This window comes from Methylobacterium sp. R2-1 (assembly GCF_014191355.1).
In the GTDB taxonomy this organism is placed as follows: domain Bacteria; phylum Pseudomonadota; class Alphaproteobacteria; order Rhizobiales; family Beijerinckiaceae; genus Methylobacterium.
Genome location: NZ_JACHWM010000010.1, coordinates 1 through 56,092 on the forward strand (window position 1 = coordinate 1; position 56,092 = coordinate 56,092).

Sequence of the window (56,092 nt, forward strand, 5' to 3'; positions counted from 1 at the left end):
CCAGTCGCCCGGATCAGCTCCGCTCCACCCACAAGCCCGAAGACCCCCGAGAACCCCGCTCCACCCACTGGTGAGCCGCGGCGCCCCGTCGGTGAGGCAGCATTTATGGGTCCCTCGGTCCGGCGTCAACGGGCCGATCGAAAAAAGTTCCGCAACCCACCACACCGACATCACGGCGATGCGACAGCGCTCCTCCAGGGACGGGTGCGGGGCACGGGCGTGAAGAGCACCCTATCGCCTCAATCTGGACATGCTGGCCTCGGACATCCGACTCGTCGGTCACCCTTCGTGCCTCGAAGTCCCCTGTCGCTCGCGTTGCGTGAGTCTGGTAGGACGGAGCGGCGAAATCCGGTCCGAAGCGCCGACGCAGAGGAAGTCCGTGACGCGCGAGCGACTGAAGATCGGGGGAACGGCCGGGACGGCGAAGCAGCGCTCGCCGACGCTGCCGCGGGGCGTCGAGCCGCCGCTCAACCTCCTGGGTGCGGACGCCCGGCAGATCGACCGCCGCGACGTCAACCTGCGCTGGCTCTGTGCCAGCGCACTCACCGGCATCACCGGCGTGCTCCTCATGGGCGCGGCGATCCACGTCTCGCTGCAGGGCGAGGTGTCGCTCGCGGCCGTCTCGGACCGGCCGAATCTCGGGCCCCGTCCGCAGACGCGGGCTCCTTCCATCGAGGAACCGGGCATCGCCTCAGCGCAGAAGGGCGACCGGCTGGTGCGCAATCTGATGATCGCCTCGGCCAAGCAGAGCTTCCGCACCCCGGTGACGGTGCGCCTCGGCGACCGGGAGATCATCAAGGTCCGGCCTTTTGTCCGGATCTCGTCCAACCTGTCGATGTCGACGGGCGTGTTCGCCAGCGACATCCCGCGCTTCGATCCGATGAAGTTCGTTTCCGACGAGCCGCAGGAGCGTGCGCCCGATCCCGGCGCAGCGGACGCACCGGGTGCCGAGGTCACCGTCGTCAAGCGCGATCTCGCCGAAATTGCCCTCGATGCCGGTGCGCCCGCGCTGTCGGACGAGGACGTGACGGCCCAGATCGAGGAGGAGCGGCGCCTCGCGGCGGAAGCCGGTCGCCGCACGGCCCTGCCGCTGGCGCCGCAGATCCTGCTCTCCCGCACTCTGCAGCAGGGCTCCGCCTTCGGCGGATTCGGAGACAGCAACGGCAAGGGCAAGCTCGGCGAGGACAACAGCCCGTTCAAGTCGATCGAGGTGCTCGTCGTCCCCGAGAACGTGACGAAGCTCGCCAAGGTGGAACTGCGCTCCGGCGAGGCGCCGCTCGTCGAGGAACGCGATCTCGCGCTCAAGCGCGGCGAGACTCTCGACGGCGTGCTGAAGGCGACGGGGTACGCCTCCGATCCGGCGATCGCGGGCATCGTAACGGTGCTCGGCGGCAAGGCCAAGGTCGCGGCCCTGTCGGAGGGGCAGCAGTTCCGTGTCCAAGTCGCGCCCGGTCCGAAACCCGGCGACGGGCGACAGGTGACTCGGGTCGTGCTGTTCGGCGAGAGCGGGGTCCAGGCGATCGCCGCGATCAATGATCACGGGGCCTTCGTGCCCGTCGCGCCGCCTGTAGACGAGTCGCGGGGACGCGCTCGGGAGCAGCCCCAGGCCGAGTCGCCGGACGACGAGGATGAGGACGAGGGCAGCGGCCCGCGGCTCTACCAGAGCCTCTACGAGACGGGCGCGCGCCACGACGTGCCGCGCTCGACGATCGAGGACATCATCCGGATCTTCAGCTACGACATCGATTTCCAGCGCCGCATCTCCTCCGGCGACGGGATCGATCTGTTCTACACCTACGACGAGGAGGCCGGACCCAGCGCCGCCGAGCGACCGGAACTGCTCTACGCCGCGCTCAATCTCGGGGGCGAGTCGCGCAAGGTCTACCGTTTCCAGTCACCGGACGACGGCTCGATCGATTATCTCGACGAACAGGGCCGCTCGCTCAAGAAATTCCTGATCCGCAAGCCCATCGCCGACGGCATCATGCGCTCGGGCTTCGGCTACCGGCGCCATCCGATCCTCGGCTACGCCAAGCTGCACACCGGCGTCGACTGGGCCAACCCGATCGGCACCCCGATCGTGGCCGCCGGCAACGGCACCGTCATCAAGGCGGAGTGGGATTCAGGCTACGGCCGCCGGGTCGAGGTCCAGCACATCAACGGCTACGTCACGACCTACAACCACATGTCCCGCTTCGCCCGCGGGATCAGCGCGGGCAGCCGTGTCCGGCAGGGGCAGGTGATCGGCTATGTCGGCTCGACCGGCCTCTCCACCGGCGCACACCTGCACTACGAGGTGATCATCAACGGCCACTTCGTCGATCCGATGAAGATCCGCGTGCCGCGCGGGCGCGAACTCGACGGACGGCTGCTCGCCGAGTTCAAGCGCCAGCGCGAGCAGACCGAAGCGACGATGCAGAAATCGAAGACTGCCACGGCGATGGCGCAGCGCGACGCGATGCGGTGAGGCGACGAGCGAGGGCGGGTGCGGCGGGCGCCCAGGCCGACAAAGTCAGGACCGTCTGAGTCGATCGCATCGTGCCAGGCTCCCTCACGGTCGCCCGCCGCCTGTGACGCATTCCTGATGGGCCGATGCGGCACAAACCGCGGTGAGACACTGGATCAATCGACGGTTCCAAACCCGAGCATTGTCCGTACGTCTTCGGCCGTGATGCCACGGGCGCGCAGATCGGCGAGCGACTCGGAGCCCTTCGACTTGGCAAGCTTCTCGCCGTCCTCCGCCCGGATCAACGCGTGGTGATGATAGGCCGGCGCGGCAAGGTTCAGGAGATGCTGGAGCAGGGCGTGCAGGTCGGTGGCCGCCTCCAGATCCTGCCCGCGCACGACATGGGTGATCCCCTGCTGGGCGTCGTCGCAGACCACCGAGAGATGGTAGCTCGTCGGCACGTCGCGCCGGACGATCACCGCATCGCCCCAGCGGCCGGGATCGGCGGCGACGGTCTCCAGCACGCCGTCATCGGGCGAGAAGCGGCGGATGACGGGAGGCGCGGTGAGGGACCGGAGCGCCGCGGGCATGTCGAGGCGCCAAGTATGCGGCTCGCCCCGCTCGCGGCGGGCCTTCGCTTCGCCGGCCGACAGGTGGCGGCAGTTGCCGGGATAGAGCGGGGCTCCGTCGGGATCGCGCGGGACCGGTTCGCCGCGCGCCTCACGGGCCGCGACCTCGCTTATGATCTGACCCCGCGAGCAGAAACAGGGATAGATCAGGCCGCTCTCCGCCAACGCATCGCGCGCGGCGGCATAGTCCGCGAAATGTTCGGATTGGCGGCGGACAGGCGCCTCGAAGCGAAGGCCGAGCCAGTCGAGGTCGGTCAGGATGCCGGCCACGAATTCGGGCCGGGATCGGCCGAGATCGATGTCCTCGATGCGCAGGAGCAGGCGCCCGCCGAGGCGCTCGGAAATGCGGGCGTTCAGAAGCGCGGAATAGGCGTGGCCGAGATGCAGGCGGCCATTCGGACTCGGCGCGAAGCGGAGCACCGGCCCTCGTGCCCGCCTCGTCCTGTCAGGCAACCCGCCGATCACCACCCACGGAGCGTGGTCCCGGTCACGGCTCTCCGGCATTGCCCAGGCAGGTCACGGGACCGGGCGTGCAGGCGATGCCCGGCAGCGAGCAGGCGGTCTCCTCCCCGATGCGGCGGCAGACCTTACAGCCATCGCCCCACTCGGCGCAGCTCTGATCCTGTGCCGGATCCGATGCGGGAACCGGCGTCGGCGCGGCGTGGTGGGAGAGCCGAGGCGCCAGGGCTCCGATCAGGACGGTCGCGGCCACGAGGGCCACCACACCCCAGGTCACCCGGCGGTCGAGGCGGGCGGTCTGCGGATCGGGCGAGAGGTCAGCGGCCATGGCTGCGGTGTTCGCGCGGATACCGGAGGGCTGTCAACGCCGCCGGACCGGGCAGATCATGGTCGGAGACGGGGCCGGACTCTCGGCCGCCGCTCACGAACCTGTAGGCGTTGCACAAAAGCGTCACAGGCAATCTGTGCATGCGAGGCGGGAACTTCCGGCACGCTCGTTGCGATGACGCAAACCGGCAAACCAAGAAGCGACCCTGGGAGGAGAGACCCACGCCACCACGGAGCCCCACGCATGCTCTACGGCCTCTACTTCCTGACCTGCATGGTCGCGAACCCCACCCACTGCGTCATGCGGGTTCATCGCTTCAACGAGGATATCATCACCCCACAGCAATGCCTGTCGGTGGCCCAGCCGCAGATGGCGGCATGGCAGAACGTGCACGGCGATCGCTGGCGGGTCGCCCGTTTTCGCTGCGGCGCCCCGCCCCGGGATGACGGGACGCGGATCTGATCGTCCGCATCCCGCCTCTCCTGCGAGCCTACGCCGCCGGCTTCGCGGGATTGCCGGCCAGCGCCGCGGCGACGGCACGGGCGAAGGCCACCGGGTCGCGGGGCGTATCGCCGTCCTGAACACGGGCCAGGTCAAGCAGTGTGCCGGCCTCCGCCTTCAGATCCTCGCCGGCCTCGGCCCGGTCGTTGAGCGACCGGATCAGGGCGTGGCGCGGATTGATCTCCAGGATCGGTGCGGAACCGCCGAAGCCGCGGCCGGCCCGGCGCAGCAGGCGCTGCATCTGGAGGTCCGGCCCCATGCCGGAGGCGGCGAGCACAACGGCGCTGTCGACGAGGCGGTCGGTGGTGCGCACATCGGACACGTCCGGCTCCAGCGCGAGCTTGAGGGCAGCCACCAGCTTGTCGACCGGCGGCGCCTCAGCCTGCTCACCCTCGGGCTTGAACTTCGAGAGATCGGCCGCGCCCTGCGTCACCGAGCGCAGAGGCTTGTCCTCGAATTTGGCCAACTGCTCCGGCCAGAAAGCGTCCACGTGGTCTGAAAGCAGCAGAACCTCGATGCCGCGGGCACGGAATCCCTCGAGCTGGGCGGAGTTCTTGAGCGCCTCCACGTCGTCGGCGACGAGGTAGTAGATCGCCTCCTGCTCCGGCTTCATCCGCGACACGTAATCAGGCAGCGAGGTCCAGCCCTCCTGCGTGGAGGAGCGGAAGCGCAGGAGCGGCGCGATCTCGGCGCGGCGCTCGAAATCCTCGTAGATGCCTTCCTTGAGCACAGATCCGAAGTTCTCGAAGAATTTCTGGTACTCGTCCGTCTTCTCCGTGTTCTTCGAGCGGCTCGACAGCTCGTTGATGACACGGGTGGTCACGGCGCGGCGGATCTTCTGAAGTGCCGGGGTGGATTGCAGCATCTCGCGGGAGACGTTGAGCGGCAGGTCGTCGGTATCGACTACGCCGTGGACGAAGCGTAGCCAGTTCGGCAGCAGTTCGGCCTCGTCGGTGATGAACATGCGTCGCACGTGCAGCCGCACCTTGGAGCGCCGGTCGTCCTCCACCGCCATGAACGGCTTCATGCTCGGCACGAACAGGAGCCCGGTGAATTCGAGCGCGCCCTCGGCCCGCCAGTGCAGAGTCGCCCAGGGCTCGTCGAAGCCGTGGCTGACGGTGCGATAGAACTCCTTGTACTGCTCTTCCGTGATCTCGGATTTCGGCTTGCGCCACAGGGCAGTGCCGCGGTTGGCCGCCTCCTCCTTGCCCTCCGCGTCGCGGATGGCGATCGGCACGGCGATGTTGTCGGCCCATTTGCGCACGACGTGGTCGAGCCGGTAGCTCTCCAGGTACTCGTCGGCATCCTCTTTCAGGTGCAGCACGATATCGGTGCCGGCCTGCTCGCGGGCGGCCGGCTCCAGGGTGTAGCTGCCCTTGCCGTCGGAGGCCCAGGTCCAGGCCTCGTCCGAACCTGCCCGGCGGGAGGTGACGGTGACACGATCGGCCACCATGAAGGCCGAGTAGAAGCCGACGCCGAACTGCCCGATCAGGCTCGGGCGCAGATCCTCACCGCCCTCACCCGTCTTCGTCTCGCCGAGGGCCTGGGAGAAGGCGCGGGTGCCGGAGCGGGCGATGGTGCCGAGATTCTGGGCCAGATCCTCCTTGCTCATGCCGATGCCGGCATCGGAGATCGTGAGCGTGCGCGCCGCCTTGTCGGGGGCGATCAGTACTCGGGCGTCGGAGGGAAGCGCCAGAGCCTCATTGGTCAGCGCCTCGAAGCGGCGCCGGTCGGTCGCGTCGGCGGCGTTGGCCACCAATTCCCGCAGGAAGATCTCGCGGTCGGAATAGAGCGCGTGGACGACAAGATCCAACAGGCGCCCGACCTCGGCACCGAATTCGTGCCGTTCCACCGTCTCGCTCAAGAGCATGCCTCCGCAGTTGGAGCGCCTCGGAACACGCCCGCGACGGCGCGGCGGGCCGGTCCCGGAGGACACTCGAAAAAGCGGGGGCGATATGCCCATGACGGAGCGGCAATTCAATTCCCGCACGCGGGGGCTCGCCACGAAAAATTCGCGCTTCAAAGGTGGCTGCGCTGAGGTGGGTGCCGGCTCGCCCTGAAAGGTCACGGCAAAGCATCGATCCAGGGGTATCATCCGGCCGGCCGGATCAAGTTAGCTCCCGGCGATGCCTGGATCGTTTTCGAAAAATGTCGAACATCGGCGGCTGACCATCAATCGATGCCATCCTCGGCCGTTGCACCCGCAGCACGATCATCGAGCCGGATCACGTCACGCCGGCCGGCGACGACATGGCTCCCCTTCACGAGCAAGATGCGAGATCTTCGGACGGCCCCTCACATCACACGGCGCGAATATTGACATATAGCTTTTTGTGTAAATTTTGCCGGTTTACGAATTTTAGAGGCGTCCAAAATCACAATTGAGAGATCAGCTTGCCGGACACGAGAAACAGACTATGCGCTCGCCGAATGCTTGGTTCTCCCGTCTCTCGATCGGTCGCCGGCTGGTCCTCACCCTCGGCATCGTGATCGGCTGCCTGCTCCTGATCAACGCGGAGAGCTTTCACGCGGTCACCAGCATCGCCGGGAACGGGCGCGAACTCGGATCCAGCGTCCTGCCGAGGATCCGCTATGCCGGCAAGCTGCGCGGCGATGTCATCGACGTCCGGGTCAGCGTGCTCAACCACATCCTTTATTCCGAGGCCGAGCGGATGCGGAAGGAGGAAGAGGCTCTGTCCGGCAAGAGTACTCTGGTTGCGGAGGGGATGCGTGCCTACGAGCCGCTGATCAGGAGCGTGCGCGAGCGCGAATTGTTCGACACGTTCCGGCGCGAATGGCAGGGCTATGTCGGAGCCGTTCCCGCGGTTCTGGACGCGTCGCGGACCGGGCGGAAGGATCTCGCCCTGCGCGAGAACCTCAACACCGTACGGCCTCGAATCAAGGCGGCCGCCGAAGCCCTGGATTCGATCGTCGCCCTCGACAACGCCGCCGGCGACGCCACCGTGTTGCAAGGAGAAGCCACGGCCTCGGACGCGTTCGCGCTCATGCTCATGCTGAGCGTCGCTTCGCTGGCTTTTGCCGTGTTCCTCAGCGTGGTGATGGTGCGCAGCATCGGCGCGGGCCTGCGTGCGGTGCTGGAGCCGATGCGCCGGCTCGCCGCCGGGGATTTCTCGGTGACGATCTCGCATCAGGGCGAGCCCAACGAGATCGGCCAGATCGCCGACGCCGTTCAGGTGTTCAAGGAGAGCGGCCTCGAAGCGCGGCGGCTCGCGGCCCTGCAAGCCGAAGCGGATGCGGCCAAGATGCGCCGCGCCGAGCTTCTCGATCGGATCACCCGCGGCTTCGAGGCGAAGGCCGGCAGCTTCACGGAGGATCTCGCCGCGGCGGCGAACGAGATGGAGGCGACGGCCGCCTCGATGACGGACATCGCCGAGCGGGCAAGCCGCCAAGCCGTCACCGTCTCGGCCGCTGCCACGCAAACGGCCGGCAACGTCCAGCAGGTGGCGGCCGCGACCGAGGAACTCGCGACCTCGGTGCAGGAGATCGGCGGGCAGGTGACGCGATCGACCGAGATCGCCGCCACGGCCGTCGCCCGGGCACGGCAGGCCGACGGCATCATCCGCGACTTGGCGGCCAGCGCGGATCGGATCGGCGCCGCGGCGAGCCTGATCTCGGGCATCGCGGCGCAGACGAACCTTCTCGCCCTCAACGCCACCATCGAGGCCGCGCGCGCCGGCGAGGCGGGACGGGGCTTTGCCGTGGTGGCCGCCGAGGTCAAGCAGCTTGCCGATCAGACAGCTCGGGCGACGCAGGAGATCTCGGAACGGATCGGCGCGATCCAGTCCGCCACGACCTGCGCCGTCGATGCGATGCAGGGCGTCGGCCGGACGATCGACGACATGTCCGGCATCACCACGCACGTAGCGGCCGCGATCGAGGAGCAGAGGACCGCGACGCAGGAAATCGCCCGCAACGTGCAGCAGGCAGCCCGTGGGACCGAGCAGGTCACCGCCCATATCGATGCGGTGCGCCAGGGAGCGGGCGAGACCGGCTCGGCCGCCACGCAGGTCCTCGGCACCGCTCGCGTTCTGGCGGCCCGCTCGGACAATCTCAGCCTGACCGTGCAGACCTTCCTGGCGGAGGTGCGGGCGGCGTGAGCGCGCCCGGGACCGGACAGCGGACCCGGGACGAGGCGCGCGATCGTCTGGCCGGCGCCCTCTCTCCGGACAATCCGGCAGCGGCCGTCGGGATGATCCGTCAGGCGGCCAGCACCGTCGGCGATGCCAGGCTCACGGCCGGGACCGCCTCGATGCGCTGATGCACGGTGTCGAACGCAGTGCGAATGGCTTCCACCGCATCTTCAACGGCGACCAGGGCGGCGAGCTGCACATTGCCTTGAATTTCGCCGGCCCGGCGCGCCGCGAAGACAATAGAATGCTCGAGCCTCAACAATTCTTCTTCCGCGGTCGCGTCGGAAAGGCGGGCCAGACGCTGAAGCGCTGCTTCCAGGGCATAGCGCAAGACAAGTGTTCTCACGCGATCCTGAAGGATCGCCCGGTCGTTCTGCTTCATGTGCGGAGATACCTGCCGATTCGCGAGGATGATCATGTCACCCCGCCTGCATCGGCGCAGTTCCTTTTCTGCAACATTTGCAAAAAGGCAAGAGCTGCGGCGGAACTGTTTCGGATTTCGGGAATCCGGCGATGTCGGCGGCACCGGAAGCCGGCCGCGCGACCGGCGAATGCCGGGCCTGCATCGGGACTGGGAGCGTGGCGGTTGCCCTTCGCGCTCACGCGTGGTCCTGATCCTGCACTCGGCCCCGCTGTTCCCGACCTCAGGTTTCGTCAGAGTTCCTTCATGCCCGATACGCCCGTCTTCGCCCATGCGGCCGTCGCCGCTCCCCACGCGCTGGCGGCTTCGGCCGGGCAGAACGTCCTGGCGCAGGGCGGCAACGCCATCGAGGCGATGGTCGCCATGGCCGCCGCCATCGCGGTGGTCTACCCGCACATGAACGGCATCGGCGGCGACGGCTTCTGGCTGATCCGCGAGCGGAACGGCCGGGTGCGCGGCATCGAGGCCTGCGGGCCGGCCGGCCGGCTCGCCATCCGCGCCCGCTACCTTGAGAAAGGCTTTGAGGCGATCCCCTCCCGCGGCCCCGACGCGGCGGTGACGGTCGCCGGCACGATCGGTGGATGGCGCCTTGCCCTCGACATGGCCCGTGCCTTCGGCGGCCGGCTGCCCCTCGACGCGATCCTCGCCGACGCGATCCGCCACGCCCGCGCGGGCTGCCCGGTCTCTGCCTCGGAAGCGCGCTACGTGCCAAAGGAACTCGACACGCTCCACGACGCACCGAATTTCTCGGCAACCTACCTGAACGAGGGCAAGCCCTACGAAGCGGGCGCGATCCGGGCGCAGCCCAAGCTCGCCGACACCCTGGCCCAGCTCGTCCATGCCGGGCTCGACGACTTCTACCGCGGCGATATCGGCAGGGAGATCGCAGCCGACCTGGAACGCCTCGGCGCCCCCGTCACCCGCGACGACCTCAAGGCCTACGCGGCCAAGGAGCGCCCCCCCCTGACCCTGCGGCGGCGCGACGCCACGCTCTACAACTTCCCGCCGCCGACCCAGGGGCTCGCGGCGCTGATCATCCTCGGGATCTTCGACCGCCTGAATATCCGCGAGCCGGAGAGCACCGCCCATTACCATGGGCTGATCGAGGCGACGAAGCGCGCCTTCGCGATCCGCGACCGCTTCGTCACCGATTTCGACCGCCTCAAGGGCGACCCGGCCGCCTTCCTCGATCCGAAGCGCCTCGACCGCGAGGCTGCGCTGATCGATCGAGGACGCGCCGCGAGCATCCCGGTGCGCTCGGGCGAGGGCGACACGGTCTGGATGGGCGCGATCGATCGCGACGGCATGGCCGTCTCCTACATCCAGTCGGTCTACTGGGAATACGGCTCCGGCACGGTGCTGCCGACCACCGGCATCTGCTGGCAAAACCGCGGCATGTCCTTCTCGCTCGACGCCAACGCGGTGAACCCGCTGGAGCCGGGCCGGCGCCCGTTCCACACCCTGATCCCGGCAATCGCCGCCTTCGACGACGGACGGGTCATGTCCTACGGCTCCATGGGCGGCGACGGGCAGCCGCAGTTCCAGGCCCAGATTTTTTCGCGCTACGCCGATTACGGGATGTCGGTGGCCGACGCGGTCGACGCGCCGCGCCTGCTCTACGGCCGCACCTGGGGCGCCGAGTCGCTCAGTGTGAAGGTCGAGGACCGCTTCGATCCGGACTGCATCGCGGCGCTCCGTCGGCTGGGCCACGATATCGAGGAACTGGGCGGCGCCTATATCGATTCGCTGGGACATGCCGGCATGCTGGTGCGCCACGCCAAGGACGGGCGGATCGAGGCGACCCACGATCCGCGCTCCGACGGCGGCGCGGCGGGACTTTGAGCTGAAACGCGGCTTGCCCCGCGCATCGTGGGCGGTACCCTTCGCGCAAACGCCCGCCCGACAAGCGGGCGCGACGGGAGGAGCAATCCTTGGCCCACTTCATCAACGACCGCGCCGGGCTCGTCACTGACGCTATCGACGGGCTCGTCGCAGGCAGCGGCGGGGCGCTGGCACGGCTCGACGGCTACCCCGAGATCCGCGTCGTGCTGCGGGCCGAACCCGAGCGGGGCCAAGTCGCGGTCGTCTCCGGCGGCGGCTCGGGGCACGAGCCGGCCCATGCGGGCTTCGTCGGGCCAGGGCTGCTCGCGGCGGCAGTGTGCGGCGACGTGTTCGCCTCGCCCTCCGTTGATGCGGTGCTCGCCGGCATCCTGGCGGTGACGGGCGAGGCGGGCTGCGTCCTCGTCGTGAAGAACTATGCCGGCGACCGGCTGAATTTCGGCCTTGCCGCCGAGCGCGCCCGGGCACTGGGCCGCAGGGTCGAGACCGTGCTGGTGGCCGACGACATCGCCCTGCCGGATGCGGCCCGGCCGCGGGGGCTTGCCGGCACGCTCCTCGTCCACAAGGTCGCGGGCCACACCGCCGCCTCCGGCGCGTCGCTCGCCGAGGTGGCGGCGTTGGCTCGGCGCACGGCCGGTGCGGTGCGCACCCTCGGCATCGCCGTCTCCACCGCGACGATCCCCGGCTCCAGGCCCGAGGCGCGTCTGGAGGAGGGCCAGGCGGAACTCGGCCTCGGTATCCACGGCGAGCCCGGCATCGAGCGCATCGACCTGCCCCGCGCGAACATGCTTGCCGAGCGCATGACCAAGCGCTTTCCCGATCCCATCGCGGGGGCCGACAGGCTCGCGCTGCTCGTCAACAATCTCGGCTCGGCCACCGCCTTGGAGATGGCGGTGCTGACGAAGGCGGTGCTCGCGACCGAACTCGGGAAGCGGGTGCGACTGCTCTTCGGCCCCTCTCCGGTCATGACTGCCCTCGACATGCACGGCGCCTCCCTCACCTTCCTGGCGCTGGACGACGCCATCGAGGCGGCCCTTCTCTCCGAGACGCCGGTCGCCGCCTGGCCGCGCGCACGGATCCTACGCGAACCGAGCGTCCAGCCGCTACCGGAGGGGCTGGTCGGTGGGCCGGCACCGACACCCTCGCGGGATGCGGCCGTCGCCGCGCGGATCGAGGCGGTGGGCCGGGCACTGATTGCGGCGGAAGCCTCGCTCAACGCCCTCGACGCGCGGGTCGGCGACGGCGACACCGGCTCGACCTTTGCCGAAGGCGCCCGCGCCGTGCTGGCCGATCTCGACCGGCTGCCCCAGGCCGAGCCCGCCGCGCTCTGCCGGGCGCTCGGCGAGCGCCTTGGGCGCGCCACGGGCGGGTCGAGCGGTGTGCTGCTCTCGATCTTCTTCGCCGCCGCCGGCTCGGCGCTCACCGGGGGTTCGGACTGGGCGAAAGCCTGTGCCGCCGGTGTGGAGCGGGTGCGCGAGATCGGCGGCGCCGGACCCGGCGATCGCACGATGCTCGACGCGGCGATTCCGGCAATCGAAGCGCTGGCGGCCTCCGGTCTGGGCGCGGCGGCGCAGGCGGCCCGCGCGGGCGCCGAGGCGACCGCAGAGATGGAGCGGGCCGGCACCGGCCGCTCAAGCTATCTCGCCAGCGGTGACTTGAAGGGCCATCCCGATCCCGGCGCGGTTGCGGTGGCGATCGCCTTTGAGGCACTGGCCTCTGAATCGAGGTGAGACGATCGACGATGAGCACCCTGAACCAGGACCAGAGCGACTACTGGAACGGCGAGGTCGGGCAGCGCTGGGCCGCCCACCACGAGGCGCTCGATACCGCCTTCGCGCCCTTCACCGAGGTCCTGTTCGCCCGCGCCGCACTCACGCCCGGCGACCGGGTGCTCGATATCGGCTGCGGGGCGGGCGACACCGCGCTCATCGCTGCGCGGCAGGTCGGGAGCGGCGGCCACGTCACCGCCGCCGATCTGTCGGAGCCGCTGCTGGCCGTCGGTCGCGAGCGAGCGGCGCGGGAGGAGCCGGGCGCCGCCCCGATCGATTGGGTGCGGGCCGACGCCCAGGATCACGCCTTCGGCACCCGCTTCGATCACGCCCTCTCCCGCTTCGGCGTGATGTTCTTCGAGGATTCCGCCGCCGCCTTCGCCAACATCCGCCGCTCCCTCGTGGCAGACGGGCGGCTGAGCTTCCTCTGCTGGCGAAGCATGGCGGAGAATGCCTGGGTCACGCTGGCACGGGACGCGGTTCTGCCGCTCCTGCCCGAGGCCGAGGCGCCGCAGCCCGACGCACCGGGCCCCTTCCGCTTCGCCGCGCCGGAGACGCTTTTGCCTATTCTTGAGGCAGCCGGTTTCCGCACCATCGCCTGCGAACCGGTAGATCGGCTGATGCGGGTCGGCGAGATGCCCGAGGCGGCGGCCGACTTCGTGGCGACCCGCGGTCCCATCGCCCGCCTGCTGCGCGAGCGAGAGCCGGCCGTAAAGGAAGCTGCCTTCAAAATCATCACGGAGCTTTTTACCCACCGCTTCGGGTCCGGCCCCGTCGAACTCGGCGCCGCCTGCTGGCTCGTCACCGCCCGAACCTGAGGTTCGTTCCTGGCACGCCCCTTGCTGAGCCCCGGCGCCGCAAGGGAGTGAATGATGCATGCAATTTCCGATCGGACGCGGTGGATCCAGCTCGGGCTCGGTCTCCTCGTCATGATGACGATCTCCAGCCCGCAATATGTCTGGACGCTGTTCGTGAAGCCGTTCCAGGCCACCACCGGCGCGAGCCTCGCCGCCGTGCAGGTCGCCTTCACGATGCTGATCGTGCTCCAGACCTTCTTCTCGCCGGTGCAGGGCTGGCTGATCGAGCGCTTCAGCGCCAAGGCCATGATCGCGTTCGGCGCCGCCCTGTCGGGGCTGGGCTGGGTCGCAGCCTCCTACACCGACACGCTGTGGGGCCTCTACGCAACTTACGGTTTGCTCTGCGGGCTGGGCACCGGCATCGTCTATGTCGGCGTCATCGGGCTGATGGTGCGCTGGTTCCCCGACCGGCGCGGCTTCGCGGCCGGCGTCGTGGCAGCGGGCTATGGCATGGGCGCCATCGCCACTACGTTCCCCATCACCGACATGATCGCGGCCTCGGGCTACCGCCACACCCTACTGGTGTTCGGCGCGATCATGGCGGTCGTCGGCTTCGTCGCGGCGCTCGGCCTGCGCACGCCGAAGGCCGGTGAGACCCCCACGATCCCCGCCGAAAAGGTCGCGAGCGCCGCCCGCGACGTGGCCCCGGCTCAGATGCTGAAGACCCCGCTATTCTGGCTGATGTTCGCCATGATGGCGATGATGTCGACCGGCGGCCTGATGGTGGTCGCGCAGTTCGCCGCTTTCGCGCGTGAGTTCGGCGTCGCCGACGCGATGGTGTTCGGCTTCGCCGCGCTGCCCTTCGCGCTCACCTTCGACCGCATCACCAACGGCCTGACGCGGCCCTTCTTCGGCTGGGTCTCGGACCATGTCGGCCGCGAGAACACCATGGCGGTCGCCTTCGCCCTGGAGGCGGTGGCCATCGGCCTGCTGCTGATGTTCCGAGAGAACGCCTACGCCTTCGCGCTGCTCTCGGGCGTCGTGTTCTTCGCCTGGGGCGAGATCTTCTCGCTGTTCCCCTCGACGCTCACCGACACCTTCGGCACAAAGCACGCCACCACGAACTACGGCTTCCTCTACATGGCTCAGGGCGTCGGCTCTCTGCTCGGCGGCCCCGTCGCCGCGCTGATCCACGACGCGGTCGGGAGCTGGGTGCCCGTCTTCGGCATCGCCATCGTCCTCGACCTCGTCGTAGCCGCGCTCGCCTGGTTCGTGCTCAAGCCGGCCCGCCGCGCCTATCTCGGCGTGCCCGGTCCGGCCGTGCCGGAGATGGCCGCGCCGTTGAGTGTCCGTCCGGCAGTGTGAGGCCGAAACGCACCGATCAGCCCCTGGCCGTCCAGGCCGGGGGCGCGTAACGAGGTCCGCGCGACGGCTCTTCCGTCATCGCGGACCTTTTTCATGCACACGATCCTGCGGCAGCCCGCTCCGTGTCCCCTGCCGTGACGGCCCCGCTGTCCCCCGCGCCGGGCCGCGCACCCTGGCTCGCCATCGTCGGCATCGGCGAGGACGGACGGGCCGGCCTCTCACCCGCCGCCATCGCTGCCCTCGACGGGGCGGACGTGATTTATGGCGGGCGCCGCCACCTTGCCCTCGCCGCTCCGCTCACCGCCGAGACTCGCGCGTGGCCGAGCCCGATCACGGATGCCTATCCCGGCATCCTGGCGCGGCGGGGCCGGCCGACCTGCATCCTCGCCACCGGCGACCCGTTCCATTACGGCATCGGCGCCGAGATCGCCCGGCTGGTGCCGGCGGCCGAGATCCGCGCCTTCCCGCAGCCCTCCGCCTTCAGCCTCGCCGCCGCCCGGCTCGGCTGGTCCCTGCCCGGGACCGCCTGCCTCACCCTGCACGGGCGCGACCTTTTCGGCATCGTGCCGCATCTCCAGCCCGGCGCCCGCCTCCTCGCCCTGTCCTGGGACGGCGCGACGCCGGCCGCGCTCGCCGCGCTGCTGACCGAACGCGGGCTCGGCCCCTCGCGGCTCATTGTGCTCGAAGCGATGGGCGGTCCGAACGAGCGGGCTCGCGAGGCGCGGGCGGACGGCTTCGACCTGACGGAGATCGCCGCCCTCAACACCCTCGCGGTCGAGGTGGAAGCGGCACCCGGCGCCCGGATCGTCCCGCTGAGCCCCGGCCTCGACGATGCGTGGTTCGAGAATGACGGCCAGCTCACCAAGGCGGAGATCCGCGCGGTGACGCTCGCGGCCCTGCGCCCGCGGGCCGGCGAGACCCTGTGGGATCTCGGCGCCGGCGCGGGCTCGGTCTCGATCGAGTGGTGCCTGCGCCATCCCGCCAATCGGGCCGTCGCGGTGGAGCGCCGCCCGGACCGGGCCGAGCGGATCACCCGCAACGCGAAGACGCTCGGCGTCGATGCCCGCGTGGAGGTCGTCGTCGACGCCTCGCTCGCGGCTTTGCCCGCCCTCCCCTCCCCTCGGGCGGTCTTCGTCGGCGGCGGCGTCGCCGAACCGGGCCTGCTCGCCGCCTGCCGGGACGCGCTGCCGCGCGACGGCCGCTGCGTCGCCAACGCCGTCACCCTGGAGGGCGAGGCGGCCCTGCTCGCGGTTTTCAGTGAGGCTGGCGGCGCGCTGCGCCGGCTCTCCGTCGCCCACGCGGCGCCGGTCGGCGGCCTCACCGGCTGGCGCCCGGCCATGCCGATCACGCAATGGGTCTGGACGAAGCCGTGAGCCCGCCCCGCGTCGTCGCCGGTATCGGCTTCCGCCGGGCGACGGCGGCCGCGGAGATCGTCGCCCTCCTGAACCGGGCACTTGCCGAGGCCGGGCTCCCATCCGAACGGCTTTCCGCCATCGCCACCGCCTCGGACCGGGCCGCCGAACCGACGGTCCGCGAGGCCGCAGCCGCCTTCGGCCTCGCGCCGACGGCGCTCGATGCGGCGGCCCTGACGGCGACGGATGCGCGGGTCGTGACCCGCTCGCCCCGGATCGAGGCGAGCCGCGGCGTCGGCTCGGTAGCGGAGGCGGCCGCTCTGGCCTGCGCCGGCCCGGAAGCACGCCTCCTCCTGCCCCGCATCACCAGCGGGGGCGCCACCTGCGCCCTCGCCGTCACGGACCAAGCATCAGGCTTCCCCTGACCGAGAAGGGGCCTGGCCTGCCCGGCGCGAAGGGACCGTTCACACAGCTCGAGCCAACATGGGACCGCACAATGAGCCTTGGCGTCGCGATGCTCGGAGCGGGGGCTGCGCCGTCTGATAGCCGCTGCAGCCTCCCGCGAAGCCCGTTCCTCAACCTGCCCGGCCGCCTCCTGAAAGGCTGCCGACCCTCTCCGCCGCGAAGCGCTCGCGCAGCCATGAAGCGGCCGGGCCGCAGGGCCGCTGCTTGTGCCAGACCAATTCGAGGGCGATCGGCCAATCGCCCTTGTCGAATTGCAGGTCAGGCGTGACGAGGTACGGCGCGGTTTGGGAGGCGGCGATGACGTGGTCGGTAACGAAGGCCCAGCCGATTCCGTGCTTCACCATCTCCAGAATGACCCAGTGACTCTCCACCCACCACACCTCGGCGGCCACCCGCAGGCGGCGCTTCTCCGGTCCGTCGCTGCGCGCGGCCACGAGGATCTGGCGGTGGCGCTTCAACTCCTCCCACTCCACCCGCGCCTTCGCGAGCGGATGGTCGCGTCCGCAGACGAGTTTGAGCGGCACCCAGCCGATGGTCTGGAAGCCAAGCTCCGTCGGCAGGACTTCCTGGCGCCACATCACGCCGAGATCCGCGGCCCCCGATTGCACCATGCGGCTGACATCCTCCATCAGCGGGAAGAGCAGCTCCAGTTCCACGAAGGGGAAGTGCCGGGCGAAATCGGCGAAGAGGGCGCCGAGCGCGTGCTCGGGATAGAGTTCGTCGATGGCGACGACCAGCCGGTTCTCGACCCGCTGCTCCAGGCTGCTCGCCACACCGATCAGGTGCTCGCGCCGGTCGAGCACGACGCGCGCCTCCAGGAGAAGCCGCTCCCCCGCCGGAGTGAGCACCGGGTTCCGGCCCGTCCGGCTGAACAGCGCCAGCCCTAGATCAAGCTCGAGGTTGGCCACCTGGGTGCTGACGGCCGATTGCGCCTTCCGCAGCCTGCGGGCCGCGCCGGAGAAGGAGCCGACCTCGGCCGCGGCCACGAAGGCCTGAAGCTGTTCGAGCGAGACGGCCATCCATCTGGTTTCCAGATACGTTCCAACTTGGCAGCCGGTGTATCGCAGATAGAAGGCGGCGGACCAACCCAGGCGTTCCAGGGCAAGTCCATGCGCACCACACGTGACCGTATCCGCCACGCGATCCTGTTCGAGCTGTTCGGCCTCGCGCTGATCATCCCGTTCGGGACCGTACTGTTCGGGCTGCACGCCTCCGACATGGGTGTGATCGGTGTCGGCAGCGCCCTCGCCGCGACAGCCTGGAACTACCTCTACAATCTCGGCTTCGATCGAACGATGCAGCGGCTGGCCGGACACACCCGGAAGAGCCTCATCCTGCGGGTGGGTCACGCCGTGCTGTTCGAGGCGGGGCTGCTCGTGATCCTGCTGCCGCCGATCGCCTGGTATCTCGGCATCGGCCTCGTCGAGGCCTTCGTCATGGATCTCGCGATCGCGGCCTTCTACGTGGCCTACGCCTTCGTCTTCAACCTAGCCTACGACCGGGCCTTCCCGCTGCCGGGCTGGGGCGAGGCCGCGGCGGCGTCCCGCTGACCCGGCCTGCCACCGCGATCATCGTCTCTCCCCAACGGGCGCCCCGATGCTGTAAGCGGGCGCCATGACCGTCCACTTCATCGGCGCCGGACCGGGCGCCGCCGACCTCATCACCCTGCGCGGCCGCGACCGGATCGCGGCCTGCCCGGTCTGCCTCTATGCGGGCTCGCTGGTGGCGCCCGAGATCCTGTCGTGGTGCCCTCCGGGCGCGCGCATCATCGACACCGCCCCCCTCGACCTCGACGCGATCATGGACGAGATCGGGCGCGCAGAGGCCGCCGGCCAGGACGTGGCCCGGCTGCATTCCGGCGACCTCTCGGTCTGGAGCGCGCTCGCCGAGCAGACCCGTCGGCTCGACGCACTCGGCATTCCCTACACCGTGACACCGGGCGTCCCCTCGTTCGCCGCCGCCGCCGCCCTGCTGCGGCGCGAGCTGACTGTGCCGGGGCTGACGCAATCGGTGGTGCTCACCCGCACCTCCGGTCGGGCGAGCCCGATGCCGGACCGCGAAAAACTCTCCGCTTTTGCGGCCACCGGGGCGACCCTGGCGCTGCATCTCTCGATCCACGTCGTCGAGCCGACCTGCGCCAGTCTCATCCCGTTCTACGGAACGGACTGCCCAGCGGCCGTGGTGTTCCGCGCGACTTGGCCCGACGAGCGGGTTCTGACCGGAACGCTGACCACGTTGCCCGAGCGCGTGCGTGCGGAAAACATCGAGCGCACCGCCCTGATCCTCGTGGGACCGGCGCTCGACCCATCGGATTTCCGCGAGAGCGCGCTCTACGCGCCCGACTACGACCGCCGCTTCCGTCCCCGCGGCGTGGTCGGCACCGGTGGCGAGACATCGGACGAGGCCGCATCGTGACCTCCGCCCCCGGCCTTCTCGTCGCGGCGCCGCGCTCCGGCTCCGGCAAGACCACGGTGACGCTCGCGCTGATGCGAGCCCTGCGTCGCCGGGGCGTGGCGATCCGCGGCGCGAAATGCGGGCCGGACTATATCGACCCCGCCTTCCACGAGGCGGCGACGGGCCTGCCCAGCCTCAACCTCGACAGCTTCGCCATGCCCGACGCGCTGCTCGACGCCTGCGCCGGCCTGAGCGCGCAGGAGGCCGACCTCGTCGTGGCCGAGGGTTCGATGGGGCTGCACGACGGCATCGTCGCGGGCGAGGGACGCACGGGCGCGAATGCCGACATCGCCGCGCGCTACGGCTGGCCGGTGCTCCTCGTGCTCGACGTGTCGGGTGCGGCGCAATCGGCGGCGGCCGTCGCGCTCGGCTGCGCGGCCTATGATTCCCGGATCCGGATCGCCGGCGTGATCCTCAACAAGGTCGCGAGCCCGCGCCACCGCCGCCTCGTCGAGGCGGGGCTGTCACGGATCGGGCTGCCGGTGCTCGGCGCCTTCCCGCGCGAGGCGGGTCTCGTCCTGCCCGAGCGCCATCTCGGTCTGGTCCAGGCCGGCGAGACCGCCGATCTCCATGCCCGTCTCGACCGGCTCGCCGACCTCGCGGAAGCCTCCCTCGACCTCGACGCGATCCTGTCCGTGGCCGGCGGGCACGCCCCCGCCGCCATCGATGGTCTGCCGAAGCCACCGGCGCAACGGATTGCGGTGGCGCAGGACGCCGCCTTCTCGTTCCTCTACCCGCACATGCTGGCGGGCTGGCGCACGGCCGGCGCCGAGATCGTGCCGTTCTCGCCGCTCGCGGACGAGGCGCCAGGAGGCGATTGCGACGCCTGCTGGCTTCCGGGCGGCTATCCCGAACTGCATGCGGCCCGGCTTTCCGCGGCGGGCCGCTTCCGCGACGGAGTGCGGGCCTTCGCGCAGACGCGGCCGGTCCACGGCGAGTGCGGCGGCTATATGGTTCTGGGCGAGAGCCTGGAGGATGCGGACGGGCTCACCCATCCGATGTGCGGCCTGCTGCCGGTCGCGACCTCGTACCGGCGGCGAAAGCTCCATCTCGGCTATCGCGTCGCGCATCTTCTCGCCGATGGGCTGCTGGGCGCCGCCGGCACACGCCTCGTCGGTCACGAGTTCCATTACGCGAGCGAACTCACGCCAAGCCCGGAGGACGACCTCGCGCTCGCGCGGGTGACGGATGCGGAGGGCGTGCCGCTCGGCCTCGCCGGCCACCGCCGGGGCCGCGTCACCGGCAGCTTCTTCCACCTGATCGCCGAAACGGCCGGCGCGTGACACAGGTCCCGACGGTCGCGATGGCGGGAGCGCCACCCGGTCGGATAGGGCAGGATGGGCAACGAGGGGAACGGCATCGCGCCGAAGGCGGGCGCGTCGTGCTTTCCTCGCTCCTTGCGAAGGCCGGCAGCCGCCGTTCGATACGATGATCGAGAGCCGCAACCGATCCGTCGGTGGATCGCGGCTCTCAGTCCTTGTGGTCCGACACACTCTTGGGCGCCGAGCCCGCACCGGCTCGGCGAAGTGCGGTCAGGCCTCGAGGACTTCCGCTTCCTTCTTGCGGCCGAGACGCGCGGCGCTTCGCACGATCGCCAGTACCTCGCGGCGAAGCTGGTCGTCCTCGATCGTGGCAAAGGCGCGCAGCAGATCGACGGCACCGTGGGCACGCAGGAAGCCGAACACCTCCGTCTGCTCCTGGGCGGCGGCGCCGTCCCCCTCCTCGAAGAAGGCGGAGACCGGGACTTCGAGCAGACGGGCGATCTCGCGCAGGCGCCCGGCGCCGACGCGGTTCTGGCCCTTCTCGTATTTCTGGACCTGCTGGAAGGTCACCCCGACCGCGGTCCCGAGCGCGGTCTGGCTCAAGCCGCGTGCCTTGCGCAGCGCGGTGATCCGGAGCCCGACGAGGCGGTCGACATCGGTTGTCTGTTTCGGCATCATCTTACGGCACGGTCCCTGTTCGACGTCGCGGACCAACCCAAGGACCTTAGGTCGGCAGCGCTTGAGCATTTGCCAGCGTCTTCGGGCATCTCAAAACGCTTCTACTACCGAAGCAGGTCGGGCAGATGCGTTGCGAGGCTACCGTATCGCTGTGGTTTAGCCTAGCTGCAGCATCACCATGAAGTGCATACGCAATGCAAGTGCCTACCTGTTGCCGGATCGGAGTTTTCAGTTTGCTGCTCGGTTTCTGTTCTCTAAACGTTCCTGCGGCGAAATCGGCATGCCGCGCTTGAGTTTGGTGGGATTTCTCACGAATTCGCTGCGAGAGGGGCATTCACACTGCAGGCGGTGAAGCCGCGTCGGCTTCAGCTTACGAGCGAGACTACGTAGAGTCATCAAATTCGGTCGGTCGCGCGGCGATCGGCTCAATCAGATCGGGAGCATTCGGGCATGTTCATCGCGATGAACCGGTTCAAGGTCGTCAAGGAATCGGCGCAAGACTTCGAGCAGGTCTGGCTCGGACGCGACAGTCATCTGGGTGAGATGGAAGGGTTCGTTGAGTTCCATCTGCTGAAAGGGCCGGAGGCCGAGGATCACATCCTCTACGCCTCGCACACGATTTGGCGCTCGCGTGCCGATTTCGAGGCCTGGACCCGCTCGGAACAGTTCCGCAAGGCGCATGGGCGGGTGCCGGGCACAAAGCCGCTCTATCTCGGCCACCCGCAATTCGAAGGATTCGAGGCGATCCAGACCGTTGCCGGGCCCGAGAACGAACAGGCGGCCTGACCCTGCCTCGCTGACGCCTCGTCCCGGTGCGCAGATCCGCGACGAGGCCGCAACGTCTTGTCATTCATGAAGATTTAGGAAAATATCCCGGCCCCCCGGTCGCGATCCGGTCCCGGATGGCGGCCGCCCGGCTTCGCTCCGCCCATGATCTCAGCGAAGCCGCGGCAGGAACACCGCCATCAGCCCGAGGGCGGGGAGGTAGGCGCAGAGGTCGTAGACCTGCTCGATGCCGACATGATCGGCCATTTCTCCGAGCAGGGCGGCGCCGAGGCCGCCCATGCCGAAGGCGAAGCCGAAGAACAGGCCGCCGACGAGCCCGATCCGTCCCGGCAATAATTCCTGTGCATAGACCAGGATCGCCGGCATGGCAGAGGCCAGAATCAGGCCGATCGGCACCGAGAGGATCACCGTCCAGAAGAGACTCACGTGCGGCAGGGCGAGCGAGAAGGGCAGCACGCCGAGGATCGAGATCCAGATCACGAGCTTGCGCCCGAATCGATCACCGATGGGGCCGCCCAGAATCGTGCCCGCCGCCACCGCTCCGAGGAAGACGAACAGGTAGACCTGAGCGAGCGCCACAGGCACTCCGAAGCGATGAATCAGGTAGAACGTGTAGTAGGACGAGAAACTCGCCATGTAGAAGTATTTGGAGAAGATCAGCCCCAGCAGGATCGCGACCGTCACCACGATCCGCGCGCGGCTCAGCCGGCCGGACAGGGTCCCGGTGCTCATCCGGGCGATCCGCGGCACCCCAGCGAGATGCCGCGCGTACCAGCGCCCGACCGCGCCCAGCACGAGGATGCCGGCCAAAGCTGCGAGGCAGAACCAGGCGACGCTGCCCTGGCCGTGCGGCACCACGACGAAGGCGGCGAGGAGCGGCCCGAGCGCCGTGCCGGCATTGCCGCCGACCTGGAACACCGATTGCGCCAGCCCGTAGCGGCCGCCGGATGCGAGCCGCGCCACCCGGCTCGCCTCGGGATGGAAGATCGCGGAGCCCAGCCCGATCAGCGCCGCGGCGGCAAGCAGGGCGCCGTAGGCCGGCGCCACCGACAGGAGAGCGAGCCCGGCGAGCGACAGCCCCATGCCGGCGGCCAGCGAGTAGGGCAGCGGGCGACGGTCCGTGTAGAGGCCGACCGCCGGCTGGAGCAGCGAGGCTGTCCCCTGAAACACGAAGGTGATGAGCCCGATCTGACCGAAATCGAGGTGAAAGCCTGCCTTGAGCAGGGGATAGAGCGCCGGCAGGAGCGACTGCACGAGGTCGTTGAGGAGATGCGAGAGGCTGAGACCCAGGAGCACCGCCAGGGCCGGTCCCGAGGCCTGCTTGGGTGCCTGCGCCGTCACCACCCCCGCGGGCAGGCCCTGCAATCCCAGACTCTCACCCGCCTCGACTGTCATGCCGCACTCCGTCCGGACGGCTCTCCGGCATCGATTTGTCCGGAGAATCGGCGCTGATTTCGCGAGGCCTCGCGCCGCGACGCCACCGATTCCCTCGCAAAAATCACGACTTCCATCTCACATCGGCACCGCACCCGAAGCCGGCTGGATCGATACGGGCCGGATCCGCGTTCGGCCGGCGCCGACGCAGCGGACGAAGGCCTTTCGAAGGATCGGCCGAGCTTTCGTCCGTCGGTCGTATGTCAGTCCGCTGTCGCCCCGGCAACGTCGTTCGGGCGCATCCGGTGCGCGGCTTGCGCAGAGAGGCGCAAAACCGAGAACGGCGACCGAAGACGTCCCGTATCGGGACAGATCATCGCCTCAGGGCAGCACAGCGCGGGACACATGTTTCACGAGCGCCCCCCTCAGCAGTACCAGCGCCTGCCCGACGACCGGACACGCCGTTCCGTCTGGGCCTCGCTTCTACCGCAGCGGCGGCGCACGGCCCTGCGCGTGGGCATGGCAGCCGCGCTGCTCACGGCCGATCTCCTCGCGATCCTTGCGGTCGGCTTTGCGGTGGATGCGGCCTACCACGCGTATATCGGCGACGGGGCGCTGATCCCGCTGACGCAGAGCATGAACCTTCAGACGGCCGTGTTCCTCGCCCTGATCGTGGTGCTGACCAACCTCGCCCGCGGCGAGTACAGCATCGAGCGGTGCCTGTCGCAGACGCCGCACCTGCAGCGCCGGGCGACGCTCTGGCTGATGGCCTGGGCGGTCGCGCTGCTGGCCGGCTTCGCGACGAAGACGACGCAGGACTTCTCCCGCGTCGCCTCGGTCGTCTTCTTCCTCACCGGCCTGCCCGTCACGATCCTCGTCCGCGCGGCGGCGGTGGCGCTGGTGCGCCGTAGCAGCACCTCGGCCTCCCCCTCGGTCAGCCGAGTCCACCTCGTCGGCTACGAGGAGGACGTGACGAACTTCTATGCCAACAACGACGTCGATGCGCTCGGGCTTCGGATTGTCGGCACGAGCTATCTGCGCCGCTACGATCCCGCCTCCGGCCCCGGGAGCGCGGAGACCCTGCTCGCCGAGGATCTCGACCTCGCGGTCTCGGTGGTGCGCTTCCTGCGGCCGGACGACGTGTTCGTGCTGGTGCCCTGGTCGGAGCCTGCCGACATCGAGCGCTGCATCGATGCCTTCCTGCGGGTGCCGGCCGCCCTGCATCTGCGGCCCGGCACGATGATGGACCGCTTTCCCGACCTGCAGGTCACCCGGGTCGGGCGGCTGTCGGGCATCAATATCGGCCGCCGTCCGCTCTCCGTCGGGGAGATCCTGCTCAAGCGCGCCTTCGACGTGACTCTGGCCGGGATCGGGCTCCTGCTGCTCGCCCCGCTGTTCGTCGCGCTCGCCGTGCTGATCAAGCTCGACAGCCCCGGCCCGGTCTTCTTCCGGCAGCGGCGCTACGGCTTCAACCAGGAGGCGTTCGGCGTCTTCAAGTTCCGCAGCATGAAGACCGCCCCCGACGCCCCGTTCCGGCAGGCCTCGCGCAACGACGACCGCATCACTCGGATCGGCGCCCTGCTGCGCCGGACCAATCTCGACGAGTTGCCGCAGCTCCTCAACGTGATCCGGGGCGACATGTCGCTCGTCGGCCCCCGCCCGCACGCGCTGGCGCATGACCGCAGCTTCGAGCGGCGCATCGCCCTCTACGCCCGCCGCCACAACGTGAAGCCGGGCATCACCGGCTGGGCGCAGGTCAACGGCTTTCGCGGCGAGACCCTGACCGATGCGGCGATGGAAGCCCGTGTCCAGGCCGACCTGCACTACATCGACAACTGGTCGCTCTGGCTCGACATCACGATCCTCTTCCGCACGATCGCATCGCCGCGGGCCTACCGCAACGCGTTCTGACCCAAGCGTTCAGCCCAGGGACCTACGGGCGATGCGGCTCTTCCGGCAGGTCTCCGCGCTCACGGCAGGTGCCGCACTCGCCCTCGACCTCCAGAATCCGGCTCGTGGGGGTAAAGCCAGCCGCGGCCAGCGTCTGGTCGAGGGCACTCTCGACCGCCGGGGCAGTCATCTCGCCGATGCCGCCGCAAGTGCGGCAGATCAGGAAGACCAGGCCCGCCCCCGCGCCGTGCTCGTGCCCGCAGGAGACGAAGGCGTTCCGGCTGGAGATGCGGTGGACAAGACCTTGCTCGGTAAGGAAGTCGAGTGCGCGGTAGACCGACACCGCCGCGACCCGCCGCCCGGGCGCGCTCATCCGCTCGGCGATGTCGTAGGCGCCGAGCGGCCGATGCTCCGCCGCCACCGCCGCGAGCACGTCCCGCCGCAGCCGCGTGAATTGCAGGCCGCGCGCTTGGCAGACGCGCTCCGCCCGCTCGATCACGTCTCCGGCTTCGTGGCCCCCGCCGCAGCCGGCCCCGTCATGACCATGATGGTCATGCGCGTGCCCGTGGTGGTCGCCTTGGCCGTGCTCCTGCTGCGCGTGACCGCGCATCCCGACCTCCCCGGTATCGGCGTCTGAGATCGCCGCATGGTATCGCCGCTTGTACCGCCACTTGGCACGGGCCGATTGAACTCAATCCGTGTTACAGTGTATCAGCCCCACCAAGATAGGCGTCCGGCCGCAATCGGGCAACGAGGCGGAGAACGGCGCGGGCCGCGGCATCCCCAGCCTCCGCGACACCGCCCGCTCCGGCCATCCTCGGAGATCCCATGACCCGTGCCGGCGGGACCGTCCGCCTCCCGCGCCGCTCGCTGTTCCGCAGCGGAGTCGGCCTTCGCCTGGCGGCGGCCCTCATTCTGTCGAGCCTGCTCTGGGCGGTGATCCTGTGGGCCAAGTCATGAGCGGAGCCGTGAGCGGTGGGACGGCAGGGGCGGGCGCCATCCGGTTCCGGAGCCTGACCCTCGGCTATGACCGGCATCCGGCAGTCCACCATCTCGACGGCATCATCGCGGCCGGCGACCTTCTCGCGGTGGTGGGACCGAACGGCGCGGGCAAATCCACCCTCCTGAAGGGCATCGTCGGCGAGATTCGTCCCCTCGACGGAACAGTCGAGGCGGGGCCGCGCTCCGGCGCCGTCGCCTACCTGCCGCAGGCGGCTGAGATCGACCGCAGCTTCCCCTTGAGTGTCCTCGACCTCGTGGCGATGGGCCTGTGGCGCCCGCTCGGCGCGTGGCGCAGCCTCACACGCCAGCGCGCGCGCCTGATCGAGGCGCTCGCGGCGGTCGGGCTTACCGGCTTCGAGGACCGGCCGATCGGGACCCTCTCCGGCGGACAGTTCCAGCGGGCCCTTTTCGCCCGGCTGATCCTGCAGGATGCCCGGATCATCCTGCTCGACGAGCCCTTCACCGGCATCGACGAGCGCACCACCGGCGACCTGCTCGCGCTGATCCGCGGCTGGCACCGCGAGGGCCGCACCGTGGTCGCGGCCCTGCACGACCTCTCCCAGGTGCGCGCGCATTTCCCCTCGACCCTGGTGCTCGCCCGCCGCCCGATCGCCTGGGGGCCGACCCGCGAGGTGCTGACGCCGTCGGTTCTGGCGCGGGCGCTGCGCCTGTCCGAGGCTTGGGACGAGGCCGCCGCCATCTGCCGCCATGAAACGCATCATGAGGCGCACCCCACGGATGGTGCCGGCGCAGACGGGACGCACGATCACGGCCATGGCGATGATCACCACGATCACCACGGGCACGGCCATGCCCATGCGCATCACGGGGCCGTCTCGTGACGCTCGCCGACCTCACTGACATCCTGGTCGGGCCCTTCGTCGAGTTCGGCTTCATGCGCCGGGCGCTCGCCGGCTGCCTCGCCCTGTCCCTGTCGGCGCCGCCGCTCGGCGTCTTCCTGATGCTTCGTCGGATGAGCCTGATGAGCGAGGCAATGAGCCATGCCATCCTGCCCGGCGCCGCCGCGGGCTTCCTCGTCGCCGGGCTGTCGCTGCCGGCGATGACGCTGGGCGGGCTCGTGGCCGGGCTCGCGGTGGCTTTGGCCGCCGGGCTCGTCACCCGCTCGACCGTGCTGAAGGAGGATGCGAGCCTCGCCGCCTTCTACCTGATCTCGCTGGCGGGCGGGGTGTTCCTCGTGTCGCTGCGCGGCTCGCAGGTCGATCTTCTGCACATCCTGTTCGGCACCGTGCTGGCGCTCGACGACGACGCACTCACGCTGCTCGGCGGCATTGCCAGCCTGACGCTGGTCGCGCTCGCCCTGCTCTACCGCCCGCTGGTGATCGAGTGCGTCGATCCCTTGTTCCTGCGCACGGTGAGCCGCGCCGGCGGCCCGGTCCACTCCGCCTTCCTCGCGCTCGTGGTGGTCAACCTCGTCGGCGGCTTCCAGGCACTCGGCACGCTGCTGGCGGTCGGCCTGATGCTGCTGCCGGCGATCACCGCCCGGTTCTGGGCCGCAGACCTGTCGGGCCTGATCCCGGTGGCGATGCTGGTCTCGATGCTCTCCAGCGTGACCGGCCTGCTCGTCTCCTACCATGCCGGCATCCGGCTCCCGACGGGACCGGCGATCGTGCTGGCGGCGGGCGCGCTCTACCTCGTCTCGATGGTGGTCGGCCCCCGCGGGGGCCTGATCCACCGCCTCGTGCGGCGGCGTCACCTGGAGGCGTGATCCGCTTCCGGCGTCGCACGGCGGAGCGGATGCCGGTGAAGTCGCAGCGCAAACGACGCGAGTGCCCTTTCCGGCATCGTCGCGGTGCTGGATCGCTTTGCCCAACAGCTCACGACGACGGTGCCGCACCTCCTCCTCGTCCATTGCGAGGCGAAGCCGAAGCAATCCAGCGCCGCTCCTATCCGGGAGGATCGCGCCCTTGCAGCCCGAGAACGTCGAGAAGAGAGAAGGGCCTACAGCCCGAGGCCGGGGATCGCCTGCGAGATCCAGGCGAAGGCGCCCATGATGCTGGCGAACAGGGTGTAAACGAAGCCGATCGAGATGCCGACGCCGACACCGCCGATCAGCAGCCCGATCAGCACCACGAACCCGTCGCGCTCCACCAATCCGAGGCCGATCAGCGAGACGGCAAGGCCGAGCGGAATCTGGCCGAAGAAGGGCGGCGCCACGATGAGCGCCAGCGCGAGCGCCAGGATCAGCACGCCCATGCCGCGCATGCCGATGGCGCCGTCGAACACGCTCAGGCGCGGACGCGACCAGCGCTCCAGCCGGCGCAGGAGCGGCACGGCGCGGTTCACCGCCTTCTCCACCGTCGCACGGGCGATCGACTGGTCGAGCAGCCGCCGCGGCAGCCACGGCGACGACATCCCGGCCACGATCTGGATGGCGATGACGAGCAGGACCAGCCCGCAGACCAGCGGGATCGGCGGCGGCATCGGCAGGCAGTTGGGCAGGCCGAGCAGCACCACGAGCAGCGCGAAGGCGCGGTCCCGCAGCACGGCGACGATGTCGCCGACGGTCAGCCGCTCGCTCTCCTGGCTCGCAAGCATCGTGAGAACGTCGGAAGTGCGTGCAGCGGAGGACAAACCGGCTCGGCCGTTGATCTTTCGGTGAGCGCGGCTCTAGCCCAACCTGAACCATCCGCCAAGCGCCATCGCCCCCGCAGGCGTGCTGTGCCACACAGCAACAAACCACGCTCAGGTTTGTCAGTTAAACTCGTCCCACATCTCAAGTAAGTTCGCACCGATAACTTATCTTGGATGACAGATTTCTCTTAACCAACGCTCCCACCTATGACAACCATTGGTCGTTCCGCCGGCTTTCGCGCGACCTCCAATGTCGAACCGTCTTCCCTCGAACGAAGGTGGACGCCATCCGGCCACGTTCCGGCGGATAGCGGTTCGCTACACCCAATGGTGGCTCCTCCTCGCCATTGTCGCGGGCCTCCCGCGCGATCGGGCCCGGGCCAACGAGGCGGCCCTGCGGGCCGTTCTGTTCGGCAGCATGGAGGCCGGCGCCTCGACCTTTTCCGCCAGCGGGGCGAAGCTCGTCTTCGACCGGTTCGACCGGGACGGCCCCGTCGCACTGGTGACGGCCGGCGGCGGCGTGCGGCTGGAGGATGGCGGCCGCGCACCGACGATGATGCGCTTCACCGCCCTGGGCGCCGCGCTGGCCGGCTACCAGTTCATCCGGGACTGGGGAGCGGTGACGGTGTTCGCCGGCCCGGAGGCGTCCTGGGAGTCGCTGTCCGGTCCTGGCTTCCTACAGGCACTGCCCCTGCGGACGGGCCTGCGCCTGCACGGCGAGGTCTGGGCGCGGCCGACGGAGACGACGCTGGCGACCGCGACAGTCATCCTCGGCTCCGCCCGCGGCGACGCCTATGCTCGGCTATCCTGGGGCACCGCGCTGTTCGGCGCCTATCTCGGCCCGGAAGCTGCTGTCTTCAGCGACCGAACCGATTACCGGAAGTGGAGCGTCGGGCTGCATGCCACCGACTACGCGATGGGCGGCTACCGCTTCCGCCTGTCTGCCGGTTGTCAGCTCGAGACGCCGCTCAACCAGTGGAGCCCCTACATCTCCCTCGCGATCTGGAATACGCTGTGAGGCGGCTTAACCTTTGGTGCGCAGCGAGGAGCGCCCGCCATCGACGCCGATCACCTGCCCCGTGACGTAGCTCGCCTCCGGGCCGACGAGGAAGGCCGCGAGCGCGGCGGCATCCTCGGGCTCGCCGAGGCGCTGGAGCGCGTGCATCGAGGCGATGCCAGAGGCCAGCGTCGCGTTGCGAGTGATGGCCTCGGCGAGCGGCGTACGGGTCAGCGAGGGAGCGACCACGTTCACCCGGATCGCGGGCGCGAGCTCCGCAGCGAGCGAGAGGGCGAGCCCCTCAACCGCCCCCTTGGCCATGGCGACCGAGGCGTGGTGCGAGAACCCTTGCGCGGCGGCCACGGTGGAGAACAGGACCACGCCCGCGCTCCCCTCCCCTGCACCCGCCTTGAGCGCCGGAGCCGCCGCCTGCACCGCAAGGAAGGCGCCGAGCGCGTTGATGCGGAAATCCGCCTCGATGCGGCTCGGATCGAGCTTGGCGAGCGGCGCGAGCTGGATCGTGCCGACCGCGTAGACGAGGCCGCCGAGGCGCGTGCCCGCTTCTTCCGTGACGCGCGGGAACAGTGCCGGATCGGTGACGTCGCCAGCGGTGAAGCCGGTCTCGCCCAGTTCGGATGCCGCCCGCTCCAGACGCTCCGGATCGCGCCCGACGAGGTGGAGGGCGGCCCCCCGCGCGCGCAGGGTCCGCGCCGTGGCAAGGCCGATCCCGCCCGTTCCGCCGTAGATCACGACCCGTTCCATGAAGCCCCCCGGCCGAGCGATCTTCGCCCGGCGATTTCGCCAACCTCTGAAATCCACTAGCTAAGGCGGAGCCGGGGGGCGTGGAGCCGACCGGCGCCGCCATATGCCCGCGCCGAACGTCGCAGGGCATTTTTCGCCAGCCACGGGACCTCGCCACCCATGAAATTCGCCTTCGCCGGCATCGACTTCCTCGGCGGCGTGTTCGACGTGCTGATCGAGGCCGGGTGGACGCCGGTGAAGCTGTTCACCCGACCCTGCGACGGCATCTACGATTTCAACGAGGTCGTGGTGGCGCAAGCCCGGCGCCACCGCATCCCAATCCAGCTCTCGCGGCTCCTGCCCGACGACATCGAGCGGCTCGCCCAGGAGCACGGCCGCGACGTGGCCCTCGTCGTCGCCGGCTATCCCTGGCTCGTGCGGGGCTGGTACGGGCGGGTCCGCTACGCGCTGAACGTCCATCCCTCGCCGCTGCCAACGGGGCGGGGCCCCTACCCGCTCTTCAAGGCGATTCTCGACGGGTACGAGAGTTGGGGGGTCACCGCGCACGTGCTCGCCGAGCAGGGCTTCGACACCGGCGACATCGTCGCCCAGGACATCTTCACCCTCGACAGCCATGAAACCCACGAGACACTGCTCGCCAAATGCCAGATGGCGGCCCGCCGCCTCGTCCTCGGACCGATCGGGAAGGACTTGGCCGATCGCTGGCGCAAGGCGGAGCCGCAGGGCGACGGCTCCTACTGGCCGCGGGTGAACGACGCCGACCGCACCCTCGACTTCCGCAAGGACGTGGCCGAGGTGCTGCGTCGCGTGCGCGCTTTCGGCGCGATCGAGACCATCGCGCGGCTCGGCGGCACCCGTGTCTTCGTCGCCGCCGCCGAAGGCTGGCAGGAGGCGCATCGCCACGCCCCCGGCACGGTCGTGCACCGCTACCGCCGCCACGTCGTGGTCGCCGCCCGCGACGGCTACGTGCAGTTCACCCGCTGGAGCCCTGTGCCGCTCAACGAGGCCGCCCAGATCGGGCGCTGAGTCCATGCCGCCGATGCGCCGCAAGGGCGATCTGCCCCAAAAGATCTGCGCCCGGTGCGGCCGCCCCTTCACGTGGCGCAAGAAGTGGGAGCGCGTCTGGGACGAGGTGCGCTACTGCTCGGACCGCTGCCGGGCGGAGGCGAAGCGGGAGGCGCGCAAGACCTGACCTCGGTCTCAGCCCCCCAACGCCTTCGGCGTGTCGACATCGAAGATCACCGCCGGATCGGCCGGCACCTCCAGCAGGTCGTCGCGGCGTTTCAGGATCGGCCCGGCGCCGCGGTCGCCGGACAGCGCGGCGAGGTCGGCGCCCAGATGCGCGAGATCGAGCAGCACCGGATTGCCGCGGCGCCCGCCGCTCACAGGTACCACCGCGGATGGACGCGGTGTCGCGCCGGCATAGGCCGTGATCAGCGCATCGATATGGGCTGCCTCGATCCGCGGCATGTCACCGAGCAGCACCACCGCCGCCTCGGTTTCCGGCGGCAGGGCGGCCAGCCCGAGGCGCAGCGAGGCCGAGAGGCCGGCGGCGGGGTCGGGGTTCTCGACCAGCGTCAGGTCGAGGCCGGCCAACGCCGCCCTCACGGCCTCGGCATGCGCGCCGAGGACCGCGACGACCGGCCCGGCGCGCGAGGCCAGAGCCGCCTCCGCGGCGCGGCACACCATCGGCCGGCCGGCATAGGGCGCGAGCATCTTCGGTGCCGACCCGAAGCGGGAACCGAGGCCGGCGGCGAGGATCACCGCACCAACGCGCAACTCAGACGCCGTCACCACCCGACCTCGGCTGGCCGCGCAGGGGAATCTCGGTCAGCAGACCGCCGACGCCGAGGCGCACGATATCGGCCCGGGACACGGAGAGCCCCGCGAGCAGGCGGTGCAGGACGAAGTCGAAGCCGTTCTCCTTCGGCGAGCGGGCGCAGCCCGGCGCTCCGATCACCGGGACGGCGCCGAGGGCGCCGAGCAGCAGCAGATTTCCGGGATCGACCGGCATGCCGAACTGTTCGACCCGGCCGCCCGCAGCCTCCAGGCCGGCCGGGATCACGTCGCGCCGGTCGGCGATGGCCGAGGCGCCGAACACCACGACCAGCTCCACCCCTTCCGCGACTGCACGCGCGATGGCGCCCGCGACCGGGTCGGCCTCGTGCCGCACGCGGGTTTCGGTGACGATCCGTGCCCCCGTCGGCGCCAGCCGGTCGGCTAGCACGCGCAGGGTCTTGGCGACGGTCGCGGATTTCAGGCCGGGCAGCAGCGTCGAGACGACGCCGACCCGCTTCAGGCGGTAGGGCGCCAGCCGCATCGGCGGCGCGTCGGCGGCGGCGAGCGCGCGCTCCAACGGCGCGGCGGCGACCGCATAGGGGATGATCTTGACCGTCGCGACCATCTCGCCCGCGGCCACGGGCCGGAAGGCCGGCAGGGTCGCCACCGTGATCGCCTCGTCCACGGCGTTGACCGCATCGATGCAGGCGGGCTCGACCACGAACACGCCCGCGGCGTCAGCGAACAGGTTGCAGCGACCGGTGAAGGGAGCCTCCGGGCGGAGGCCCTTCCCAGCGAGGTGGCGAGCGAGGCGGGCCGCCGCCGCGTCCTCACCGACATCGCCGGGATCGAGCCGGACGGCCAGGATCTCAGCGACTCCGGATTCGGCGAGCCGCAGAGCCTCCGCCTCGGGGATCGGCCGGCCCTTCTTAAGGCTCGCGCCCTCGGCGCGCACGGTATGGGCGGCGATCAGCCCCGCACTGTCGCGGGTCGCGACGGGTCCGAACTGCATGGGCTCAGCGTCCCGCTGCCGCGTCGCAGCCCTTGCGCAGGGTCGCGACGAGTTGAGCAAGAATCGACAGCGCGATCTCCGCGGGCGAGACCGCGCCGATATCGAGCCCGATCGGTGCGTGGATCCGGCCGATCACCGCCGCGTCGAACCCGGCCTGCTCCAGCCGCTCGACGCGGCGCGCTTGGGTTTTCCGCGATCCGAGGGCGCCGATATAGGCGCAGTCCGCCCGCAGGGCCGCGATGAGGGCGGGATCGTCGATCTTCGGATCGTGGGTGAGCGCGGCGACAGCCGTGTAGGCGTCGAGAGGCCCGACCTCCTCAAGCGCCTTGTCCGGCCATTCGGCGATCAGGCGCACGCCGGGAAAGCGCTCCGGGCTGGCAAAGGCCGTACGGGGGTCGATCACCGTGAGATCGAGGCCGAGTTGCGCCGCGAGCGGCACCAGGGCCTGTGAGATGTGCACGGCACCGACAACGACGAGGCGCACGGGCGGCGCGTGGACGGCCACGAAGACCGGACGCCCGTCGGGCCCCTCGCCGAGGCCGCTACGGCCGCTGCGCAGGCGCTCGCGCAGCAGGGCGGCGAGCGGGTCGGCGGCGATCTCAGCGGCGCGCACGAGGCGCTGATCGCCATCCTCGGGATCGGTGACGATCAGGGCCGGGCGGCGCGCCGCGCGCTCCGCGTTGAGGGCCGACAGGGTGTCAAGGCGCATGAGGTCTGTCGCTTGATGCGAGTCGGGCCGCTCACGATAGGAGCGGGAGCGGGTTCGAAAAATCAGTCGATGCGTTCGACGAAGACGCGGATGCGGCCGCCGCAGGAGAGGCCGGCCCGCCACGCGGTTTCGTCGGCGACGCCGAATTCCAGGGTGCGGGGGCGCCCGTCCTCGATCACGTCGAGCGCCTCGGTGATGACCTCGCCCTCGACGCAGCCGCCGGAAACGGAGCCGAGGAAGCGGCTGTCACCGTCGATGACGAGGTGGCTGCCGACCGGGCGGGGCGCCGAGCCCCAGGTCTCGATCACAGTGGCGAGCGCGACCGCGCGCCCCTCGCGCCGCCAGCCCTCGGCGGCGCGCAGGATATCGTCCTCGGTGGAGAGCATGGGCTTCGCGTCCTGAACATTCCGGTCCCGCCGCCCCCGACCGTCCCGTTACGGGAGAGGTAGGCGTGCCGGCTCGTTCCGCAATGCGGCCGACGGTGGCGCTTGCAAGCCCGCGAGGCGGACTTCATCAAGGTCCGGGGATTTTTTCCAGCAGCCGGACGGGGCTTGGTGTGACGAAGCGGACCGCATTGGCAACCCTCCTCGCCCTCGTGCTTGCGAGCCCCGTCGATGCCGCCGAACCGCTGAAGATCGGGCTCGCCGCCCCCATGAGCGGGCCGGATGCCGGGTTCGGCCAGGGCGCGCGGCTCGGCGCCGAGCAGGCAGTCGCCGAGATCAACCGCGCCGGCGGGGTGCTGGGGCGGAAGCTCCAGCTCGTGGTGCAGGACGATGCCGCCGACCCGAAGCAGGCGGTGGCCGTGGCCCGCCGGTTTGCGGCAAGCGGCGTGCGCTTCGTCATCGGCCCGCTCACCTCGGGCGCCAGTGCTGCGGCGAGTTCGGTCTATGAGGAGGCCGGCATGGTCTCGGTCACGCCCGGTGCGACCTGGGCGCCGCTGACCCGCCGCGGCGCCGGCCTGCTGTTCCGGCTCTCGGGCAGCGACGCGCAGCAGGGCGCGCTCGGCGGCACGCTGCTCGCAGAGCGGTTCCGCGGCAAGCCGGTCGCCATCGTCCACGACAAGACCAGCTTCGGCCGCGGCCTCGCCGACGAAGCCGTCCGCGCCCTCAAGGCCCGCGGCGGGCAGGAGCGGCTGTTCGAGGGCATCACCCGCGACGACCGCGAGATCGCTGCTCTCGTCGCCAAGCTGCGGGCGCTCGGGATCGAGGCGATCTATTTCGGCGGCCTGTCGGCCCCGGCCGGAGCGCTGATCCGGGCGATGCGCGAGGCCGGCCTGTCGACGCAGGTGATCGGCAGCGACGGGCTGCTCGACAGGGACTTTTCGCAGGTTCCCGGCGCCGAGGGCACGCTGATGACGGTGGCGCCCGCGCCGCCCCGCCTACCCGAGCCGAGGGGCGCCAAGACACCGCGGAGTGCGGAGGCCGAGATGTTCGCAGGCCCGGCCTATGCGGCGGTCGAGGTCGTGCGGCAGGGGATCGAGGGCGCCCGCTCGGTCGAGCCGTCCAAGGTCGCGGCCTTCCTGCATGGCGGCGCCACCTTGCGGACGGTGCTCGGCGAAGTAGCGTTCGACGCAGGCGGCGATCTCGTGAAGCCGCCGTTCTCGGTCAGCGCATGGCGCCGGCTTCCCGACGGGCGGCTCGACTTTGCCGGCAACGACATCACGCCATGAGCTGGCGGAGGCCGCAAAATTCCACCCGGCGTTGAGGTTAAGCGGACCTTGCGTGGCGGATATTCTTGCACAAACCGCGTCTGACGCTTAAGTCGCAGGATTGGTGCCCTTCGCGAAACACCCGTCGTGCCGCTTGTCCGGCCGGAGGGAGGACTCCCCGATCCGGGAGTTTCGCGAAAGGCACCCGACGCCCGGCATCGCTGACGCCTCTCGTCCCGAGCGGATCGGACCCGCAGCGCCGCGCGTTTCGCACGATAGACCGATTTTTTGATTTTGCCGGAGCGCCCCGTGCAGGCAGCCCGGCCGGAGATAGATGTATGGCAAAAGAGGAATTGATGCAGTTCGACGGCTTGGTCGTCGAGATCCTGCCGGACGCGCGCTACCGCGTGCAGCTCGACCAGGGTCACGAGATCGTCGCCTACACGGCCGGCAAGATGAAGAAGAACCGCATCAAGACCCTGGCCGGCGACCGCGTCACCGTCGAGATGTCGCCCTACGATCTGGAGAAGGGCCGCCTCGTGTTCCGTCACAAGGACGAGCGTTCCGGTCCGCGTCCGCCCCAGCGCGGCGGTCAGCAGTTCCGTCGCCGCTAACGGCGTCGAACCACTTTCGGTTCGATCGAGCTTGCCGAGCGGCGCCCCACAGGGCACCGCCCGAAAGTTCCAAGAATTACTTCCCGAACCGCTCGAATTTCGGGAAGCTGCGGGTCATCAGGGCGCCAGCGTCGGAGCGGTGGCCCATGAACTTCTCCAGCATCGCCGCCTGATAGAGCCGTGCCTGACCCGAGCCGTCGCGCCAGGGTAGCCCCTCCGCCAGCGTGAAGACGCAGGCGTCCGTGAGCTGGCTCTGGCGGCAGCGCTGCAGGCGCACGCCCTTGCCGCGGCCGAGTTCCGTGACTTCGGAGGCCGGGAAGACCAGCATCAACTTGTCGGACGAGCAGACGGCGATGTGATCGCCCTCGGCCGGTACCAGCAGCACCGCGCGCGTCCCCTCGTCGAGGCCGAGAATCGCCTTGCCCTTGCGGGTGTTGGCGACCAGCGCGTCGGAGGGCGCGATGAAGCCGCGCCCGTCCGAGCCGGCGACGAGCAGCTTGCTCTCCGGCTTGTAGGGCAACGCCGCGACGATCTCGGTGCCATCGTCGAGATCGACCATTAGCCGCACCGGATCGCCGAAGCCGCGCCCGCCGGGCAGCTTCGAGGCCTCGATGGTGAAGACCTTGCCGTTCGAGGCGAGCAGCAGGATCTTGGCCGTCGTCTCGCTGAGGAAGGCGACCTTCAGCGTGTCGTCGCCCTTGAAGGCGACGCCCGACAATTCGGTCACGTGCCCCTTGAGCGCACGGATCCAGCCCTTCTCGGACAGGATCACCGTGATCGGCTCGCGCTCGACCATGGCGGCGGTGAAGTCGATGCCGGCGGTGTCGGGCGGGTTCTCCAGGGTGGTGCGGCGGCGGCCCAGCTTGGTCTCGGGCCCGAAGGTCTTCTTCACCGCGCGGATCTGCTTGGTGATCTCGGTCCACTGGAGCTTCTCGGAGGCCAGCAATCCTTCGATCCCCTCCTTCTCCGCGGTCAGCGCCTCGAACTCGCGCTTCAGCTTCATCTCCTCGAGCTTGCGCAGGGAGCGCAGGCGGGTGTCGAGGATCGCGTTGGCCTGGACCTCGGTGAGTTCGAACCGGGCCATCAAGGCGGCCTTCGGCTCGTCCTCCTCGCGGATGATGCGGATCACCTCGTCGAGGTCGAGATAGACGATGAGCAGGCCGCCGAGGATTTCGAGGCGCCGCTCGATCTGGCCGAGGCGGTAGCTTGAGCGGCGCTGGAGCACGACGCGGCGGTGATCGGCCCATTCGCGCAGGCACTCGGCGAGACCAATCACCCGGGGTACGACCCCGCCGACGAGGACGTTGAGGTTCAGCGGAATCCGCGATTCCAGCTCGGAGAGCCGGAACAGCGACTCCATCAGCATCACCGGATCGACCGAGCGCGAGCGCGGCTCCAGCACGACGCGCACATCCTCCGCCGATTCGTCGCGCACGTCGGCGAGCAGCGGCAGCTTCTTCTCCTGGAGCAGGTCGGCGAGCTTCTCGATGAGGCGGGCCTTCGGCACGCCGTAGGGAATCTCGGTGACGACGATGTTCCATGTGCCGCGGCCGAGATCCTCCTTGGCCCAGCGCGCCCGCACGCGGAACCCGCCGCGGCCGGTGCGGTAGGCCTCGCGGATGGTCTCCGGCGTGTCGATCAGGATGCCGCCGGTGGGGAAGTCCGGCCCCTGCACGAAGGTGCAGAGCTGCTCGGAGGTCGCCTCGCGGTTCTGGATCAGGTAGAGCGCGGCGTCGCAGAGTTCGGCGGCGTTGTGCGGCGGGATCGAGGTCGCCATGCCGACCGCGATGCCCTGGCTGCCATTGGCGAGCAGGTTCGGGAAGGCCGCTGGCAGGACGATCGGCTCCTCCTTCTCGCCATTGTAGGAGGCGCGGAAATCGACCGTGTCCTCGTCGATCCCGTCGAGCAGCAGGCGGGCGACCTCGGTCAGCCGCGCCTCGGTGTAGCGGTAGGCCGCCGGACCGTCGCCGTCGATGTTGCCGAAATTGCCCTGGCCATCGACCAACGGGTAGCGCTGGGCGAAATCCTGGGAGAGGCGCACCAGAGCGTCGTAGATCGCTTGGTCGCCGTGCGGGTGGAAGTCACCCATCACGTCGCCGACGATCTTCGCGCACTTCTTGAAGGCCGAAGTCGGGTCGAGCCGCAACAGGCGCATGCCGTAGAGGATGCGCCGGTGCACGGGTTTCAGGCCGTCTCGGGCATCGGGCAGCGCGCGCTGCATGATCGTGGAGAGCGCATAGGCATAGTAGCGCTCCTCCAGCGCCGTCTTCAGCTCGACGCTCTCGATGCCGTCGCTCGGCGGCGGCAGGACGGGCTGGCCCATCACTCACTCCACATCGTCAGTTCAGTCCGGGCGCCGACCTTGCGTCGGCGACCGCCACCGCTCCCCGTCTTGACGGGTCACGGCGCCTCTCGAAATGCGCCGGAACATAACACGAACACGGTCAACTCTGGCCAGTGCCGAGTGCGACGAATCGTGCGCGTTCCTCCGGCGTGTCTTGCGCCCGCGGGCGCCAGACATGCTGATCGAGGAAATAGCCCGTCAAGGTAAACCCCTCCCGAACGTCATGGGTATCAGGCGTGCGCCAGCCGCTGCCGGGCTGGTTGCGGTCGCGCAGAAAGGGCGGCAGCGCCAGCAACCGGTCGCGATAGGGCTCGCCCGCCGAGGCGCTGACCGCGCGCCCGCTTTTGGGCGAGACGTAGACCAGGGCGTCGTTGGCGCCGGTGGCCGCGCAATGCGAGAGATCGAGGCCGAAGCCGAGCCCGGCGAGCAGCGCCAGTTCGAACCGCACCATCAGCGCGGGGGCGATCGCGGGATCGTCGAGATGGGCAATCAGGATCTGCGCTGCCTCGTAAAGCGCCGGATGCGGGTCGCGCTCCGGCAGGAGCCGCAACAGCGAGGAGAGGTGCCCGATGCCGTAGAGTGCGAGGCCCGAGCCCATCAGCCGGGAAGCGTTCGTTTTCAGAGGCTCGACCGCGTAGGAGCCGAGTGCTCCATCAAGCCGCGCCCGCCACGTCGCGCGAAGCGTGTTGCCGGGCTGGAGCATCGGCTGCATCCGCCGCGAGCGCCCGCCATGGACGAGCCCGAGATGGCGCCCGTGCTCCGGGGTCATCAGTTCGAGCACGATTCCGGTCTCGCCGTGCTTGCGCAGGCCGATCACCAGGCCATCGTCGATCCATTGCATGACGAACAGATAATCATTCCGAGGTCGAAACGGGACTGCTCGGCGCATCGAAATCGGGTTGCGGCAGCGGATCCGTTTCCCGCCTTGCTCGAAACCGCTAAGCTTTCGCCGCTCGGGAGATTCGGCGATGATCGGACGGCGCGGTGGAGTGATGCTGGCGATGGCCCTCACGGCCGGGGGCTGCACCACGACCGCGGCACCTCCCGCCTCGTCGTCCACCGGGACGGTCCGCGAGCGTATCGCGACGCTGGCCTTGCGTCAGGTCGCCTTCGGCTCGGTCTCGCTGATTCCGGTGCGGTTCGCGCACAGCCGGATCGCGGGCCCGTTCGAGGATGGCGGCCGCCGACTCTATTGTATCTCAACCCGGATGAGCGGCCGCACCTTCGGCAAGCCGGAACGGCCGAAGCTCGTGGTACGGGAGGAGGCTGCCGCGCTCACCGTCCTGCGGGACGAGGAAGAGGTCTGCGAGGGGCACCGCAGCGAGCCGTTTCCGGAGCTGGATTCTCCGGGCACCTGAACGGGGTTGCGCTCGCACCCACAAAAATGGTCCGTTCCGGCCCGATGGCCCCTCGTACCCTGTCGCTCTCGCTCGACCTGATCGCCCGTGCCCATCCCGACGCCGTCGCCGACGACCCGAACGCGCTGACGTTGCTCTCGGACGAGGACCTTACGCCCGAACTCGATGCGATGCTGGCCCGCCGCGCCGCGCCGGAAGAGGGCCTGTGGGTGTTCGCCTATGGCTCGCTGCTGTGGAGCCCGGAATTCGCCTTCACCGAGCAGCGGGTCGGGACAGTCCGGGGCTGGCACCGGCGCTTCTGTCTGCTGCAGCGGCGCTTCCGCGGCACGCCGGAGAATCCCGGCTTCGTGCTCGGGCTCGACCGAGGCGGGATCTGCCGGGGCGTCGCTTTCCGTCTGGACGATGCCGACCCACACGCAGCGCTGATGCCGGTCTGGCGGCGGGAGATGAAGGGCAAAGGCTACGAGGGACGCTGGGTCAGGGTCGAGACGCAAGGCGGCCCGGTCACAGCGCTGACCTTCATGGTGAACCGGCAGAGCGACCGCTATACCGGCCGCCTGTCCGACGCCGAGATCGCCGAGAGGATCGCGACGGCCTGCGGACATCTCGGCCCGAGCGCCGAGTATCTGTTCCGCACCGTGGACGCCTGCGCCCGGCTCGGCATCCACGACCGGCACCTGTGGTCGCTCCAGGCGCTCGTCGCCGAGCGCCTGCGCGCGGGGTGCGCCGCCTGCGCGTAGCGGCCTCGTCGTCACTGCGAGCGGAAGCGAAGCAGTCCAGCGGCGCGCCCTGTCCGGAAAGGATCGCGCCCTGGATCACTTCGGCTTCGCCTCGCGATGACGGAAGAGGCTGCGAGAAGACCTACTGCCCGTCGATCCGGGCGCCGAGGAGGGCGATGGCGCGCTGGTAGACGCCGGCCGCGTTCCAGCCCTGGATCGCCGCGAAGTTAGGCTCGCCGGGCTGGTAGCCCGCGCCACGCTGCCACCCGTGGCCCTTCAGGAAGTTGGCGGTGGAGTTCAGCGCGACCGGCGCGCTGTCGAGGCTGCCGCCGACGCCGTAGGTCAGGACGTTCTTGGGCAGGAACTGGGTGTGGCCGACCTCGCCGTGGGCCGCCCCGCGGGTCGCCGGCGTCAACACGCCGCTGTCGACGAGCTTGAGCGCGGCGTAGAGTTGATCGGTGAAGTAGGCCGAGCGGCGGCAATCGTAGGCGAGCGTGGCCACCGCCGAGAGGGTGTTCACGTTGCCCTTCACGGCGCCGAAGCCGGTTTCCATGCCCCAGATCGCCAGCAGCGGGCCCGCCGGCACGCCGTAGCGCTGCTCGATCGAGGCGAAGAGCGCCGCATTCTGCTGCTTGAGGGCGCGCCCGCGGGACACGATGGTGTTGCCACCGCGCTTGGCCAGGAACTGGTCGAGCGAGAGCTTGAAGCTCTTTTGCCCGCGATCCGCGGAAATGGTCGCGCTGGAGTAGGAGGTGTTGGCGAGCGCCGCGAGCGCGGCCGGGCTTGCCCGACCCTTGGCCTCGGCGATGAACTCGTCCTTCCAGGCCTCGAAGCCGGCGGCATTGTTGCCGCACTGCGCCGCCTGCGCCGCGCCGGCCAGCCCCATCAGGGTAGCGGCCGCCACCATTCTCAAACCGTGTCCGGACATCCCACACTCCATCAGGCGGCAACCTCACGCGGCACCGCAGCAATCGCAGGGCTTCGGCCGAACCGCGGAGCCGGGCGAGCTCCACCCGTCGGAGCCCACGCCCGTTACCGTAAGTTTGGCCGAACCATACCTTGGCAGAATCACCGAGCTGTGGCGGCGGTGAGGCACGAAAGGTGCTGTAACGCCAATATCCTGCGGACGTGGTCGGATTGGTTACCGGGAGATTGGAGGGGTGGCCCGCTCAGTTCACCTCCACCTGCACCACACCCGGCACGGCGCGCAGCGCCCCCGCGACCTGCGGCGTCGCCTGATAGCGGTCCTTCAGGCGCACCTCGACCTCGCGCTCGCCGCCGTCGAGGATCAGGATCAGCGAGACCTCGCCCTCGCCGCGCAAGGTCAGTCGCTGCTGCACTGAACTCAGTGCCCGGTCGTCGCGCAGGAAGATGCGCATGCCCTTCTGATGGCGGGCGGCGGCCTGATCCAAGGGCTCGGCGGTGGTGATGCGGGCGCGCACGTCCTCGCCCTCCAGGTTTGCCTGGATCGTCAGCACCAGTGGGCGGCCGGGCTCCAAGATGTCGCGGTACTGGTTGAGACCCTCGGAGAAGATGATCGCCTCGAAGTGGCCGGTCTGGTCCGAGAGGATGACGATGCCGAGCTTGTTGCCGCTCTTGGTGCGCCGCTCCGAGCGGTCGAGCACGGAGGCCGCGATACGGCCGACGCTGGCCGTGCCCGCCCGCACCGCCCGGCAGAAATCGGCCCAGGACTGGACCCGCAACTTCTCGAGGATCGGCCCGTACTCGTCGAGCGGGTGGCCCGAGAGGAAGAAGCCAATGGCGTCGCACTCGCGTTTCAGCTTGTCGGTGTGGGTCCAGAACTCGTGCGGCGGGATGCGCAACGCTACATCCACCGAGGCGACGCCGCCGAACATGTCGGTGATGCCCGAGGTCTCGGCCTCGGCCGCGCCCTGGGCCATCTTCATCATCGGCTCGACCGCGGCCCAGGCCCGCGCCCGGTCCGGCTCGATGCAATCCAGCGCCCCTGCCGCGATCAGGTTTTCCAGCGTGCGCTTGTTGACGTGGCGCGGGTTCAGGCGCCGGGCGAAACAGGCGAGATCCTTGAACGGCTTGTCGCCGCGCGCGGCGACGATCGATTCCACCGCCGAGCGGCCGACCCCCTTGATCGCGGCGAGCGCGTAGAGGATGCGCCCCTCCCGCACGTCGAACACCACGCCGGAGGTGTTCACCGAAGGCGGCTCGACGGTGATCTTCAGGCGCTGCGCGTCCTGACGGAATTCGGCGAGCTTGTCCGTGTTGTCGATGTCGAGCGTCATGGCCGCGGCCAGGAACTCGACCGGATGGTTCGCCTTCAGATAGGCGGTCTGGTAGGTCACGAGCGCGTAGGCCGCCGCGTGGGACTTGTTGAAGCCGTAATCGGCGAACTTCGCGAGCAGGTCGAAGATCTCGTCAGCTTTGGCCTTGGTCAGGCCGTTCTCGGTACAACCCTTCACGAAGCGGTCGCGCTGGGCGTCCATCTCCGCCTTGATCTTCTTGCCCATGGCGCGGCGGAGCATGTCGGCCTCGCCCAGCGTGTAGCCGGCGAGAACCTTGGCGACCTCCATCACCTGCTCTTGGTAGACGATGATCCCGAAGGTCTCCTTCAGGATCGGCTCCAGCATCGGGTGCGAGTACCAGCTCGCCTCGTTGCCGGCGTCGCGCCCGAGCTTGCGCTCGCAATAGACCGGGATGTTGGCCATTGGGCCCGGCCGGTAGAGCGCCACGAGCGCGATGATGTCTTCCAGGCGGTCGGCCTGCATCTCGCACAGCGCCTTGCGCATGCCGGCAGATTCCACCTGGAACACCGCGACGGTCTCGCCGCGGCCCATCGGTTCGTAGGTTTTTTTGTCGTCGAGCGGGATCTGGGCGAGATCGACCTCGATGCCGCGCTGCTTCAGCAGGTCCGTGCAGCACCGCAGCATGGTGAGGGTCTTGAGGCCGAGGAAGTCGAACTTCACCAGCCCGGCTTGCTCGACCCATTTCATGTTGAACTGGGTCACCCGCATGCCCGTCTTCGGGTCTCGGTAGAGCGGCACCAGCTCTTCGAGAGGGCGGTCGCCGATCACCACGCCGGCGGCGTGGGTCGAGGCGTGGCGGTGCAGCCCCTCCAGCTTCTTCGAGATCTCGATGAGCCGTGCGACGATCGGCTCCTCCTCGATCGCCTGCTGGAGCTTGGGCTCACCCTCGATCGCCTGGGCCAGCGTCACGGGGTTGGCTGGGTTCTGCGGCACGAGCTTGGTCAGCTTGTCGACCTGCCCGTAGGGCATCTCCAGAACGCGGCCGACGTCGCGCAGCACGCCGCGGGCGAGCAACGTACCGAAGGTGATGATCTGCCCGACCTGCCGCTCGCCGTAGCGCTTCTGCACGTAGCGGATCACCCGCTCGCGGCCCTCGACGCAGAAATCGATGTCGAAGTCCGGCATCGAGACGCGTTCGGGGTTGAGGAAGCGCTCGAACAACAGGCCGAAGCGAAGCGGGTCGAGGTCGGTGATGAGAAGCGACCACGCAACCAGCGAGCCCGCGCCCGAGCCGCGGCCCGGTCCGACCGGGATGTCGTGGTCCTTGGCCCATTTGATGAAGTCCGAGACGATCAGGAAGTAGCCTGGGAACTTCATCTTGACGATGACGTCGAGCTCGAACTTCAGCCGCGCGCGGTAATCCTCCTCCGTGAAGCCGGGGGCGGTGCCGTGCTGCTTCAGGCGCAGATCCAGCCCGGCTTCGGCTTGCCGGCACAGCTCGGTCGGCTCGTCGGCGGCGATCGCCTGCACCGGCGCCTCGGAGGACTCGGCCAGCGCTTCGGCCATGGGCGGAGCCTCGCCCGCCGCGACGCTGGCGAAGTTCGGCAGGATGGGTTTGCGGGTGCGCGCCCGGTAGGAGCAGCGCATGGCGATCTCGACCGAGGCCGAGAGCGCGTCCGGCAGATCGCGGAACAGCTCCTTCATCGCGGCGCGCGTGGTGAAGGCGTGGCGCGGGGTCAGCCGGCGGCGGCGCTCGTCGGAGACGAGGCGGCCCTCCGCGATGGCGAGCAGTGCGTCGTGCGCGTCGTAATCGCCGGGCTTGGCGAAGAACGGCTCGTTGGTGGCGACGATGCCGAGGCCGTTCGCGTCAGCGAGCCGCAGCAACTCGCGCTCGACCGCACGCTCGTCGTCGAGGCCGTGGCGCTGGATCTCGACGTAGAGGTGCTCCTCGCCGAACGCCCCTTTCAGGATTTCCAGGCGGCGCACCGCCTGATCGGCGCGGCCGGCGCGCAAGGAGGTGTCGAGCGGCCCCGTGAAACCGCCGGTCAGGCCGATCAGTCCCTCGACGTTGCCCTCCAGCGCCGAAACGGCCAGGTTGGGAGCGGCGCCGAGCGGACCGTCGAAATGAGCCCGGCTGCCGAGCCGCAGCAGGTTGCCGTAGCCGGTCTCGTCCTGGGCCAGCAGCACGATGTTGGCGCAGCCGGCCTGAGGCAGACGCGCCATCGGGTCGGGCGCCTCGAAGCAGATCGTGAGTTGGAGGCCGGCAATCGGCTGGATGCCGGTGCCGGCTGCCTTCTCCGAAAATTCCAGCGCGCCGAACAGGTTGTTGGTGTCGGTAAGCGCCAGCGCCGGCTGGCGGTCGGCAGCGGCGGCCTTCACCAGATCGGCGACCTTCACCCCGCCTTCGAGCAGGGAGTAGGACGAATGGACGTGAAGGTGGACGAAGCCGACGTCTGTGAGTGTGCGCGCCATGGGGACCCTGCTCGGAGCCCGCTAAGATCGCGCCTCAGGACCTTGCGAGTCTGTCACCGACGCGCCGCACTACGGCCGATATCCACTGCTCCTCGCATCCGAAGGTCCCTGAGGGGGGGGTGAGACGGGCGGGATGACCCTGCCTGTTCCCATTTCCTGTGAGCAACGTCTCCGGCGAGGGAACAAATCGCGCTCGAACGCGAGCCATTAATGGATCGGCGCCAAAGCTACCGCCCAGAGAGCCACTGCACCGAAGAGCAGGCCGAAGGCGGTGAATTCGACGAGGCTGGTGAGGAACACGCGCTTGGTCATGGCTTCCACTCCGTGTTGATGGAGCGATCTTTGTTCCTGTTTTGTTCTGTGTAAAGCCTGGGAATACCGCGACGCGTTGGAATGGTAAACGGTGTGTTGCCGAGGTCACGGATGGGGGCACGGGTGGGCATAGGCTCTCACCGACAGAGGCGCCCGCAACGCATTCAGGTACGATCACCGCACGGTCCATCGCGATCTCGCAGCGGACCTGAATGGCTCCGCGGAGGCTGACGAGGGAGGTCGTAGATCGGCCGATCCGCCTGACGTCCGGCAATGCGGCCCTCGCCGGGCGTTTCCGACGCCCGCCCCTAGACCAGTTGCTCGATCATCCCGTCGCGGATCGTCACGCGGCGGTCCATGCGGGCGGCGAGTTCCATGTTGTGGGTTGCGATCAGAGCCGCGAGGCCCGAGGCGCGCACGAGCTGGAGCAGGATGTTGAAGACCCGTCCCGAGGTCTGCGGATCGAGGTTGCCGGTCGGCTCGTCGGCGAGCAGCAGGCGGGGGCCGTTGGCGACGGCGCGGGCAATGGCGACGCGCTGCTGTTCGCCACCCGAGAGTTCGGCCGGGCGGTGCGGCAGGCGGTCCTTGAGGCCGAGGAAGCTCAGGAGTTCGGCGGCGCGCGCCTCCGCCTCCTTGCGGGCGAGCCCGCGGATGAGCTGGGGCAGCACCACGTTCTCCAGCGCCGAGAACTCCGGCAGCAGGTGGTGGAACTGGTAGACGAAGCCCATCTCCTCGCGCCGCAGGCGGGTGCGCTCGGCATCCGACATGCCCGCGGTGGGCTGCCCGCCGATATAGACTTCGCCGCCGTCGGGCCGTTCCAGCAGGCCGGCGATGTGAAGCAGCGTCGACTTGCCCGCGCCCGAGGGAGCCACCAGGGCGACCAGCTCGCCCGGCCAGATCGCGAGATCGGTGCCGCGCAGGATCTCGAGCGCGCCCTCACCCTGATGATAGCGGCGCTGGACGCCGGCGAAGAACAGGGCCGGCACGGGCTGGGCGCCGCCGGCATTCGTCTGAGCCATATCGGGGACGTTCCGTCAGCCGTAGCGCAGGGCTTGCACCGGATCGAGCCGGGCGGCGCGCCAGGAGGGATAGAGGGTCGCCGCCAGCGACAGCAGAACCGAGGTGATCACGATGATGACGACCTCGCTCGTGTTCATCTCGGCCGGGATCTCGGCGAGGAAGCGCACGGTGGGGTCCCAGGCGGTGGGAAACAGGGTGCGCTGGATCGGCTTGATGTTGAGGGTGAACAGCACCCCGCCGATCAGCCCGATCGCCGTGCCGACGAGGCCGATCAGCGCTCCGTTGATGAGGAAGACCCGCATGATCGTGCCCGGCGTCGCCCCCATCGTGCGCAGGATCGCGATGTCCGAGGACTTGTCGCGCACGAGCAGGATCAGGCCGGAGATGATGTTGAGGGTCGCCACGATGACGATGAGGTTGAGGATCAGGAACATCACGTTCCGCTCCACCTCCAGTGCGCCGAAGAAGGTGCGGTTGGTCTGGCGCCAGTCGGTGAGCAGCACCGGGCGCTCGGCCGCCATTTCGAGCGGTTCGCGCATCTCGCCCACCGCGTCGGCGTTGTCGAGATAGATCTCGATGACGCTGACATCGCCGTCGCGGTTGAAGAAGGCTTGCGCTTCGGTGAGCGGCATGAAGGCCATGGTTGTGTCGAAATCCGTCACGCCGATCTCGAAGATCGCCTTGACGGTGTAGGACTTGGTGCGCGGAGCGGTGCCGAACGGCGTGCTCGCGCCCTTCGGCGTCGAGAGCGTCACCTGATCGCCCGCCTGGAGGCCGAGGGCGTCGGCGAGTCGCTTACCGAGTGCCACGCCCTGGCCGTCGTCGAAACCCTCCAGCGTGCCGCTCTTGATGGCGCCGGAGACCGCCGGAATCTTCGGAAGGTCGGATTCGCGCACGCCGCGCACGAGTACGCCGGAGCCGCCGTAGGGCGAGGAGGCGAAGGCCTGCCCCTGCACCATCGGCACCACGGCGCGCACGCCCGCGACCTTTTCCAGCCGGTCGGACAGATCGACGTAGTCGGTGAAGAGCCGATCGATCGGCGCGGCGAAGACGTGGCCATTGAGGCCGATGATCTTGGAGCGCAACTCGGTGCGGAAGCCGTTCATCACCGAAAGCACGATGATGAGGGTGGCCACGCCGACCGCGATGCCGAGCACCGAGAACAGGGCCACCACCGAGACGCCGCCGCCCCGCCGCCGCGCCCGCAGGTAGCGGCCGGCGATGATCCACTCGAACCCCGCGAACGGCGGCGTCGAGGCGCTCGCGCGGGCGTTCTTCAGCCGTGTCAGGATGCCCCGCAAGGAGACGCCAGCCTTACCCAACGCAAGCGTCATCGCGGCCGGTCCTCAGATGCGCCGGATGCGAGCGAGGAGATCGACGGGATCGAGGGTCTCGCGCTCCCCGCTGGCGCGCCGCTTCAGCTCGATCTTGCCCTCGGCCAAGCCCTTCGGGCCGACGATCACCTGCCACGGCAGGCCGATGAGATCTGCGGTGGCGAACTTGGCGCCCGGCCGCTCATCGCGGTCGTCGTAGAGAACCGACAGTCCTGCCGTCTCCAGCGCCGCCTGGATCTCGGCGCAGGCCGCGTCGCAGGTGGAATCACCGACCTTGAGGTTGATCAGCGCCACGTCGAAGGGGGCGATCGCGTCCGGCCAGATGATACCGGCCTCGTCGTGGCTCGCCTCGATGGTCGCTGCCACGAGCCGGCTCGGGCCGATTCCGTAGGAGCCCATATGAACCGGCCGCTCCTGTCCGTCCGGGCCGGTGACGACCGCCTTCATCGGCGTCGAGTACTTGGTGCCGAAATAGAAGATGTGGCCGACCTCGATTCCGCGGGCGGAGAGGCGCGAGGCTTCCGGCACCTCGGCGAACACCGCCTCGTCGTGCATCTCGTCCGTGGCGGCGTAGTGCGAGGTCCAGGCATCGACGACGCCCTGAAGACCCGCCACGTCGTCGAAATCGACGGAAGGCGGCGGCACCGGCATGTCGAGATAGGCACGGTCGCAGAAGACCTCGCTCTCACCGGTCTTGGCGAGGATGATGAACTCGTGGCTGAGATCGCCGCCGATCGGCCCCGTGTCGGCGCGCATCGGGATCGCCCGGAGGCCGAGCGTCTCGAACGTCCGGAGATAGGAGACGAAGACCTTGTTGTAGGAGTGGCGCGCCGCGGCCTGATCGATGTCGAACGAGTAGCCGTCCTTCATCAGGAACTCGCGCGAGCGCATCGTGCCGAAGCGCGGACGCACCTCGTCGCGGAACTTCCACGAGATCTGGTAGAGGTTCTTCGGCAGATCCTTGTAGGAACGCCCGCTCGCGCGGAAAATCTCGGTGACGACTTCTTCTGCGGTCGGGCCGTAGAGCAACTCGCGCTCGTGGCGGTCCTTCAGGCGCAGCATCTCCTTGCCGTAGGCCTCGTAGCGGCCGGACTCGCGCCACAGGTCGGCCGCCTGGATCGTCGGCATCAGGATCTCGATGGCGCCCGCGCGGTCTTGCTCGGCACGGATCACGTCGCAGACCTTGTTGAGAACGCGCAGACCCAGCGGCAACCACGCATAGATGCCGGCCGCCTCCTGGCGGATCAGGCCGGCGCGCAGCATCAGGCGATGCGAAACGATCTCCGCTTCCTTGGGCGTCTCGCGCAGGATCGGCAGGAAGTAGCGGGAGAGACGCATCATTCGACCTTGGAAGACGGCGGGCGCAGCCGGGAAACGAGCTAGGCCAGCGTGCGGAGGCACACAACACATTGCCCCCGCAAAACACAAGCGCCCTGCGAACACAGGATCGGCCGGCAATGAGGCGGAACGAAGCCGGCGAAGCGCCGGTGAAACGTCCCCTCGACCGGCGAAGGAGGTGGTTTGCCGCGCCCCTTGCAAAAAAGCGCTGCGAACCGTCTTTCACCTGATGACAAAGGGAAATCTTCTTCCTATAAGCAGCGCCGTGATGGTCGCAGCCCACGAGGCAGCGCACGGTCCGGGTCTTGGGAGGAACAATCAGCCAACGCGCCGCAAGCAATGCGCGATATAAATCAGGCTGAAAAATACTTCGGTTTTCCAAAGCAAGGCCTCGTGCCTTGCTTTTTGTTTTTGGACTAAGCTTTTTCTTGCGCTCGTTGGGCCTCTATCGCTTGAGGCCGGATCGCGCCTTCGCTGCTACAGGCGGGCGAGCGGAAAGATCAGCAAAGCCGCGAAGAACGCGACCGCAGCCAGGACCGTCGTCAGCAGAGCCTTCTCGCGCAGACGCGGGCTCGCGGGCGCTCCCGGATCCTGGCCCGGCACCAGCCGCTGCGGATCGGCCTCGGCGGCATTGCCCAGCGGCAGGATCGCGAAAAGGAATGTCCACCACAGGACGAAGTAGAGCGCGAGCGCACCGAACACCGTCAGCTCGAACACCTTCACGGCGACGGTCGCGAACATCGCGATCAGCGCCGCCACCGTCAGGATGGTCAGCGGCGTCGAGGCGGTGAGGGTGCGAAGGGGCGAGCGGGTCATCGTTTTCGAACAGCAGAGGAACGGTCAGGCAGATGCCCGACCGATAGACTTGAAATGGAGGCGGCCTCTCAGACCTGCTCCAACTCCACCAGTGTCCCGAGGAAGTCCTTGGGGTGAAGGAAGATCACCGGCTTGCCGTGAGCGCCGATCTTCGGCTCTCCGGTGCCGAGCACGCGGGCGCCGGCCGCCTTCATCTGGTCGCGGGCCGCGATGATATCCTCGACCTCGTAGCAGACATGGTGAATGCCGCCCGCCGGGTTCTTGTCGACGAAGCCCTGGATGGTCGAGTTCTCGCCGAGCGGCGACATCAGCTCGACCTTGCTGTTGGGCAGCTCGACAAACACCACCGTCACGCCGTGCTCCGGCTGCGGCAGCGGCTCGGTCACCTTGGCGCCGAGCGTGTCACGATAGATCGCGGTCGCCGCGTCGAGATCCTTCACCGCGATGGCGACGTGATTGAGCCGTCCGATCATTTCTATCTCCTCCCTGCCCGAACCCGATCCCGTCATTGCGAGGCGAAGCCGAAGCAATCCAGCGCTCCGCAGCACCCGAAGACGTCGCTGGATTGCTTCGCTGCCGCTCGCAATGACGGACGAGCCTATCACACCTCCACCACCTGCACGTGGCAGGCGGGCTTCTTGCCCCAGGCCTCGTTGACGGCCGAGCGGACGGCGCGGTCGACTGCGATCTCCACGGCCTCCGAGTCCTTCATCTTGCCCCGCGACAGGCCATTGATCGTCCGGTTGACCGTATCGACCACGGTGTCGAGCAGGGGCTCACCGCTCCGGCCGCGATTGGGCAGACCCATAATGTCCACCGCCGGCTCGCCAGCCATCTCGCCGCGCTCGTCGATGGCGAGCGCCACCGAGACGAGTCCGGTCTGGGAGAGCTTGCGCCGCTCGGGGATGGCCCGGTCCTTGGAGTCGATGAGAACGTTGCCGTCCTTGTAGAGCCGCCCGGCACGGACGTGCTCGACCACCTCCGGCTTGCCCGGCGCGAGGCGCACCACCGCGCCGTTGCGGGCCTTCACCACCGACTCGACACCCTGCGCCCGGGCGAAACGCGCGTGCTCGTCGAGGTGCAGCGCCTCACCGTGCACCGGCACGACCGCCTTCGGCCGCGTCCAAGAATACATCGCCACCATCTCCTCGCGGCGCGGATGGCCGGAGACGTGGACGAGCTCGGTGCGATCGGTGATGACCTCGATGCCGTCCTCGATCAGGTCGTTGATGATGGCACCGACGTCGCGCTCGTTGCCGGGGATGGCGCGGGAGGAGAAGATCACCCGGTCTCCGGCGGTAAGCGAGATCGCCGGATGGTCATGGCGCGAGACGCGCGACATCGCCGCGCGCGGCTCACCCTGCGAGCCCGTGAGCAGGCAGACCACCTTGTCGCGCGGAATGTGTGAGTAGGAATCGGCCGAGAGGAAGTCCGGCAGGCCGTCCAGGTAGCCGCATTCGCGGGCGACATCGATCACGCGATCCATGGCGCGCCCGACGGCGATCACCTGACGGCCGCAGGCCTGAGCGGCCTCCGCCACGGCGCGGATGCGGGCGACGTTGGAGGCAAAGGTCGTCACCGCCACGCGATGGGGCGCGTTCTCGATCAGCTTGCGCAGGGTCGCCGAAACCTCTGCCTCGCTCGGCGAACGACCCTCGCGCAGGACGTTGGTCGAATCGCAGACGAGCGCGATGACCCCCTCGTCGCCGAGCGCGGTGAACGCCTCGGGCGAAGTCGAGGCGCCGGCCACCGGGGTGTCGTCGAGCTTCCAGTCGCCGGAATGGAGCACGAGACCGTGCTCGGTGCGGATCGCCACCGCGTTCGATTCAGGGATCGAGTGCGCCACCGGCACGAACTCGATCTCGAATGGCCCGACGGTCACGCGCCGGCCCGGCTTGATCTCGCGCAGATCCACCTTCGGCGCGCCGGGCTCGGAGAGCCGGCGGGTCTCCAGCAGGTTCTTGGCGAAGCGCGTGGCGTAGACCGGTGCCTTGATCCGCGGCCACAGCTCGGAGATCGCGCCGATATGGTCCTCGTGCGCGTGGGTGATGAAGATGCCGAGGAGGTCCTTCTTGCGCTCCTCGATGAAGGTAAGATCGGGGAACATCAGGTCGATGCCCGGCAGGCCTTCCTCACCGGCAAAGCCCATCCCGCAATCGACCATGATCCATTTGCGCTGCTTCTCGGGTCCGATCCCGTAGAGGCCCGCATTCATCCCGATCTCGCCCACGCCGCCGAGCGGCACGAAGACGAGTTCGTCTTGCCGTGTCGTCATCTTGTTCGTCTATCCAGTCTCAAGCCGCCGTCGCGGCACTTCCAAAATGCACCTCGCCCGCCGTCACGGTTCGTCGGGTTCCATCCGGGGCGAGGATCACGAGCCGCCCCCCCTCGTCGATCGTTTCAAAGATGCCCGTCAGCGTGGCCTCGGCCATGCGAACCGACACGGGGGCCCCCACCCCCGCCGCGCGCTCCAGCCACCGCCGCCGGATATTCGAGAATCCGCGCCCCTTGTTCCAGATCCGGACGGCTTCGACAAACCGTTCCGACAGGAATTCGAGCAACATCGGCGCACCCGCCGCGGAAAATGCCGAGAGCGCCGTCGCCGGATAGGGCAAACCCTCGGGTGCCGCCGCGACATTCACACCGAAGCCGGCCACGACCGCCCGTCGCCCGCCCGGCAGTGTCTCGGCCTCCAGCAGGATGCCGGCGAGCTTTTGGCCGTCGGCGAGGACGTCGTTGGGCCATTTCAGATGGATGGCGGCCTGGGATGCGGCAATGCCCTGCGGCAGCGCTGCATTCCCAGGCTCCACTTGCGGGGATTGGGCCGGTCCACACGCATCGCGCAGGGCATCCACCAGGGCCACTCCCGCCACAAAGCCGAGGGTCGCGACCATTTCCGGCGCCACACCGGCCACCGGCATCAGCAGGCTCGCGGCGAGGTTGCCCTCCGGTGAGGTCCAGGCATTGCCGCGTCGGCCGCGGCCCGCTTCCTGGCAGCGAGTCGTGACCCAGAGCGGACCGGTCTCGCCGCCATGGGCGAGGCGCATCGCTTCGCTGTTGGTCGAGTCGAGCCGGTCGTGGCTGTGAAGCCGGTGTCCCTCGGACCGGGCCGCCTGACTCAGTCGGAACTGCATCCGCCTCAGAACAGCGCCTTCGCCGCATCACCTGCCGCCGCGACCAGCGGAGCCGGAACGAGGAAGAACAGCACCACGACGGCACTCGACACCCCGAGCACGATCGCCGAGCCAGGCGGGATCCGCTCGTAGGGAGCCTTGGCCTCGTCGAAGTACATCACCTTGACGAGGCGCAGATAGTAGAAGGCGCCGACGACGGAGGTCACCACGCCGACGACGGCGAGCGTCACCAGCCCCGCCTTGATCGCGGCGGCGAAGACGTAGAACTTCGCGAAGAACCCGGCGAGCGGCGGGATGCCGGCCAGCGAGAACATCATCGCGGCGAGGCAGAAGGCCAGCCAGGGATGGGTGCGCGAGAGGCCCGAGAGATCCTCGATCGTCTCGAACATCTTGTCCTTGCGGCGCAGCGACAGCAGCACCGCGAAGGCGCCGAGCGTCATCGCGAGGTAGATCACCATGTAGATGATGACGCCGCGCACGCCCTCCTCCGAGCCGGCGGCCAGCCCGATCAGGGCGTAGCCGACGTTGCCGATGGAGGAATAGGCCATCAGGCGCTTGATGTTGCGCTGACCGATCGCGGCGAAGGAGCCGAGCGCCATGGAGGCGATCGAGACGAACACGATGATCTGCTGCCAGACCGCGGTGACGTCGGGGAAGGCGCCGATGAAGACGCGTACCGTCATGGCCATGGCGGCGACCTTCGGCGCGGAGCCGAAGAAGGCGGTGACCGGCGTCGGCGAGCCCTCATAGACGTCCGGCGTCCACATGTGGAACGGCACGGCGGCGAGTTTGAAGGCGACGCCGGCGGCCACGAACACGATACCGAGCACGATGCCGAAGCTCGACGGGCCATTCAGCGCCGTGACGATGCCCGGGAACGAGACCGTGCCGGTGAAGCCGTAGACCAGCGAGGCGCCGTAGAGCAGCATGCCGGAGGAGAGCGCGCCGAGCACGAAGTACTTCAGGCCGGCTTCCGTGGACTTCACGTCGTCGCGGTGGAAGGCGGCGATGACGTAGGCGGCGAGCGATTGCAGCTCGAGCCCGAGATAGAGCGAGATCAGGTCGTTGGCCGAGGCCATGACCAACATACCGACGGTGCAGAGCACGATCAGGATCGGGTACTCGAACCGGTCGATGCGCTCACGCTGGAAGTAGTCGCGTGAGAGCAGGATGGTCGCCGCCGAGCCGATCAGGATCAGCGCCTTCATCACCCGCGCGAACGGGTCGGCGATGAAGGCACCGTTCAGCGTCGTCACGTTGCCCGTCTGCGAGACGACGAGGAAGAAGGTGAAGATCAAGAGGATCAGCGCGCCGACATTGACGCCCTCGGACGAGCGCTCGCCGCGCCACGCCCCGTAGAGGACGAGCAGCAGAGCGCCGACGCTCAGGACGATCTCCGGCAGGACCGGCGTGATCGCCGGCAGGACGGACTGGATCGGGGTCATCGCGCGGCGGCCTCGACGGTTTTTTGGGACTCAGGTCCAGCCATTTTCTCGGCCGCCGCGAGCTTCGCAGCTTTGGCTGCGGCTTCCGCGGCCTGCGTGTTCGCGAGCGCGGCCCGCATGTTCTGCATCAGCGCCTCCGTGGAGGGCGCGAAGGTGTCGAGCACGGGGGCCGGGTGGACACCGTACCAGATCGTCAGCGCGACGAGCGGCGCGATGATGATCTTCTCACGGCTATCGAGGTCGAGAATGCCCTGGAGGTTGGGCTTGTCGAGCTTCCCGTAGATCACCCGGGCGTAGAGCCACAGCGCGTAGCCGGCCGAGAGGATGATGCCGAACACCGAGAAGAAAGCCACGGTCGGGTTCGCCCGGAAGGCGCCCATCATCGCCAGGAACTCGCCGACGAAGCCTGACGTGCCGGGAAGGCCGACATTGGCCATGGTGAAGACCATCATCGCGGCGGCGTAGAGCGGCATCCGCTTCACGAGACCGCCATAGGCCGCGATCTCGCGGGTGTGCATCCGGTCGTAGACGACGCCGACGCAGAGGAAGAGCGCGCCCGAGACGATGCCGTGCGAGATCATCAGGAAGAGCGCGCCCTGGATGCCCTGCTCATTCAGGGTGAACAGGCCGAGCGTCACGAAGCCCATATGCGCCACCGACGAGTAGGCGATCAGCTTCTTGATGTCGGTCTGCATCATCGCGGTGAGCGAGGTGAAGATAATCGCGATCACCGACAGCGCAAAGACGAGCGGCGCGAACGCGGCCGAGGCGTCCGGCAGCATCGGCAGCGAAATCCGGATGAAGCCGTAACCGCCCATCTTGAGCAGGATGCCCGCCAGGATCACCGAGCCCGCCGTCGGCGCTTCGACGTGCGCGTCGGGCAGCCAGGTGTGGACCGGCCACATCGGCATCTTCACCGCGAAGCTCGCGAAGAAGGCGAGCCACAGCCACCATTGCAGGCCGACCGGGAAACGGTGCTGCAGCAGCGTCGGGATGTCGGTGGTACCGGCCTCCCAGTACATCGCCATGATGGCGAGCAGCATCAGTACCGAGCCGAGCAGGGTGTAGAGGAAGAACTTGAAGCTCGCGTAGATGCGCCGCTTGCCGCCCCAGATGCCGATGATGAGGAACATCGGGATCAGGCCGGCCTCGAAGAACAGGTAGAACAGCACGAGATCGAGGGCGCAGAACACGCCGATCATCGTCGTCTCGAGGACGAGGAAGGCGACGAAGTACTCCTTCACCCTGGATTCGACCGAGAGCCACGACGCCCCGATGCAGAAGGGCATCAGGAAGGTAGTCAGCAGGATCAGGGGCATCGAGAAGCCGTCGACGCCGAGCTTGAACCGGATCGTCTCGGCGAGCCACGCGTGGCTCTCGACGAGCTGGAAGCTTGGGGACGCGATGTCGTAGCGGGCCCAGGCGGCCAGCGAGAGCAGGAAGGTGACGATCGTCGTGATCAGCGCCGCCCAGCGGGCGTTGCGCTTCACGGCCGCCGTC

The 56,092-nt window shown here is 69.0% G+C and carries 51 protein-coding genes (1 of these 51 cut by a window edge); 24 read left to right on the forward strand and 27 right to left on the reverse strand.

The genetic code is table 11. From position 1 onward, the window contains the following. The first annotated feature begins 379 nt into the window (after positions 1-379). Entirely contained in the window at positions 380-2,467 is a 2,088-nt protein-coding gene (locus tag FHU13_RS14795; RefSeq protein ID WP_183436634.1) for a M23 family metallopeptidase, read from the forward strand. A gap of 155 nt (positions 2,468-2,622) precedes the next feature. On the opposite strand, the gene gluQRS is transcribed toward FHU13_RS14795, so the two are convergent. Beyond that, positions 2,623-3,495 (reverse strand): tRNA glutamyl-Q(34) synthetase GluQRS, encoded by an 873-nt coding sequence (gluQRS, locus tag FHU13_RS14800; RefSeq protein ID WP_312889592.1) that lies wholly within the window; start codon positions 3,493-3,495, stop codon positions 2,623-2,625. Between the two features lie 67 nt (positions 3,496-3,562). Continuing rightward, entirely contained in the window at positions 3,563-3,862 is a 300-nt protein-coding gene (locus FHU13_RS14805; protein ID WP_183436636.1) for a hypothetical protein, read from the reverse strand. A 243-nt stretch (positions 3,863-4,105) separates the two neighbouring features. Here FHU13_RS14805 and FHU13_RS14810 point away from each other — a divergent pair, with 243 nt between their 5' ends. Further along, positions 4,106-4,324 carry a hypothetical protein gene (locus tag FHU13_RS14810; RefSeq protein WP_183436637.1) on the forward strand — a complete coding sequence of 73 codons (219 nt, stop codon included), beginning with the start codon at positions 4,106-4,108 and terminating at the stop codon, positions 4,322-4,324. Between the two features lie 28 nt (positions 4,325-4,352). Here the strand turns inward: FHU13_RS14810 and htpG are convergent, their stop codons facing one another. Then, positions 4,353-6,227 carry a molecular chaperone HtpG gene (gene htpG, locus FHU13_RS14815; RefSeq protein WP_183436638.1) on the reverse strand — a complete coding sequence of 625 codons (1,875 nt, stop codon included), beginning with the start codon at positions 6,225-6,227 and terminating at the stop codon, positions 4,353-4,355. Positions 6,228-6,780: 553 nt separating this feature from the next. Here htpG and FHU13_RS14820 point away from each other — a divergent pair. Then, positions 6,781-8,481 (forward strand): methyl-accepting chemotaxis protein, encoded by a 1,701-nt coding sequence (locus tag FHU13_RS14820; protein WP_183436639.1) that lies wholly within the window; start codon positions 6,781-6,783, stop codon positions 8,479-8,481. Positions 8,482-8,581: 100 nt separating this feature from the next. Here the strand turns inward: FHU13_RS14820 and FHU13_RS14825 are convergent, their stop codons facing one another. Continuing rightward, on the reverse strand, positions 8,582-8,896 hold the full coding sequence (locus FHU13_RS14825; protein WP_183436808.1) for a hypothetical protein: 315 nt from the start codon (positions 8,894-8,896) through the stop codon (positions 8,582-8,584). Positions 8,897-9,181: 285 nt separating this feature from the next. Between FHU13_RS14825 and FHU13_RS14830 the strand changes: the two genes are divergently transcribed. The 6 genes from FHU13_RS14830 (at position 9,182) to FHU13_RS14855 (ending at position 16,482) form a co-directional block, all read left to right on the forward strand. Continuing rightward, a complete protein-coding gene (locus tag FHU13_RS14830; RefSeq protein WP_183436640.1) occupies positions 9,182-10,777 on the forward strand; it encodes a gamma-glutamyltransferase family protein in 1,596 nt (531 codons plus the stop codon). 89 nt (positions 10,778-10,866) lie between these two features. Next, entirely contained in the window at positions 10,867-12,504 is a 1,638-nt protein-coding gene (locus FHU13_RS14835) for a dihydroxyacetone kinase subunit DhaK (protein ID WP_183436641.1), read from the forward strand. A gap of 11 nt (positions 12,505-12,515) precedes the next feature. Further along, complete coding sequence (locus FHU13_RS14840) at positions 12,516-13,361, forward strand: class I SAM-dependent methyltransferase (RefSeq protein ID WP_183436642.1); 846 nt, start codon at positions 12,516-12,518, stop codon at positions 13,359-13,361. Positions 13,362-13,415: 54 nt separating this feature from the next. Continuing rightward, positions 13,416-14,705 carry an oxalate/formate MFS antiporter gene (gene oxlT / locus FHU13_RS14845; RefSeq protein ID WP_183436643.1) on the forward strand — a complete coding sequence of 430 codons (1,290 nt, stop codon included), beginning with the start codon at positions 13,416-13,418 and terminating at the stop codon, positions 14,703-14,705. Between the two features lie 134 nt (positions 14,706-14,839). After that, positions 14,840-16,078, forward strand: a complete 1,239-nt coding sequence (gene cbiE / locus FHU13_RS14850) for a precorrin-6y C5,15-methyltransferase (decarboxylating) subunit CbiE (RefSeq protein ID WP_183436809.1) — start codon at positions 14,840-14,842, stop codon at positions 16,076-16,078. Further along, entirely contained in the window at positions 16,057-16,482 is a 426-nt protein-coding gene (locus FHU13_RS14855; protein WP_183436644.1) for a cobalamin biosynthesis protein, read from the forward strand. The genes cbiE and FHU13_RS14855 overlap by 22 nt, the downstream gene beginning before the upstream one ends. A 150-nt stretch (positions 16,483-16,632) precedes the next feature. Here FHU13_RS14855 and FHU13_RS14860 read toward each other — a convergent pair whose 3' ends face one another. Further along, positions 16,633-17,541 carry a LysR family transcriptional regulator gene (locus FHU13_RS14860; protein WP_183436645.1) on the reverse strand — a complete coding sequence of 303 codons (909 nt, stop codon included), beginning with the start codon at positions 17,539-17,541 and terminating at the stop codon, positions 16,633-16,635. Positions 17,542-17,631: 90 nt separating this feature from the next. Here FHU13_RS14860 and FHU13_RS14865 point away from each other — a divergent pair, with 90 nt between their 5' ends. From FHU13_RS14865 to FHU13_RS14875, 3 genes are all read left to right on the forward strand, one after another. Continuing rightward, positions 17,632-18,072 (forward strand): PACE efflux transporter, encoded by a 441-nt coding sequence (locus tag FHU13_RS14865; RefSeq protein WP_183436646.1) that lies wholly within the window; start codon positions 17,632-17,634, stop codon positions 18,070-18,072. Between the two features lie 64 nt (positions 18,073-18,136). Continuing rightward, entirely contained in the window at positions 18,137-18,937 is an 801-nt protein-coding gene (cobM, locus tag FHU13_RS14870; protein ID WP_183436647.1) for a precorrin-4 C(11)-methyltransferase, read from the forward strand. Beyond that, positions 18,934-20,259, forward strand: coding sequence for a cobyrinate a,c-diamide synthase (locus tag FHU13_RS14875; protein ID WP_183436648.1), 1,326 nt, complete (start codon positions 18,934-18,936; stop codon positions 20,257-20,259). The genes cobM and FHU13_RS14875 overlap by 4 nt, the downstream gene beginning before the upstream one ends. Positions 20,260-20,508: 249 nt before the next feature. On the opposite strand, the gene FHU13_RS14880 is transcribed toward FHU13_RS14875, so the two are convergent. Then, the gene (locus FHU13_RS14880; RefSeq protein ID WP_183436649.1) at positions 20,509-20,916 is read right to left on the reverse strand and encodes a helix-turn-helix domain-containing protein; all 408 of its coding nucleotides are present in this window, start codon (positions 20,914-20,916) and stop codon (positions 20,509-20,511) included. Positions 20,917-21,366: 450 nt separating this feature from the next. On the opposite strand from FHU13_RS14880, the gene FHU13_RS14885 reads away from it, so the two are divergent. Next, entirely contained in the window at positions 21,367-21,702 is a 336-nt protein-coding gene (locus tag FHU13_RS14885; protein ID WP_183436650.1) for an antibiotic biosynthesis monooxygenase, read from the forward strand. A gap of 150 nt (positions 21,703-21,852) precedes the next feature. Here the strand turns inward: FHU13_RS14885 and FHU13_RS14890 are convergent, their stop codons facing one another. Then, positions 21,853-23,097 (reverse strand): MFS transporter, encoded by a 1,245-nt coding sequence (locus tag FHU13_RS14890; protein WP_183436651.1) that lies wholly within the window; start codon positions 23,095-23,097, stop codon positions 21,853-21,855. 384 nt (positions 23,098-23,481) lie between these two features. On the opposite strand from FHU13_RS14890, the gene FHU13_RS14895 reads away from it, so the two are divergent. Continuing rightward, positions 23,482-24,987 carry a sugar transferase gene (locus FHU13_RS14895; RefSeq protein WP_183436652.1) on the forward strand — a complete coding sequence of 502 codons (1,506 nt, stop codon included), beginning with the start codon at positions 23,482-23,484 and terminating at the stop codon, positions 24,985-24,987. A 22-nt stretch (positions 24,988-25,009) separates the two neighbouring features. On the opposite strand, the gene FHU13_RS14900 is transcribed toward FHU13_RS14895, so the two are convergent. Further along, positions 25,010-25,576 (reverse strand): Fur family transcriptional regulator, encoded by a 567-nt coding sequence (locus FHU13_RS14900; RefSeq protein ID WP_183436653.1) that lies wholly within the window; start codon positions 25,574-25,576, stop codon positions 25,010-25,012. Positions 25,577-25,794: 218 nt separating this feature from the next. Here FHU13_RS14900 and FHU13_RS28240 point away from each other — a divergent pair, with 218 nt between their 5' ends. Genes FHU13_RS28240 through FHU13_RS14910 form a run of 3 tightly spaced genes read left to right on the forward strand, consistent with a single transcriptional unit; the run spans position 25,795 to position 27,694 of the window. Further along, positions 25,795-25,926: a hypothetical protein gene (locus FHU13_RS28240; RefSeq protein ID WP_281411612.1), complete on the forward strand. Its 132-nt coding sequence runs from the start codon at positions 25,795-25,797 to the stop codon at positions 25,924-25,926. Next, positions 25,923-26,810 carry a zinc ABC transporter ATP-binding protein AztA gene (aztA, locus tag FHU13_RS14905; protein WP_183436654.1) on the forward strand — a complete coding sequence of 296 codons (888 nt, stop codon included), beginning with the start codon at positions 25,923-25,925 and terminating at the stop codon, positions 26,808-26,810. The genes FHU13_RS28240 and aztA overlap by 4 nt, the downstream gene beginning before the upstream one ends. After that, complete coding sequence (locus tag FHU13_RS14910; RefSeq protein ID WP_183436655.1) at positions 26,807-27,694, forward strand: metal ABC transporter permease; 888 nt, start codon at positions 26,807-26,809, stop codon at positions 27,692-27,694. Before aztA ends, FHU13_RS14910 begins: the two co-directional genes overlap by 4 nt. A gap of 233 nt (positions 27,695-27,927) precedes the next feature. Here the strand turns inward: FHU13_RS14910 and FHU13_RS14915 are convergent, their stop codons facing one another. Beyond that, on the reverse strand, positions 27,928-28,524 hold the full coding sequence (locus FHU13_RS14915; protein ID WP_183436656.1) for an exopolysaccharide biosynthesis protein: 597 nt from the start codon (positions 28,522-28,524) through the stop codon (positions 27,928-27,930). Positions 28,525-28,810: 286 nt separating this feature from the next. Between FHU13_RS14915 and bcsS the strand changes: the two genes are divergently transcribed. Next, positions 28,811-29,578: a cellulose biosynthesis protein BcsS gene (gene bcsS / locus FHU13_RS14920; RefSeq protein WP_183436657.1), complete on the forward strand. Its 768-nt coding sequence runs from the start codon at positions 28,811-28,813 to the stop codon at positions 29,576-29,578. Positions 29,579-29,584: 6 nt separating this feature from the next. Here bcsS and FHU13_RS14925 read toward each other — a convergent pair whose 3' ends face one another. After that, positions 29,585-30,319, reverse strand: coding sequence for an SDR family NAD(P)-dependent oxidoreductase (locus FHU13_RS14925; RefSeq protein WP_183436658.1), 735 nt, complete (start codon positions 30,317-30,319; stop codon positions 29,585-29,587). 159 nt (positions 30,320-30,478) lie between these two features. On the opposite strand from FHU13_RS14925, the gene FHU13_RS14930 reads away from it, so the two are divergent. Both FHU13_RS14930 and FHU13_RS14935 read left to right on the forward strand, forming a co-directional pair. Continuing rightward, a complete protein-coding gene (locus tag FHU13_RS14930) occupies positions 30,479-31,345 on the forward strand; it encodes a methionyl-tRNA formyltransferase (RefSeq protein WP_183436659.1) in 867 nt (288 codons plus the stop codon). Between the two features lie 4 nt (positions 31,346-31,349). Then, positions 31,350-31,511 (forward strand): DUF2256 domain-containing protein, encoded by a 162-nt coding sequence (locus FHU13_RS14935; RefSeq protein WP_183436660.1) that lies wholly within the window; start codon positions 31,350-31,352, stop codon positions 31,509-31,511. A gap of 8 nt (positions 31,512-31,519) precedes the next feature. Here the strand turns inward: FHU13_RS14935 and FHU13_RS14940 are convergent, their stop codons facing one another. The 4 genes from FHU13_RS14940 to FHU13_RS14955 form a co-directional block, all read right to left on the reverse strand. After that, complete coding sequence (locus FHU13_RS14940; RefSeq protein ID WP_183436810.1) at positions 31,520-32,113, reverse strand: NTP transferase domain-containing protein; 594 nt, start codon at positions 32,111-32,113, stop codon at positions 31,520-31,522. Then, complete coding sequence (locus tag FHU13_RS14945; RefSeq protein WP_183436661.1) at positions 32,100-33,110, reverse strand: molybdopterin-binding protein; 1,011 nt, start codon at positions 33,108-33,110, stop codon at positions 32,100-32,102. The genes FHU13_RS14940 and FHU13_RS14945 overlap by 14 nt, the downstream gene beginning before the upstream one ends. 4 nt (positions 33,111-33,114) lie before the next feature. Continuing rightward, the gene (locus FHU13_RS14950; protein WP_183436662.1) at positions 33,115-33,819 is read right to left on the reverse strand and encodes an XdhC family protein; all 705 of its coding nucleotides are present in this window, start codon (positions 33,817-33,819) and stop codon (positions 33,115-33,117) included. A 62-nt stretch (positions 33,820-33,881) separates the two neighbouring features. Then, positions 33,882-34,205 (reverse strand): XdhC family protein, encoded by a 324-nt coding sequence (locus FHU13_RS14955; RefSeq protein ID WP_012452917.1) that lies wholly within the window; start codon positions 34,203-34,205, stop codon positions 33,882-33,884. Between the two features lie 170 nt (positions 34,206-34,375). Here FHU13_RS14955 and FHU13_RS14960 point away from each other — a divergent pair, with 170 nt between their 5' ends. Both FHU13_RS14960 and infA read left to right on the forward strand, forming a co-directional pair. Further along, a complete protein-coding gene (locus FHU13_RS14960; RefSeq protein ID WP_183436663.1) occupies positions 34,376-35,488 on the forward strand; it encodes a branched-chain amino acid ABC transporter substrate-binding protein in 1,113 nt (370 codons plus the stop codon). Between the two features lie 317 nt (positions 35,489-35,805). Further along, positions 35,806-36,081, forward strand: coding sequence for a translation initiation factor IF-1 (gene infA / locus FHU13_RS14965; protein WP_003600463.1), 276 nt, complete (start codon positions 35,806-35,808; stop codon positions 36,079-36,081). A 76-nt stretch (positions 36,082-36,157) separates the two neighbouring features. On the opposite strand, the gene parC is transcribed toward infA, so the two are convergent. Continuing rightward, entirely contained in the window at positions 36,158-38,404 is a 2,247-nt protein-coding gene (parC, locus tag FHU13_RS14970; RefSeq protein WP_183436664.1) for a DNA topoisomerase IV subunit A, read from the reverse strand. A gap of 121 nt (positions 38,405-38,525) precedes the next feature. Next, positions 38,526-39,266, reverse strand: coding sequence for a DNA repair protein RecO (gene recO / locus FHU13_RS14975; protein WP_183436665.1), 741 nt, complete (start codon positions 39,264-39,266; stop codon positions 38,526-38,528). A 127-nt stretch (positions 39,267-39,393) separates the two neighbouring features. On the opposite strand from recO, the gene FHU13_RS14980 reads away from it, so the two are divergent. Both FHU13_RS14980 and FHU13_RS14985 read left to right on the forward strand, forming a co-directional pair. Then, on the forward strand, positions 39,394-39,783 hold the full coding sequence (locus FHU13_RS14980; protein ID WP_183436666.1) for a hypothetical protein: 390 nt from the start codon (positions 39,394-39,396) through the stop codon (positions 39,781-39,783). A 44-nt stretch (positions 39,784-39,827) separates the two neighbouring features. Beyond that, complete coding sequence (locus FHU13_RS14985) at positions 39,828-40,523, forward strand: gamma-glutamylcyclotransferase (RefSeq protein WP_183436667.1); 696 nt, start codon at positions 39,828-39,830, stop codon at positions 40,521-40,523. A gap of 121 nt (positions 40,524-40,644) precedes the next feature. On the opposite strand, the gene FHU13_RS14990 is transcribed toward FHU13_RS14985, so the two are convergent. The 11 genes from FHU13_RS14990 to FHU13_RS15040 form a co-directional block, all read right to left on the reverse strand. Continuing rightward, on the reverse strand, positions 40,645-41,430 hold the full coding sequence (locus FHU13_RS14990; RefSeq protein ID WP_183436668.1) for a lytic transglycosylase domain-containing protein: 786 nt from the start codon (positions 41,428-41,430) through the stop codon (positions 40,645-40,647). A gap of 241 nt (positions 41,431-41,671) precedes the next feature. Next, entirely contained in the window at positions 41,672-45,193 is a 3,522-nt protein-coding gene (dnaE, locus tag FHU13_RS14995) for a DNA polymerase III subunit alpha (RefSeq protein WP_183436669.1), read from the reverse strand. Positions 45,194-45,813: 620 nt separating this feature from the next. Next, positions 45,814-46,524 (reverse strand): ABC transporter ATP-binding protein, encoded by a 711-nt coding sequence (locus tag FHU13_RS15000; RefSeq protein WP_183436670.1) that lies wholly within the window; start codon positions 46,522-46,524, stop codon positions 45,814-45,816. A 15-nt stretch (positions 46,525-46,539) separates the two neighbouring features. Continuing rightward, positions 46,540-47,859 carry a lipoprotein-releasing ABC transporter permease subunit gene (locus tag FHU13_RS15005; RefSeq protein ID WP_183436671.1) on the reverse strand — a complete coding sequence of 440 codons (1,320 nt, stop codon included), beginning with the start codon at positions 47,857-47,859 and terminating at the stop codon, positions 46,540-46,542. Positions 47,860-47,871: 12 nt separating this feature from the next. After that, positions 47,872-49,197 carry a proline--tRNA ligase gene (gene proS / locus FHU13_RS15010; protein WP_183436811.1) on the reverse strand — a complete coding sequence of 442 codons (1,326 nt, stop codon included), beginning with the start codon at positions 49,195-49,197 and terminating at the stop codon, positions 47,872-47,874. Between the two features lie 477 nt (positions 49,198-49,674). Beyond that, positions 49,675-50,013: a DUF1467 family protein gene (locus tag FHU13_RS15015; protein WP_183436672.1), complete on the reverse strand. Its 339-nt coding sequence runs from the start codon at positions 50,011-50,013 to the stop codon at positions 49,675-49,677. 68 nt (positions 50,014-50,081) lie between these two features. Then, positions 50,082-50,486, reverse strand: a complete 405-nt coding sequence (gene mce, locus FHU13_RS15020) for a methylmalonyl-CoA epimerase (protein ID WP_183436673.1) — start codon at positions 50,484-50,486, stop codon at positions 50,082-50,084. 128 nt (positions 50,487-50,614) lie between these two features. After that, positions 50,615-52,288: a ribonuclease J gene (locus tag FHU13_RS15025; protein ID WP_183436674.1), complete on the reverse strand. Its 1,674-nt coding sequence runs from the start codon at positions 52,286-52,288 to the stop codon at positions 50,615-50,617. A gap of 19 nt (positions 52,289-52,307) precedes the next feature. Next, positions 52,308-53,147, reverse strand: a complete 840-nt coding sequence (locus FHU13_RS15030) for a biotin--[acetyl-CoA-carboxylase] ligase (RefSeq protein WP_183436675.1) — start codon at positions 53,145-53,147, stop codon at positions 52,308-52,310. Positions 53,148-53,152: 5 nt separating this feature from the next. After that, on the reverse strand, positions 53,153-54,592 hold the full coding sequence (gene nuoN / locus FHU13_RS15035; protein WP_183436676.1) for an NADH-quinone oxidoreductase subunit NuoN: 1,440 nt from the start codon (positions 54,590-54,592) through the stop codon (positions 53,153-53,155). Then, positions 54,589-56,092 carry the 3' portion of an NADH-quinone oxidoreductase subunit M gene (locus FHU13_RS15040; RefSeq protein ID WP_183436677.1) on the reverse strand. It continues 80 nt past the right edge of the window, so only the last 1,504 of its 1,584 coding nucleotides appear in the window; its start codon lies off the right edge, out of view; it ends in the stop codon at positions 54,589-54,591. The genes nuoN and FHU13_RS15040 overlap by 4 nt, the downstream gene beginning before the upstream one ends.

Coding starts and splice junctions, on each gene's coding strand:
- FHU13_RS14805 (WP_183436636.1), bottom strand. CDS start 3,862: ATGGCCGCTGACCTCTCGCCCGATCCGCAGACCGCCCGCCTCGACCGC.
- FHU13_RS14810 (WP_183436637.1), top strand. CDS start 4,106: ATGCTCTACGGCCTCTACTTCCTGACCTGCATGGTCGCGAACCCCACC.
- FHU13_RS14820 (WP_183436639.1), top strand. CDS start 6,781: ATGCGCTCGCCGAATGCTTGGTTCTCCCGTCTCTCGATCGGTCGCCGG.
- FHU13_RS14825 (WP_183436808.1), bottom strand. CDS start 8,896: ATGAAGCAGAACGACCGGGCGATCCTTCAGGATCGCGTGAGAACACTT.
- FHU13_RS14830 (WP_183436640.1), top strand. CDS start 9,182: ATGCCCGATACGCCCGTCTTCGCCCATGCGGCCGTCGCCGCTCCCCAC.
- FHU13_RS14840 (WP_183436642.1), top strand. CDS start 12,516: ATGAGCACCCTGAACCAGGACCAGAGCGACTACTGGAACGGCGAGGTC.
- oxlT (WP_183436643.1), top strand. CDS start 13,416: ATGCATGCAATTTCCGATCGGACGCGGTGGATCCAGCTCGGGCTCGGT.
- FHU13_RS14855 (WP_183436644.1), top strand. CDS start 16,057: ATGGGTCTGGACGAAGCCGTGAGCCCGCCCCGCGTCGTCGCCGGTATC.
- FHU13_RS14860 (WP_183436645.1), bottom strand. CDS start 17,541: ATGGCCGTCTCGCTCGAACAGCTTCAGGCCTTCGTGGCCGCGGCCGAG.
- FHU13_RS14865 (WP_183436646.1), top strand. CDS start 17,632: ATGCGCACCACACGTGACCGTATCCGCCACGCGATCCTGTTCGAGCTG.
- cobM (WP_183436647.1), top strand. CDS start 18,137: ATGACCGTCCACTTCATCGGCGCCGGACCGGGCGCCGCCGACCTCATC.
- FHU13_RS14880 (WP_183436649.1), bottom strand. CDS start 20,916: ATGATGCCGAAACAGACAACCGATGTCGACCGCCTCGTCGGGCTCCGG.
- FHU13_RS14885 (WP_183436650.1), top strand. CDS start 21,367: ATGTTCATCGCGATGAACCGGTTCAAGGTCGTCAAGGAATCGGCGCAA.
- FHU13_RS14890 (WP_183436651.1), bottom strand. CDS start 23,097: ATGACAGTCGAGGCGGGTGAGAGTCTGGGATTGCAGGGCCTGCCCGCG.
- FHU13_RS14895 (WP_183436652.1), top strand. CDS start 23,482: ATGTTTCACGAGCGCCCCCCTCAGCAGTACCAGCGCCTGCCCGACGAC.
- FHU13_RS14900 (WP_183436653.1), bottom strand. CDS start 25,576: ATGCGCGGTCACGCGCAGCAGGAGCACGGCCAAGGCGACCACCACGGG.
- FHU13_RS28240 (WP_281411612.1), top strand. CDS start 25,795: ATGACCCGTGCCGGCGGGACCGTCCGCCTCCCGCGCCGCTCGCTGTTC.
- aztA (WP_183436654.1), top strand. CDS start 25,923: ATGAGCGGAGCCGTGAGCGGTGGGACGGCAGGGGCGGGCGCCATCCGG.
- FHU13_RS14915 (WP_183436656.1), bottom strand. CDS start 28,524: ATGCTTGCGAGCCAGGAGAGCGAGCGGCTGACCGTCGGCGACATCGTC.
- bcsS (WP_183436657.1), top strand. CDS start 28,811: ATGTCGAACCGTCTTCCCTCGAACGAAGGTGGACGCCATCCGGCCACG.
- FHU13_RS14925 (WP_183436658.1), bottom strand. CDS start 30,319: ATGGAACGGGTCGTGATCTACGGCGGAACGGGCGGGATCGGCCTTGCC.
- FHU13_RS14930 (WP_183436659.1), top strand. CDS start 30,479: ATGAAATTCGCCTTCGCCGGCATCGACTTCCTCGGCGGCGTGTTCGAC.
- FHU13_RS14935 (WP_183436660.1), top strand. CDS start 31,350: ATGCCGCCGATGCGCCGCAAGGGCGATCTGCCCCAAAAGATCTGCGCC.
- FHU13_RS14945 (WP_183436661.1), bottom strand. CDS start 33,110: ATGCAGTTCGGACCCGTCGCGACCCGCGACAGTGCGGGGCTGATCGCC.
- FHU13_RS14950 (WP_183436662.1), bottom strand. CDS start 33,819: ATGCGCCTTGACACCCTGTCGGCCCTCAACGCGGAGCGCGCGGCGCGC.
- FHU13_RS14955 (WP_012452917.1), bottom strand. CDS start 34,205: ATGCTCTCCACCGAGGACGATATCCTGCGCGCCGCCGAGGGCTGGCGG.
- infA (WP_003600463.1), top strand. CDS start 35,806: ATGGCAAAAGAGGAATTGATGCAGTTCGACGGCTTGGTCGTCGAGATC.
- parC (WP_183436664.1), bottom strand. CDS start 38,404: ATGGGCCAGCCCGTCCTGCCGCCGCCGAGCGACGGCATCGAGAGCGTC.
- recO (WP_183436665.1), bottom strand. CDS start 39,266: ATGCAATGGATCGACGATGGCCTGGTGATCGGCCTGCGCAAGCACGGC.
- FHU13_RS14980 (WP_183436666.1), top strand. CDS start 39,394: ATGATCGGACGGCGCGGTGGAGTGATGCTGGCGATGGCCCTCACGGCC.
- FHU13_RS14985 (WP_183436667.1), top strand. CDS start 39,828: ATGGCCCCTCGTACCCTGTCGCTCTCGCTCGACCTGATCGCCCGTGCC.
- FHU13_RS14990 (WP_183436668.1), bottom strand. CDS start 41,430: ATGTCCGGACACGGTTTGAGAATGGTGGCGGCCGCTACCCTGATGGGG.
- dnaE (WP_183436669.1), bottom strand. CDS start 45,193: ATGGCGCGCACACTCACAGACGTCGGCTTCGTCCACCTTCACGTCCAT.
- FHU13_RS15000 (WP_183436670.1), bottom strand. CDS start 46,524: ATGGCTCAGACGAATGCCGGCGGCGCCCAGCCCGTGCCGGCCCTGTTC.
- FHU13_RS15005 (WP_183436671.1), bottom strand. CDS start 47,859: ATGACGCTTGCGTTGGGTAAGGCTGGCGTCTCCTTGCGGGGCATCCTG.
- proS (WP_183436811.1), bottom strand. CDS start 49,197: ATGCGTCTCTCCCGCTACTTCCTGCCGATCCTGCGCGAGACGCCCAAG.
- FHU13_RS15015 (WP_183436672.1), bottom strand. CDS start 50,013: ATGACCCGCTCGCCCCTTCGCACCCTCACCGCCTCGACGCCGCTGACC.
- mce (WP_183436673.1), bottom strand. CDS start 50,486: ATGATCGGACGGCTCAATCACGTCGCCATCGCGGTGAAGGATCTCGAC.
- FHU13_RS15025 (WP_183436674.1), bottom strand. CDS start 52,288: ATGACGACACGGCAAGACGAACTCGTCTTCGTGCCGCTCGGCGGCGTG.
- FHU13_RS15030 (WP_183436675.1), bottom strand. CDS start 53,147: ATGCAGTTCCGACTGAGTCAGGCGGCCCGGTCCGAGGGACACCGGCTT.
- nuoN (WP_183436676.1), bottom strand. CDS start 54,592: ATGACCCCGATCCAGTCCGTCCTGCCGGCGATCACGCCGGTCCTGCCG.